Raw genomic sequence first — 56,319 nt, forward strand, 5'->3', positions numbered from 1 at the left:
ACAGATTGCTCCGCCTTGCCAGTTTCCTTCGGGCGAAGAAACCAATTATTCCGTATTAGCTACCGGTTCCGGTGCTTGTCCCAACCTTGAGGGCAGGTTGCGTATGTGTTACTCACCCGTCCGCCGCTAACTATCCGAGAAGCAAGCTTCTCGGATAGTCCGCTCGACTTGCATGTATTAGGCATGCCGCCAGCGTTCGTCCTGAGCCAGGATCAAACTCTCCAATAAAGTATTGAAAAGAGCGATAAGCTCATTTTGAATCTGACGAGATTAAAAATCTCAATTGTGCTCCAGCCGATTCAAGCCAAGGCTTGTTTCAAACTTTCGCGTTCATTCTGCAAACAGAATGTTCACTCACTCGTTGTTCAGTTTTCAAAGATCAAAAACGATTTGTTTTACTTCTTTTTTCGTCTCAGCCAAGTTTCGGCGGCGACTTAAATAATGTAACACATTTCATTCGTTTTCGTCAAGAACTTTTTTTGATTTCTTTTTTTGAAGCTTTAGTTCTTTATTTTTCCTCTGAGGAATTTATCGTTTGTTGGCGATAATCTCGTTTGAGGAACGAAATATAATGTATCATATATCGTGAATGAGAGTCAACATCTTTTTATAAATTATTAAACAAACAAAAAAGGAAGGTTTCCCCTCCCTTATGTGATCAATATAGCGTCAGGCTTCGAGAGAAGGTTATGCCTCAATCCAATACCGAATTTCCCTACCCTCTCCTCCGATCGATGGCCATCCTGCCGACTCTTTTACTATAGAACGGAAGACCAGCTTACGTATAACCAAAGGCAGATCTTCTCGAACAAATCTTAACTGGGGATGATGAACAAGTTCATTCATGCTCCACGGCTCCTTGCGACTTCTTAACACACGCAGCAGCAGTTCTGAGCATTCACTCATTTTGGACATTACCGAAAACTCACAGGCAAGCAGGACAAGCTCTACTCGCTGCTCCAGCGTCTCCGAGCTTACGGTAAGCTCTTGATATAGTTTCCATAAAGCGCGATCCAGATTCTGCACATGTGTCCAGACGGCATGATCCGGGTATATCCCCTGTTCAATCAATACAATTCTTGCCCAGTTCCCCAGTGCCTCTAATACATTGTAGTAGGCGTCTACAACATGACCTTCCTGGATATGACGTTTGGCCTCCACATACATTCTCAAGAAACTGGTGAATTCATGAAGCAGCTTCTGCTCACGCAATTCTGCCCCAAAGCTAGACAGTTCTTCTCGCAAATCACTTAAGGCGCTGTCCGCTTCCCAGATAATCTCACCTTCAATCAGACACTGGGTGAGATTATTATGATTCCCGGTAACTACACTACTCTTTAGTTCATGACGGCTCGCATAGATCATCTGATAACGAAGATCACCATATCTGTAATGTCCCACCGCCGGCTTCAATTGATCATCATTATGAACAACAAGTACTAATAATTCGAAATCTTGAATTAGGGAGCCGTGGAATCGTTCTCCCGGGTGGGAATAAGCGATAGCCCCAACTACCCCTGTCTCTTCCGACTGTTCGGACAAAAAAGCAAGGTTCTTTAATTCCACGATTCCCTCCATACATTTCATGGCAGATAAGCGCCAAGTCAGTTATAATGTAATTCTACATCCAGACTGAAGTTTCCTTCTTTTCCAGGTCCAATACTACTCATACGATAGGAGCATTTTTATGATTTTTAAATCAGCAAAAATTAATGCTTTTCGCACTTGGGGATTACTACTGACCATGCTAGGTATGGGCCTAATGATACTGGGAACAGCCGGGATTGTTTTCTGGGGACATGCAGGGAAGGTATTCGCAGCTGTAGGGCTCGTCATCGGACTGATTGCCATGATGGCCAGTCTAGGAATTTATTTCTGGGCGGGTATGCTCTCCACCAGTGCAGTACAAGTCGACTGTCCGGAATGCGGGAAGTTAACCAAAATGCTGGGCAAAACGGATCGTTGTATGTTCTGTCATACCATCCTCACCCTGGACCCTAATAAGGCCAATATGACCAGTCAACAACTGAAAGCGTCTTCTACACAAGTCCCCCCCACCGATGGTTAGCACAAAATGATCTCCAACGCTAAATGTTTTGCCTTAATTTCATTGAAGAAAAAAAAAAGGCCCGGTATGTTTACCGGACCTTTTTGGACTTGGATTGTAAGTAAGCCCTTGATGCTGTTATCAATAGCTAAGATATGAAATTATGTTATAAGTTCTACGACCAATAAAACGGTAGACGGCACGTATGATGGTACCCAAGGAGAAACTTTGAAGTTAGTGAAAATAAGTTGAGCCATCCGTCGAACACGGAGCATGAGCAAATTATTTCTGGTAACCTGCCTGTTTCAGCACCTCCCATGCAGAGGCATTAGCAAAACTCCGATTCCACGCAGCTACTCCGCCCAGCTTCAGCGAAGCAATCAAATCCACACGCGCCTGAAGGGACACGGCATCTTCGATCCATATTTTCTTGGTAGCTCCGTCTTCCTCATATTCCACATAGTTCTGTCCACTTGCCTGATCCAGTTCAGGTTTGAGTTTCTTCTCTTGGATCAGGTCCACAATGGTATTCATGCCCACCGCTTTGGAAGACACTTTAACCTCACCCTGATCATTCTTCTCTTCCGTCCATATCCGGGTATAGAGCGGAACCGCCATGATCAACTTGTTAGAAGGGACTTCATCCTCTTCAAGTATGCGTCTCATGGAAGCCTCGGTCCAAGGCAGAGACGCTACCGAACCGGCCTTGGGACTGGCCGCCCAATGTTCATCATAAGCCATCACAATAACATAGTCTGCAAAAGAACCTAATGCACGGCGATCCAGAAAGGCAGACCACATCTCACTGTTCGATTTTGGTGTTACATCGATCGATAACATCAACCCATGTATACGTGCCATCGCCTTGATTTCGCGCACAAACTGCGTAATATTCGGCCCGTCATCTGTATACACGTTCTCAAAGTCGATGTTGATACCATCCAGTTGATACGTCTGTGCATACTTCAACATCTGCTCGATAATATGTGTGCGTGTCTCGTAAGAAGCTACAGCTTCTTTTGTAATGTCCGGGTCAAAGCTGTTATCCATGAGTCCCCATACTTCCATACCGGAACGGTGAGCCCAGTTCACATAAGCCTGGTTTCCCTTGCTTTTCACAGTGCCTTGTCCATCCGTAATATGAAACCATGTAGGGCTGACCACATTCACACCAGGCATTTTACCGATAGAGCCCACATCAGGCTGACGATTGTACACGGCTTCCCAAACCAGATTTACCGGTTTATTCTGCCACTTCTTCTCTGCTGCAGTCAGCGTATACCGGGGCAAGTCCACCTTCTTTTTCTCGGTGAGGACAATATAATCATTATCCACATATCCGGCATACCCATTATCGAGTTGAACAAAACTCTGTTTATCACCCGTCTGCCATACACGTACCCGTGCATCCTTTTCCATATCGGCAATGATTGGTGAGGATTCTCCCCCACGTTTATATAACGGCACCGTCTTGTCTGCTTTGGATGACAACGTATCAATCTCTGCATATTGTATCGTGTCTCCTCCACGCATCAGCAGTACAGCACCTGTTACCGAATCTTCCTGTATGGCGATGCCGTACACTTCCTTCAAAGGTTTGAGTGGAATGTATGCTTCTCCATCCTTAACCTCAGGCTTAACTGTCACAGGATAATCTTTGTGATTAAGTTCTGCTTGTGTGCTGTCCTCTTTCATATGAAGAACTCGCTGAGGGGAGGCAATAATGATATCGCCTGACTCTGGTTCATAACGTATACCCGCATCAACTGCCTCTTGCAGCACATTTACAGGCAACTTGAGTTGATCTCCTGTACCCAGAGCGTCTCCATCCATCAGTTGCCCATCTACAAAAATAGGCTGGCTTCTTCCTACCCAATCGGGGTCTTCATGGGTCTGGTTCAACCATACATTTGTTATAAGCCAGTAAGCCCCCCCGGCGATCAGACAAGCCCCGAGAAAACCGGGCCAAAATGAACGTCGCTTCTGACGTGTATATCTGCTTTTTCTACCCAAACGTCTACCTCCGTTAATTATGCTGATCATAAGGATGTGCGCATAAGTTGTTATCAAAATGAGCATTTTGCATAAATGCTAAAAAAAAACGTGAAGAATCCATACTGAATTCTGCACGTTAATATTGTAATTCAACTCTCTTAATCCCTGCAACTTTTGCAAACGCCATATACTTCCAATCGGTGACCGTGTACTTCGAATCCTGTACTAGACTCCGCCTGAAGCTCTACACTTTTAAGTGAAGGATAGCTGAAGTCTTCAATCTTGCCGCATTGATCACAGATAACATGATAATGATCCGTCACATTGGCATCGAAGCGACTTGAATTATCTCCGTATGTCAATTCCCGGACCATGCCAGCTTCCAGAAACATCTTCAAATTATTATATACCGTTGCCACGCTCATACTGGGAAATTGGGGTTCAAGCGCTCGGTAAATTTCATCGGCTGTCGGATGCCCCATGGATTCCATCAGATAGTTCAATATGGCATGACGCTGGGGTGTAATACGGACACCGGTCGTTTTCAGATGCTCCAACGCATGTTGGACACGTGTTGCCATAAAACCCACCGCCTTACCTTTCATTCTCTGGTGAAGAGTAAGTTACTGTCTCCTCGCACAGAGTTGATTCCCGGCCATTAAAAACGACAATCCATCTTTCATGCCGTGTAATCTTGCCAGTGTACATTTATTGTACGGCGATTACAAGTTTATTGTCAACGCGGCAGTCAGGGAACCTCTGTAGAATCCTCCTGGGAATTTGGTCCGTCCTCGGTAGTCTGTTCCAGGTTCTCAGCCGTATCTTCAGAATCAGGTGCAACTGTTTCAGGCGTAGACACAGCCGGGTTCCGCTGAATGGTAAGATCGCTGTTGCCTTCTATTTTAACCCTGTACTCACCCTCACCGAGCTGGCCCTCTATGGTTTTATTCTGTACTTTGAAAGGCAGATCCGTATTTAGATCTCCATAACTGCTGGAACCCGCAAGACTGTAGTCTCCACGATCAGGAAGTAATACGTTAATGGCCCCCACACCACTGTACACATCCCAGTCCCCTCCGACTTTGGTAGATACGATGTTAATACTGCCATTAAGCGATTGAGCCTTGATTCCCAGATTGGCTCCATCCAGCGTAATATTGCCGTTGCGTGTCTCTGCGGTGAATTCACCAACAGAGTCTGCGATACTGATACTTCCCACTTGTGTAGTAAGATCTACATCGCCGGAAATGCCGCGAGCCTTTATGTCGCCACGGTTACTGTCCAGATCCACATTACCAATGGCATTGGCTACAATGACATCCCCGTTCAATGTTTTCCCTGAGATATCTCCAACAGCATTGGTAATCCGGATACGTCCGTTACCCGTTTCGGCCAATATGGTACTAATGGCTTCCGGACGGTTTAATAATATGGCTCCATTAGAAGTTCGAATATCCAGATTAAAACGACGATCATCCGGGATCGTAATGGTAAGATTCATACGTGGCTGCGTTTTTTCATTGTCTCCATACGTCTTGCCTGTAGCCTTGATATAAATTACTTTTGTACCATCGGTCTCTACAAAAGAGGCTGCTGCAACGGCCTTTGCCTGTACTTCCGTCGTCTGATCTACCCAGATCACCGTCCGTACTTCAATCTCATCCGTATCTCCGCGTTGTACCGAGATATCGCCGTTGACACCTTCGACCACAAGATCCGATGTATCCATGCGAACAGGTACACGAATCGTGCCCTTATCCTCCATATACCCTGCCGCTTGACTGTAGTCCATGGATGCCGCTCCGAGATTTAAACTCACTCTATTCCATAAGTGCATGTAGTGATCCTGCTCGGTGACGATAAATACGGAAGCCGCCAAAATCAGTGAGGTTAGAATGCCCTTGGCATCGGGTCTGAAACGCACTTTAATTTGCTCATCAGGATTGCTCGGATTATCCGATTGCACCTTGTTTCTTCTGCGTGTCCACAGAAACAGCACAATATATTCAACACCTAAAACAACGAGCAAAAATGGCCACCAGTCCACCATCTCATATACATAGTCAGTTCCCCACCGTTTATCCAAAATCAACAGCACACCGACCGCTATGATTAAGGCGGCAGCCGTATAGCGGCCAACCCGGACTTTACGGTTCATCACATTCCCTCCTTGTGTCGTTTCCACTACATTTTTTTCTTGTTCAACATAACCCAGAACTCACGACCAAACAGAAGCAAACCGCCTACGATCATGAGAACCGCAAATGAATATCCGCCGTACATGGCGAGAATCTCTTGAAACCAACGTGGTTTGCGGAAAAACAGCACCATCAAAGACCCTCCCACAATCAGAAGTAATCCAAACGATATGCCTCTCTCCCAGACCATCATTGCATCTCGTGTAGAACGTTCATTGGATATCGGCTTGTCCGAGGTTGCCTGGGTTAGTGCTCTACGTCTGCGCATCATGACCCAATCCGCAGATTGCAACACATCATATACATTGTAAAAGTAAATAACCGGGATACACAAAGCCAGCAGGATGAGCAATGGCACATTGATCTGTATACCAATAGATGAGAAGTACAACACTGATGACAGATCAAGCAAAACAAGCAGCATAAAGGTCAAACCTCTCATGTACAATCTTAGATAAATATGACCAAGCCCAGGAATAATGGCACTCAGTAATCCCGCAATAAACTTGTGAGACCGATTTCTGACCGGTTTGGTCTGAACTGTACGGGTCTTTTTTTTCAATTGACGTCTAAGTTTCATAACATACTCCTCTCTTCTGATCTGACCTTCCGCTCTTCATGCATTTGGTTAGATAGTACCCTAAAGAGCAAGGAGAGTAACTGGAAGAAATATGGATATGACCAAAAACCCTCCGGCACTGCTCGCCTGGGGAGGGTTGTAATTCCTTATTCGATCGATACTTTGGTCACGTGTTCCCACTGTCTTAACTTAGATACCAGGCCTACTGTTTGGAAATCATGCGGTACCTGGACATGCAGCACAATCTCAATTTTGCGTTCAACCGATATCATCTCTGCATATGCAAAATCTTGTTCATTCACGGTAATTTTACGAATGTTGATCTTCTCCTGCTCCATACATGAAGACAGTTGTTCCAGAAAACCAGGTTCTGACAAAGTATGAAGTGTAACGACATGCATTTTGTTCCCTCGTAAATACCTCAGCTCTAGTTTGTTAAATACCCAGAGATTAAGCAATACCAGGACGGTGGATACGATAGATGCAAAAAAGAATCCCGCACCTGCTGCGAGCCCAATGGCTGCAACAACCCAGATTGAAGCTGCCGTAGTCAGTCCGGTGATGGATTTTCCCGTGAAGAGAATTGTCCCTGCTCCCAGGAATCCCACACCAGTAATGACAGCTGTAGCCAAACGAGCTGGATCGATCCTTACATTTAATTCATTAGCAAAATCTTTAAATCCATAAACAGACAACATCATAATCAGTGCAGAGCCCAGACACACCAAAATATGGGTACGCAAACCAGCAGCATGATTGGACCGTTCCCGCTCCAGGCCTACGAGCCCTCCAAGCAGCATAGCCAGTAATAATCGTAATAAAATGTGCCACTCATCAATGAACCAGGGATTGCCCAAAGTCGGTATTCCTCCTCCAAGTTGTTAACGTTATTAAAGTTTATTCTTATGAAAAGTCATTAATTCCACTCCAGGTGCAATCTGTGTGACCTCCACGGGGTTAAAACCAAATTTGGTGTACAGATTCACAGCGGGTTGATTCACCGTTCCTGTGGAGACGATATAACGTGGAACATCCGCATGCTGTTCCAACACATACGCCATCAAAGATGCGGCAATTCCCTTGCGAAAGTGATCTGGATGCACCATCATTCGTGTAATGGTCAGTGTGTTCTCCTCTTCCTCCGCTACAGCAACAGCCCCGATAAGCTCTCCGTCATCATGGACACCATAAAAACGCTCTCCGCATTCCCGGAGTGTCTCCATCGTATCCATCAAAGGAGGTATCTCCTGAAATCCGATGATTTCAGCTTCCAACCGATAGGCCACATGTTGAAGTCTCCATAACTGTCCCAACGTTTCCAAATCACTCAGCGACAATGGTTGAATGTTCATATCCGTTCCCCCGTCCGAAATACATTTGTCTCCATAATAACAAAAAGAGGCTGTCACAGGGACGAGCCTCTTTCTGTCCGGCCTCACCGGAAGGATTAGCGGTTCAGTACATCTGCAAGCAGTTGGTTGGCGAGAGCGGGATTCGCTTTGCCCTTACTTTCTTTCATAACCTGACCAACAAGGAAGCCAATGGCTTTCTGTTTACCCGCTTTGTAATCTTCCACGGATTGCGGGTTGTTCGCCACAACCTGCTCAACGATAGCAAGAATGGCACCTTCATCACTAATCTGCACAAGACCTTTTTCTTCAACGATCTGCTGTGGAAGCTTGCCACTCTCGAGCATTTCCTTGAATACCGTTTTGGCGATTTTGCTGTTAATAGTGCCCTTCTCAAGCAAGCCAATCATCTCACCCAAGCCTTGACCTGTTAGTGGTACCTGAGTCACCTCGAGATTGCTCGTATTCAGGTAACCAAGCAAGTCGCCCATAATCCAGTTAGACACTGCTTTGGCATCCTGGGTGTATTTCAAACTATCTTCAAAAAGATCAGCTATAGCTTTGGAGGTGGTAATAACCTCTGCATCATAGCTAGGCAATCCATAGTCAGCTGTGTAACGCGCTTTACGCTCGTCCGGGAGCTCAGGAATGGAAGCTCTGATCCGCTCCTTCCAGCCTGCATCAATATGCAGCTTCACCAGATCCGGGTCCGGGAAATAACGGTAGTCATGCGCCTGTTCCTTACCACGCATTGACAGTGTTTTCCCTTGAGCTTCGTCCCAACGACGCGTCTCCTGAACCACTTCACCGCCATCATCCAGAATTTCAGCCTGACGATATTGTTCATATTCGAGACCACGCTGAACACCACGGAAAGAGTTCATGTTTTTCAGTTCGGCTCTTGTTCCCAGCTTCTCCTGTCCATGTGGACGCAAACTGATGTTGGCGTCACAACGTAATGAACCTTCTTCCATCTTCACGTCCGACACATCACAGTACTGCATGATCGCACGCAATTTTTCAAGATACGCACGCGCCTCTTCCGGAGAAGAAATCTCAGGTTCAGATACAATCTCCACGAGTGGAGTACCGACACGGTTGAAGTCCACCAAAGACGCGTACCCACCATCAATATGTGTAAGCTTCCCTGCATCTTCCTCCAAGTGAAGACGTGTGATGCCGATTCGTTTCGTTTCACCATTCACTTCGATATCAATCCAGCCGTTCTCACCGATGGGTTGATCGAATTGCGAGATCTGATATGCTTTTGGTGAATCGGGGTAAAAGTAGTTTTTACGGTCAAACTTGCTGACATCAGCAATCGTACAATTCAGTGCCATCGCTGCTTTCATCGCGTAGTCTACAGCTTGACGATTCAGTACAGGCAATACGCCCGGATGCCCGAGGCAGACCGGACAGGTATGCGTATTCGGCGGAGCTCCAAAAGCGGTGGAGCAGCCACAGAAAATTTTGGAGTGCGTGTGCAACTCCACGTGAACCTCAAGTCCAACGACCGTTTCATATTTAGATGCGGACATTTCTATATTCCTCCGTTCCGGGCAGTCTACAGCTGCGGACGCTGCATGTGGAATTCTGTATTTTGTTCAAACGCATGCGCTACACGCAATACGGTCGTTTCATCAAAGGCTTTACCGATAATCTGTAGGCCGACTGGCAACCCTTCCGAGAATCCACATGGGATACTAACGGCAGGTACTCCAGCCAGGTTGACAGGAATCGTCAGAATATCGTTCAGATACATTGTAAGTGGATCATCCACCTGTGAACCCAGCTTGAACGCCGTAGTTGGTGCAGTTGGTCCGATAATGACATCATATTTGGCAAATACATTGTCGAAATCCTGTTTAATCAATGTACGTACTTTCTGTGCTTTCAGATAATAGGCATCATAGTAACCCGAGCTAAGGGCATACGTTCCGAGCATGATGCGTCGTTTCACTTCGGGACCGAAGCCTTGACTGCGGGATTGATGATACAGATCCAACAAGTTATCCGGATTGTCTGCACGCACACCATAACGTACACCATCAAATCGAGCCAGGTTTGAAGAAGCTTCTGAAGATGCAAGCAGGTAGTACGTAGCCACCGCATATTCGGTATGCGGAAGCGATACTTCTTCCCATGTTGCCCCGAGTCCTTCGAGAACTTTCAATGCAGCCAGAACGGTTTCTTTCACTTGTGGATCAACGCCTTCACCGATGTATTCCTTCGGAACGGCAATACGAAGTCCTTTAACATCACCTGTCAGTCCGCTCAAATAATCGGGAATCTCCACTTTTGCAGATGTCGAATCTTTGGCATCATAACCAGCAATGGCTTGCAATACATAAGCAGAATCTTCAACATTTTTCGTCAAAGGTCCAATCTGATCCAGGGATGAGGCAAACGCAACCAATCCAAAGCGGGAAACAAGTCCGTACGTTGGCTTCAATCCGACAACACCGCAATACGAAGCAGGCTGTCTGATCGAGCCTCCTGTATCTGATCCAAGCGTGAAGTATGCTTCGCCCGCAGCAACAGCCGCAGCCGATCCACCACTTGAGCCACCCGGAACACGATCAAGTGCCCATGGGTTACGGACAGGGTAGAAACTTGAATTCTCATTGGAGCCGCCCATGGCGAATTCGTCCATGTTGAGTTTACCAATAGTTACGGTGTCCGCAGCTTTCAATTTCTCGACAACCGTAGCATCATACACTGGGTCGAAATTACGAAGAAACTGGCTGCCACATGTCGTGCGCAGTCCGTTCGTAACGATGTTATCCTTAATACCTACAGGCAGACCAAAAAGCAAACCCTTCTCCTCGCCGCTAACCAGACGGTCATCCAGTTGACGTGCACGAGTGCGTGCTTGTTCTTCATCCAGTGCCAAATATGCCTTAACTTTATCATCATGCGCGCCAATGTTCTGATACGCCTGATCCACCAGATCGCTGACCGACAGCTCTTTGGCATGTAGCTTGTTATGTAACTCAGGCAACGATTGTTCAAATAAACTCACAGTTTTTGTCCTCCTTCCGGTTATCCGTTATTCCATGACAGCAGGCACTTTAAACTGCCCGTCTTCTTCTTCCGGTGCATTGCGCATCACCTGTTCAATCGACAGGCTTTCTTTGGTCTCATCTTCACGCATAACATTGCTTACGTGCAGAACGTGAGTGGTGGGCTCGATGTCTTCCGTATCCAGCTCATTCAGCTTTTCTGCATATTTTAAAATCGCGTTCAGCTGACCTGTCAGGGTCTGTTCTTCTTCAGCAGTCAAGTTGAGCCGGGCCAGCTTGGCCACATGCTGAACGTCATGATTTGAAATACTCATTACCGGATGCCTCCTTCATTTGTTCTGATTCCCGAAACGACCTGAAACGAATCGCTCGTTTAACGGGCTAAAGTCTCAAGATAACTTTTTTCATTATAGGTGAGATGGTTCGACAATTCAATGCAAATGACCTGACTGGCTCCTGTGAAGCCAAAAACGAACTACTAAAATAAAAAAGAGCCAGCATCAGCCGACTCTTCACATTTTAAATCCATGCACGCAGATTAACCTGCTTTATAAAATCCGCCTGTGACATAACATCGTTCGCGGTTTCCTCTTCCTCTTCCACAGCTTGAAATTCTCCGTTCATCAGATGATGAAACAGCTTCTCATTGTGTGTCGCAAGGGCGTAATCTATCAACGCTTCTCGCTCGACCCGCTCAGCTTCCTGCTTAAGCAGAATCTCTTCCAGATCGACGTCGCCGGATGGAACAAAAAAGTTCCGGTTTACCTGCGGCACTCGAAGCACGTAATCGAACGCATTGTCCGGATTCCGGTCATAAGCGATGATGAAACCATATTCCCCCACAGGAAGATTCTGCTCAAACGCATCCGCGACGATGACAACCTTCTCTCCTAATCGCAGCATCGTCTAACCTCCTGGTAGTCTATCTTCATACTTATCTGTATAGTCTACTAGAAAAGAATAACGATGTCTAGGAATACTAGAATTAAACAACATATTTGTGCAAAATCTTTTTTCTCTGTATTAGTATGCGTTCAAAAAGATCGGTTCTCAGAAACGAGAAGATGGGATGAAGCTAGAAATGGAGTAGCGGACTTTTTAAACAACCTTTATTAAAACAATCATATTTTCTTATTTTGTGTAACTGACTTGCGTTGTGATCGAATCACGACGAACCAGTATATGATGAGCGGCGTAGGAAATCCGGTGATCCCCCATAATCCCCATAACCAGGGGAAACGTCCACGTCTGCGTGCGTCCTGAAAAATCCATGTGCCCTGAACCAGAAGAAAAACGCCAAGCAATGTAAGCCACAGTGGAGAAATCTCATCCAATGAATAATGCATTTTATTCATGACGAACCTCCTTCCGGCGCCGCCCGGCCCAGATCATAGCCAAAATCACCGCAACAGCTGTACCAAGAGCCTGGATTCCCAGATATAAACCTGGAGCAGATACGAAGAATAATGCCCCAAAGGTAATGGCAAGCAATCCAACCAACCAGAAACATATCATCTCGATCCAATTGGCTCGACGTCTAATCTGTCTCCGTTCCCTGACTTGGGCTTCAAGTGCCCCCAAAGAAGGAATACTTGTCGGCTCAAAAGCATCATCCAGCACTTTCATGTGTTGCTGCAATCGTTCTACAACTTCTTGTTCTTGTGCATCATCTGATCCGCTCATCCTTACTCCAGCTCCTTTCTTAACTGTCGGAGACCATAAGCTGTGCGTGACTTCACCGTTCCCGCAGGAATACCCAGCATTTCCCCGATCTCGTCATACCCGTATCCATAATAATGCTTCAGCAGCACTGCAACACGATGTTCGGGTGTCAGTCTTGTCATCGCATCCATGACATCTGTCCATTCTTCATTCCGAGTCTCAAGCTGCCAGCGGAATCGACGTACAGCCTGATCCCGGATGAGAGCAAGCCAGTTCTGTTCTCTCTTCTTACGTCTTGTCTTATCGATATAGATGCGGGTTGCAATGGTGATCATCCATGATGAAAAGGCAGACGTGCCGTCATATCGATGGATATTTTCCATACAACGAATCATCGTATCCTGCACCGTCTCTTCTGCGAGGTTAGCGTCCATCGTAACTTTGACAAGATACTTATACACAAAAGTGTAGTGACGTTGCAACAACGCTGCGAGTGCGCTATCGTCTCCCGATACCGCTCTGCGTACCTCTTCCTGCTCAGCTGCCTTTATCATGAAAATCACCTGCTTCTCGTTCAATCTGGAGTTAATACGACAGGCTCTGCAAAAACGTTCAATGAAATTAAAAAAAATTAAAACCCGACAATTTCCCGGGCAATCAGACTTGATTCCGGTAATCTTGCAGCTTGTCGAACCACGGTTGGTTGCGGGCTCCGTTTCTTAACACACGGCTTGTCCATATATTTTGCTGAGACTTCATCACTTCACCTGTCACGCTAGGGTTATGTATTAAAGTTCGCTTGGTACTAGTTTCTCTTTTCACACTTTCTAATATGCGACGGTTTTCATTCATAATCGGATACTCGACACGCTGATTCAACGGAATAACTCTCGGTTTCTCCACTTTGATATTCCCCACTCTCTCATGATTTACTAATTCTTAAATTCATCGCTCTAAACAATCTGTACTTGCTGCTAACTTGCTATTGGTCTCAAACTGGCTTGTGATGAAGCGCATCTTGCATCTCTATGTAGCGTAAAAAAGGCTAATTCTGTGATGAAAAGGGGCTGAAAACAAAAAAAAGAACGCAAACCGGGTATAGACCACAGTCTGCGTGCTTCGCGAGGTTGGGTGTTTCTTGGTAATGCTTCAGTTAGATGATGCCTTAACGCTTGTAACAACTAATTGCTATTCTAATGAAAAAGTTGTCACTTGTCCAGACTTTCTTCACATATCATGTCGGATTATCTTGCGGACACGTAAGGATTGTTCTGTTTCTCATAACCAATGGTCGTTTTGGGGCCATGCCCTGGATACACTTTAACTTCATCAGGGAAGGTATACAGCTTGTTCTGAATTGAGTCGATCAGATCTCGCTCACGTCCTCCTGTCAGGTCGGTTCTGCCCACCCCCATGCGGAATAACACATCACCGGCAAACAGGTCGTTATCACAAAGCAAACTTACACTGCCTGGTGAATGTCCAGGTGTATGGAACACTTTGAACGTATGACCAATCAGATTCAGCTTTTGCCCTTCGTCCATGGCATATTCAGCAGGATCTGTCGAAAGCGGTGGTGTCGCCTGCGGCCAATTCAATGATCCATTTAACTTCGGGGTGGTGAGCCAGTCACTCTCCAAATCATGAAGATAGACGGGACATCCCTTCCATTTGCGGATCTCATCTACCCCGCCCATATGATCAAAGTGAGCATGAGTCAAGAGAATGGCTTCGATCTCTAGGTCTTGAATTGCTTTGAGTAGCGGCCCCGGATTCATGCCCGGGTCTATAATGACAGCTTTACCTGGATCATCTCCCTGTAGCAGATATGCATTGGTTTGAAGCGGGCCTAGTGTAAACGTACGAATATTAAGCATATCGGCTTAGTAACCCGAAATCAGTTCACGCAACTCACGGATAATGGCTGCATGTGACTCCGTTCCTTCCCCATAACGTTTACCTATCTCTTGACGCGCTGCAGCCAAATTTTCTTGATAATCTGCTGCTTCACGATCCGGGTTAAGGCGTTTGAATTCAATCATGACTTCCTGTACATGCTGCGGACGAGGTCCCCATTGACCGAGCACATGACCACCTGTATCTGTGAAAATAACGACTGGCACGGAACGGCCACCCATCGTCAGGAACTCATCCATCACTTCCGGATGGTTCTCCATAATCAGAACTTCAGTTGGGATTCCAGAAATTTCAAGCGCCTGGAACACCACCGGAATATTACGGACAACATCCCCACACCAGTCAGCAGCCAGAATTAACACACGCAGATCGTCACGATGGTTCAGACTCTCAAAGAACTCACGATCCTCTTCATTCGACCATGTAAAGCTATCGTAGTTGGCCTGAAATTCATTTTGGTTCTTGGTCATACTCTCGATAAAATCTTTCGGTGGCAGACCTTTACCGAATTTGTGAGACAAGTTGGGTTTACCCATGACTAAACACTTCCTTTCTTTTTGCGAGCATTCATCCATTTAATAAGTACATAAACGATCATAAGGGCGAGAGCGACCAGCAAAATAGGCATAACATATGGCGCCGCTTTCTCATCAATATGCTCCCATTGATCTCCAAGAATCATCCCTAAATATATAAACAATGCAGTCCAAGGTATAACAGCGAGTGTAGTAAGCAAGATGAATTTGCCTGTGTGCATTTTCGTGATGCCAGCCGGGATGGAGATTGCATGTCGTACCACAGGAACAAAACGAGCCGTGAAAATGACACCTGTACCATACTTGCGGAACCACTCTTCAGAATGGTCGATGTGTTTTTTCTGGATGAGTATGTATTTACCGTAGCGTTCAAGTACAGGTCTGCCGCCATAACGGCCAATCCAGTAAATAAATAACTGGGCAATCACACCGCCCACTGTACCGAAAAGCATGGCACCGAAAAAGTTGATATTACCTTGTGAAACAAGAAAACCTCCATACGCCAGCACAATTTCGCTCGGGATAACCTCCAACATTAATCCAAGCATGATTCCAAAGTACCCAAGACTTTGAATCCAATCGAACAATTGGCCAACAAGGTTATGAATAAAGTCCATCTCAACCCTCTTTCTCCATCCTGATTGGCGGTGCCCCTCCGCACCATGGATGTTCGTCCCTATTTTATCACAGGGCTGTGGACGTTGCTACTTCACGAGGTTGGGATAGTGTCCCGTTCGCAGCAGTCCGCATATGGTATGGGGAGAGGAGCGTGAAAAGATGTCACACAAGTCAATACCCGGTTCTCCGCCGGTCAAACATACGCAATCCGGTCAAAATCTTCCTTCCGCTAGAGGAATTCGCCGAGCATGCAGCAAGGAATTGTACCGGACAGCCAAAAGGCTAAAAGTATATGTCTCTCCCGAACGGATGAAGCAGGCGGAAGAATATTATTACGGTAAGGTAATCACAAATCTGCTCTGGATCGGGGAGAATCGCGACAACCGCAAGAAATTATGTGAGTGGTGGAACACGGATGTCAGTGCAGAGATCGCCGCGCTGTGGGAAGTAGATGTTGAACCATTAAAAGATGCATTTCAGCACGCATTTGGCGGGTATCGTCTGTAAAATATGGCAGCCATGAAATAGGTAGACGGAGAAAGCTTGTGATGCTACCTGCTTCGTTGAACTGGATACCTCCTGGTCAACTCTGGAGTAAACGGAGGAGAAAAAGCCGAAGCAAGCCTGCGCAGGTGCTCTCCATAGCCTGGAGCAGGTTCTTCCAGTACAAAACGGCGATCATTGCGAACGTTCCCTGCTTCCACTTCCTCAGCCAGCAGTTGATACCGTTCATACATCTGTACACCAGCGGCGGCAGTCTGTTGGGCTCGATCCGTGAATCCTGCCCACCATTCCCGCCGCGCTGCCTGCTCCATCCAATACAAAGCCGTGGATTGGCCAATGCCATCATACCGATTCAATGCGATCGCTTGTTCAAAATATTCTCCTGCCTGCTGTCCTTCGCCGAATTGGACTGCCAATCGTCCCAGTTCGATGTAAATCTGAGGGTGCATCGGGGAATGGGACAGGCTGCTCAAAAGGAGTGTTTCTGCTTCTCGTCCCGGGAGAGATCGTGCAAGGGATATCACGATATCCGGTCGATTCGGGTTAGACTGAAGGGCAGCCATAAGATGCACCTTCTGTGCTGGAGTGCCATCCGGTTCAGACATTGCCTGACGGTACTGCACTTCTGCTACGGCATATTGGGAGGTCAGCCAGACTGCTCCACCAAGCCAGAAAAGGATGATCATCACTGTGGATACCCTTATTAGCCGAGCAGTTACTCGCTGAAGCATATGAAAGAAGGAACGCATCGGGACAGTTGATGGTCGGGATTGGGTTGGTAAATATCGTAAGAAAATAGATCTGGATTTAGATCTTAATTTGGATCTGTAGGAGGTGTATTCCACAGTTCCGCCGGATCGTTGGAATCCATCTGCTTCCATCTTCAATGCAGTTGCCCAAGCACCGAGCCAGATGAACAGCATCCAAAATAGTGTGAAGCTCCAGTCAAAATCCATCGCCCCATGCAGGCCAAAAATAAGCACGGATGGCATGAGCTGCGGTGCAAAATGAAAGATGCTTCGCAGGGTGAGGAGAAACCACCCTGCGACAAGCAGGATGCCGATCATGCCCGTGTCCAGGGCGAGATCAAGCAGGCCGTTGTGAACCTCGCCTCCGACATAAGGCGAGGATTGAATGGCGCGGAACATGTTGCGCCATGTATCCCCCCCGTGGCCGAGCCATACGGCCTCGGTCCACAGCTGGAGGGCATCCCGCCACATCTGTAGGCGGGATACCCCAGTGCCGACACCTGCCGCGAGGCGATCGGCGGTGGAGGCCACGGCCATCAGTGCGGCGGCGGTTCCCGCCAGCACGATGGCCGTCAGGGCAGCAGCGCGCGGAGCCTTGGCGGCGCCGCTGTGCCATAGGCGGCACAGCAGCAGCGTGCCGAGCAGCGCAGCTGCCCATGCCCCGGCCAGTGCCAGCAGGCCGGGCACGGGCGCAGGCGCCAGCTGGGCAGCAGCCAGCTGGCGGTACAGCCAGGCCGCGCACGTTAGTGGCGCGGCCATGGCCAGCAGCAGCGGCAGGCGGGCACCGCGCCGCTGCAAAGCAAAGGCGGCGACCGCGGCGCAGCCGGTCGCCAGCCAAGCGCCGCGCGACTCGCTCAGCAGGAGCGCGGCTTGCGCGGGCATGAGCGGCAGCACTGCCGCGATGAGTCGCCCGGCCGGCACAGGCCGGGCTATGACTCGCGCGGCAGCTGTCAGCCGCTCCAATGCGTACATGCCAACAATGGCACCGTACGCATTAGGGTACTGCAATAGTCCGCCGAGCCTTGCTCCGGCGGAGCTGATCTCGGGGTCAGCAGTCCGCATCACCCCGAAGGGCAGCGGCAATATCCCGCACACGGCAAGGATGCCGCTCAGCACAAGCAAGCCGCCCGCCATCTGCCAACCGCAGGCTAACCAATGCGCACCATCCGTGCGCTCAGCCAGTATTGCGGTGAGCAGAGTAAACATCACAAGCAGGCTCCATCGCAGCATTTCATCCATGCTGCCCTGTTTACTCACCGAGCCTGCCCATGCATGTACCCCAAAACATGTCATCATCCCCAGCGGCCACAACACCCGCCACATTCCCGGAAATCGAAATATTTTCTCGACGATTCGTTCATTCGCCTTCTGTGGACGAATACTTACAAGGAAAAGAAAAAACATGATCAAAATGCTTCCTGCTGTGATCCAAAGGACAGGATACAGATCGGCCGAATAATACAATCCCCGACTCAGACACCCTGCGAGCAGCAAGACAATGGAGAGTATGCCCACTGCCCCAGTCCATCCCAACCCTGAATAATGTTCACATCTCAATATCCGTGGAAAACGACCTGACACCTCCGTCTGGATAACTCCATTCGAATGATATGTATCCTCTTTTTTATACGTACCATCTTTGTTGTATGTATCTCCTCTATTATATGTACTGTCCCTATTGTCCCCATTACATAAATCCCTGTTATCTACATATTCTGTACCATTTGTGTGGTGAGACCATTCAAACGCCTGTTCCATCATTTCCTCATTCGCCGCATACCCTCGTCTATACCTTACAACTCCCTTATGCATTGTCCTATTCTTCATCCTTATACGCCCTCCTTCCTTCCACCGCTCCATATGCATAACAAAAAGACAGAAGATCCCGATAACGGGTCCTTCTGCCTGATATACATCTGACAGTTATGATGCTGCTTGCTACGAAGTATGTGCATTGAATATCATTTTACATTCAGAGACCCTAATTGCAGTATGTCCCTGGTTTGGCATTGGCACACTCAGCAAAGATCGCAATTTGCGGAATCTTGAACGGTTTCTTTGCTTGATTTTGATTTCCCACCGGCCTGCTTGCCATCGCCAGGAAGCAAATCGGCACAAGCTCGCTCCAAATATGGATCAGCATGAATGAAATCACGGAAAGCCGTATATTCATTCCACATCTCCATTACTTCGCCCGCCTGACCGCGAACAGCACGAATCAATATGTTTTTAGGCGTATTCTCCATATCGATGAATTCAAGTAATTGTGTCTTGTATCCCATCAGATCAAGCAACTTGGCACGAATCCCATCCGTAGCCAGTGCGGAAAAACGTTCCTTGAGGATGCCATGGGACAACAACGGATTCATCACGGAAGCCTCTACTTGATCAAACAGTTCATGCTGACAGCAAGGAACAGACAGAATAACAGAAGCTCCCCAACGAACCGCCTTCTCCAAAGCAGCATCGGTAGCTGTATCACAGGCATGAAGCGTGACAACCATATCCACTTCGTTCAATTCATCGTAGTCCGCGATGTCTCCAACCAGAAACTTTAGATCACCATAATGCAATCGATTAGCCAGATCATTACAGTGTTCAATGACATCTGCCTTCAAGTCCAACCCAATAATCTTGAGTGAACGACGTTGTTGCACAGACAGATAATGATATAACGCAAATGTCAGATAAGACTTGCCACAACCAAAATCAACGATGGTCAGTGGCCGTCCCTCCGGCAGATGCGGAATAACATCCTGCACCATTTCGAGGAAACGATTGATCTGTCTGAACTTGTCATACTTGCGGGCCAGCACACGACCTTCTTCGTTCATAATACCAAGTTCAACGAGGAACGATACGGGTACTCCCTCTTCCAATACATATTGCTTCTTGCGATTATGCGACAGATCCACCGCAGTTTTGGAAGCAGATTTGGTCAGGATGGATACTTTATATTTTTTGCTGATCAAAATTTGATAGTCTGCCTCGGTCGTACAGAGCAGGCCTTGACGAAACGTCTCTTCGCATAACAAAGTCATGCGCTCTACCGCTTCAGCCGGAGTCAAATTCTCGTGCAGCACTTTGTTGTTGTAATGGAATGCGAATTGATAGTGCAGCTGATTCTTCAGTGTCACCGGCTTGACTTGCACTTTGGTATACGAGACATTGTCCCGTCTGCGCAGCTGGCTCCAGGTCGCTGTAATCAGCGAATTCTGTTCAAAGATGTCTTGTATAAGCTTTCGCAATGAATCCACGGGGTACATCTCACTTTCGGTTTGGTTTGGTCAACCGTTACCATACCACAATTACGTCCCCTCTCCAAGTAAAGGCATGTAACAGGCCTTGATCCTATCCATAATTAGGAGTTCATCTCTTGACGACTTAGTTCAGCTAACCCCTCTTCAACTTCGTTACGTGGCAAACCACCCTGCTCCAGTTGTTCATTCGTGAGTTGGCTCAACCTTTCATAGAACGCCTGTACATCATCTTGGTAGCTCACCGGGAATTCATCACCAAGCTGGAGCAATCTGTACCAACTGTTCTCTGCCTGGTCGTAACGTCCTTGTTGTTCACGATAGAGGGCAAGCTGTCTTTCAGTCCGGGCAGGAAGTTCATATTCTTTTGTGAGCCCCAATACACCCTCCACCCGTTCCGGTGCGTCCAACAACTTGGGATTAGCGCCATGATTCAATGTATACAGGTAAAAATGAAGTGATCTCATCAATCGAATAACAGCCTCATCCTCTGCGTCCATTCTCTCCTGATCATCGATGCCTTCCACTCTGGCCTTCTCTTGATAAATGTAAGCTTCTTCTTCAATTAGCCTTGCGGCTTGCTGCAGATTGTCCACTTCGATCACTCCGCGAAAACGAAACATTTCAATGACATCCTCCGCTGGCAATGAGTTCAGTAAAGATAAGTTCAACCCAAACTGTCTGCGCATCAACTCATCCAGCTCGGACAATGCCTCCGCATGCTTACGTTGCTGCTTGAGCGTGAACACTTTGCCAATGGCCTCTGTCATTTCCTCCATCATGCGGAGCAGATAATCTTTTCTGAACATCCGGTATGCCCCCTCATCATTCGACCATGTCAATCCAATCGTTCTCATATCGTTCCTTTATATTTATTTTAATTCATGCCATGACAAAAAGCCAAAAACAAGACATGCGTCTATGCTCTGCCCATGAACACACCAAGCCCCCGCCTATCCCAAAGGGACGTGGCAGGGGCTCGGTTGGAATGGAACTGGTTACTCCTCTACAAGAGGTTGAATCATCCAGAAACCAAACTATATTCCAATGAAATCAACATAAATCACTTCATAAATTATTTCGATAATCCAGCCATAAATTGCTTAATGACCTGAATTAACTCTTCAGGAGCTTCATACATGCTCATATGACCCGCACCAGCGATAACGGCTTGCACGATATGTGGCTTGTCACTTGTGAACGTGCGTTCTGGCGGGATAACAGCATCCTTCTCTCCTGCTACCAGCAATACAGGTAGAGGTGTAGCCGATAACACATCGCGGCGATCCGGGCGTTCTCGCATAGCAAGTGCAGCACCAACCGCACCTTGAGGAGCAGTCTGGTAACCAATTTCCTTCACACGTGTTACATGCTTAGATAGCGATCCCACATGTTCCGGTGCAAACAGTCCGGGAACCAGTCCATCTACAAAATTTACGATACCTTCGGTTTGAATGGTGGATACAGCACGAAGGCGTTTCTCCTTGGCTTCTTCACTGTCCGGATAGGCTGTCGAATGAATCAGGCCAAATGCATTCAAACGTTCCGGGTGACGTTGTGCAATCGAGAGCGCAATATATCCCCCCATCGAGTGTCCCAGAAGGACCGCTTTTTCGACATTCAGCTCATCCATCAACTGTAATACATCGTTGCCCATCTGTTCGATGGTATAACTCCCAACAGGTGCATCTGTTTTTCCGTGTCCACGCAGATCAGGTACGATACAGCGATAGCTGCGTGCCAGTTCAGGTACAACCTCATCCCAATACGAGGAACTGCCACAGTATCCGTGGAGCAAAATGAGTGCTTCTCCCTTACCTTGTTCGGCATAACAAATCGTTGTTCCATCACACATCACTTTTTCCATATGAATCCCTCTCTCTGCGCGAATTAAATAATTCAGGTTGTATATTATTAAGCCTACATATCATGAATGAAACGTTTGTCTCCATTTCCATGCTTCAATTGCGGCGTCTGCAATCGTTCGGGACATCCTCATGACCATGTGAAGCGAGGTCATCTGCAAAATGGAATAGGGTCTTGGTCCATTAGCATTAACCACAGCTGCTACACTATACTGTCCCACAGGGGGTAGCTTGCCTCCAACCGATTGGGCCGGAATGAGTGGGTTATTGGAGAGATAGTATGTACCTACGGCATTCTTTGGACCCAGACATGCATCAATCGCTATGATGGCATGGTGTGCAGGAATAAGTGCCAATTTCTTCTCTAGCGTATCTGCATCACAAGGGGAAGACAGCATGCCAATCACGTTCTCCATTCCGCTCTCTTGCAGTAAACTTCCTGTCAGCGGACCCAGAGCATCCCCGGTGGAACGATCGGTACCAATGCAGACAAACGTGATTTCAGCTGGAGAATGAAGTTGAACGATGTTTTTGAAAAATAAGACCAGATTCTCTGCAGGCACGCCTCTGCGGACTTCCCTTCCTTGATGGCGAACCATTTCTCGCTTATACGCTGCCAAGCTGTATTCCCTCCAGTACACTCAGGTTTCCAATAAATCCTGTTGTTGTATCCATCATTGTAACCGATGCTTGGTTTCCCCGCAAAAGCATTAGCCTGAGCGCTTCCAATCATGATACAATAACAATAGTTTCCGATACGGAAGGGATGAACTTAACGATGGATTTAACACAAGCAACAGCAGCCAATATGGAATATATGATTGAAGCGATCAAAACCAAACTTCGTATGGCAAGCGGCGCCGCCATGCAAGCTTCTTCATTCCCACTTGAGAAATATGAAGATCTGTTTGATCTGTATGAAATGATTTTGAGCAAGGAACATCTCAGCATCTCTGAAGTGGAAGCTGTCGCTTCGGAACTGGGTAATCTTCGTAAATCCTAAGACAAGAAAAGGACCTGCTTTCCACATCAATGTGGGAACAGGTCCTTTTTCGCATGTTCGTATTTCAAGACTATCTTCTACGAAATACATCTCATCCTTAAGGCAAATCAACCAGAATGAATTCGGCAGGTTCACTGTCTGTGCTCGTGATTTGCAGATCACAGCTTTTGCGAATTCGTACGGCATCCCCCGGCTTGAGGTTGAAGTTACCATCCGAACAATGAATCTCTATATGTCCACTGATCAGAAAAAGATGTGTCCGTCGATCTTCGTGTTGCGGGTACATCAACTTCTTCCCGGACTCCAAATGGGACAGGTAACAGGTTATATCCTGGGAAATAGGCAATGCGCCTTCGCTTCCCTCGCCCACTTGCCCGGATACAATCGGACATAGACGATTCAAATGCTCCTGCGGCTCTATCTTCCGATTCGTATAGGATGGTTTCAGCATACGCTCCGATGGCAAAAACCACATCTGAAGGAAACGTACCGGCTCATCCGCTGACGGATTGGTCTCGGAGTGTTCCACACCCGTACCCGCACTCATCACCTGAACCGTACCCGGTTCAAGCAATTGTTCTGTTCCCATACTATCCGTATGTTTCAGTGTACCTGATATGACATAACTGACAAGTTCAAGATCATGATGTGGATGTTTCTTAAAGCCTTCTTGCGGCATCAGCGTGTTTTCATTATGAGCCAGCAGACAGCCAAAATGGGCATTGCTCGGATCATCATAATCCGCAAAGGAAAAGCTGAATTCACTGTGTATCCAACCTCGATCCGACGTGTGCCTTTCTTCCGATGTCACCACTTTAATCATGTTCATCCACCTCCAAGGGGTTTAGAGCTGCCACATTTACCGCGGCAGTCTATGCGTGTATATGAATTGTATGATGAATACCAGTTGGTATGTCATCTTTACCCGGGGTCCGGCAACTCTAATCACGCCCCTTCTCAAGGTTATACGCTATCTTCAAGTGAGTGGAGAATGAACTCACTATCTGCATGACCTACAAGGGTACCCGCATCATTTCGGATGTCCGAAGGGAACATTTCAGCCAATCGCGCAATGGTTCTCTCATTGGAATAACCAATCTGTCTCAGGATGGATTGGGTAATGAAGGCCCACTCTTCCTCGGAACCATCAAGCACCTTGAAGGTGATTCCCAGTCTTTCTTTTTTCAGACCAAAACCGAATACCCCCTTGAATCCACCCTTCGCTACAATGTTATCGTCTTCCAGCAGCACTGAATCTACACGCTCCGTCCCACCTACCATCAACGGATGTTCATTCATTGCTGATGTTATAGTCTCTACAGCTGTTCTTGTGGAAGGATCAGCGATAAGATCCGGACAAGCGAGCTTCAGATAAGCGTTCGACAATGCCGACAACGGCAAAGAAAATACCGGAAAGCCGCAGCCATCCGTCCCAAGCTCAATCTCTTTTTCCTCAATACCTGCCAGGTCGGCAAAGGTTTCAAGAATTTCTCGTTGTACCGGATGATCCGGTTCAGCGTAACTGCCCAGATCAACCTGCTTCATCTGACTGTACCCCAGAATCCCCAGATGTTTTCCGGAGCAGTTGTGCAAGATGCGCCGTTTCTCTCCTTGTCCACGTAACCATTGATTACGGCTTTCTTCATTAAGCGGATAGCTTGGTGCACAAATCAGGCATTCTTCTCCCAATCCGATCTTACCGGATAACTGCTCCAGCACCCGAATGTGTTCCGGTTCCGAACGATGCGAAGAGGACATAATGGCAATCTCCTGTGCTGATAGGCCATAGTGACTGGCAATTCCTGCCCGAATACCTGGAATGGCTTGAAAAGGTTTGGCAGATGAGCGAGTGAACGCTCTAAAATGAGGGTCACCAACCGAGTATACGATTCGGCCATACTCATCCGTAATACTTATGTGTCCGTAATGGGCGCATTCCATAACGCCTGCACGGTATTCTTTAATTAACAAGGCACTCTCCATGCGAGTTCTCTCCTTTGTGCTCCCGATTTCATCTCTGCTTTGCGTCACGACGCCGCATGGGATATCTTAAATAGTATAGTACAAAAGCGACGTTTTTACAGTTTTTTCGACAGGTATTTCCGGTATAGCTTTATCACCTGTGTTCATCTACTACAATAACTGAAGGAGAGACTCATTATGCCGCGCAAAACGTATTCACCAGCTTCATTCAGTTCAACTCCCGGCACGTTGTTACGTCCACTCCTCAACTGGGGTTTGGCTGGTCTGGCCCTCAGCGCATCGGTCGTATTCATCCTGGCAGGTCTGGGTGCCTGGTTGGGTGCTGATGTTATTATTCGTCTGGATGATCAAATTCAGCAATTATTTTATCTGAATTCAGATTCACGTCTTCATCTATTCCCTTACACTGCATTCATAACCGCACTGGGCTCATTCAAAATCTCTGCTGTGGCTGCAGGAGGTTTTGCTCTTCTTTTCTTCATTCAACGCAGTCCAAGGTTTGTTGTATATGGATATGCGCTCACGGGAAGTTTTGCCATGATGTGGATTCTGAACACATTATTGAAAGGATTTTTCAGACGAAGCAGACCTGAATTGGATCATCTGCTGGTCGTTCACGGGTACAGCTTTCCGAGTGGACATGCGATGATCTCCATGGGCTTCTACGGTATGATCTTTGTAATCTGGGCCATTGAACGACAGCGACATAACTCTTCAGGTGTGTGGCTTCCTGTTCTATGTGGTATCAGTTTTATTTCCTTGATTGGCCTCAGCCGGATCATGCTCGGCGTCCATTATCCTACAGATGTATTTACAGGATTTTCCGCAGGGCTTGTATGGATCATTTGTATGATAAAAGGCATTACACGAACCCGTTGAGAGTTGTATCCCTTCAATTTCCAGTTCTCAGATCCTCATCTTTATTGTTTCATTGTCATGCATGGTGTTTATATACGAAGTAAGCAAACGCGAACAGACAACATCCTACATCAAGTTAAAGGAGGCGGTTGTTATGTGGGGCATCATTATCAGCATTGTGATGGCAATTATCATCGGTTTGATCGGAGATGCACTTGCCGGCCATAACATGCCTGGAGGCGTGATTGGTGCAATGATTGCCGGATTTGCCGGAGCCTGGCTAGGAGCACTTTTGCTTGGTAACTGGGGACCTGTTATCGGTAACTTTGCTGTCGTCCCTGCCATCATTGGTACAGCGCTCTTTGTTTTCTTGCTGGGGCTTGTGTCCAGACTGCTAAGACAGGCTGCCTGATTCGGGCAACACGGTGTTCGTTGTTTCGTATTTGTTTCTTAAATTGAAGAAGGAGTGATTAGACATGAACAAAGCAGAAGAGCAATATCCTATACAGACGGGTTCGACTTTCGCAAAAGGTATTTTCATCGGGGGTTTGCTGGGAGCTGCAGCAGCACTACTCTTTGCGCCTAAACCGGGACGTGAATTGCGTGGAGATCTTTCCGAGAAAGTGGGCATGGTTACTGACCGTACCAAAGAAGTGGCAACTGTTGTAGGTGACAAAGCCTCTGAACTGGCTAAAACGGTCTCTTCCAAAACTTCCGACATTGCAAAAACAGTAAATCAAGGGCGCAATGATGTGATGGACTCTGTAAGAAAAGCGTCTTCGGATGTGGCTAACGAAGCATCCCGTGCATCCGAAGAAGTGGCTGCCGCTTCCGTAGAAGCGAAGGAAGATACACGTAAAGAACTGAACTCGACTAGCCTGTAAGGCGATATAGATCGAGTTAACCAATAGCCAGCTGCATCCCAGCTGGCTATTTTTGATCCAATGCGAATGGAGGAAGAAAAGATGAGTAAAGTTACAATCAACGGAAATACTCCGATTGCAGGGGAGACACCGACGCAGCAGTATGATACAAGCGAGCATCCTTTTGAATTACGTCATGAGGTAAAACGGCTGAATACTCGTCTGGATCAGATTGCAGACAGTCTGGAGAGAGCACAGATTAAGGATATTATTGAGAATTATAGCAATCCCAAAAAACGGATTATTACCAACTTCACCGCGGGTATGGCAAGAGGTCTGGGCCTGACCGTAGGGACATTTGTTGTCCTGGGTCTCTTGGCATTCATTCTGAGTCAATTCGTCAACATGCCAATTATAGGCCAATATATCGCTGATTTACTTGGCTATATTCAAGATTATAAAAATTAAAATGGATCAGCAGAGCGGATCAAGTCTCTTGTTTTTCTGTCGCTCCTCTGCTCTGTTTACCTTTAACAGACACAGAAGACTGTGAGGATTTCACTTTCAGCAGATCCCCTGTCCACCCTTTCATCATCAGCCATACATACATGCTGATCATGCTTATAATAATCAGACCAAGGACCAGTACAACTCCCCAAGATTTATCGATAAAGGGCAGATTCTCGAAGTTCATCCCCCATATCGCGCCAGCTGCCGTGGCAGGTATGAACACAGCGGTAACAATGGTTAGCGTCTTCATGATCTCATTGCCACGTACACCGGAGATCGCATTATCAATGGAGATTAATGTATCAATCTCTTTCTCGTAGTGACTAAACAAACGTTCCATTCGCTCTACTCGATGTTGGAGCTGCTGAAAGTATCGATTTTTATTTATTTCATCAAGATAAGCCTCATGTGAAGCGGCCATCAGTTCCGAGTAAGGGATGAACAGATTACTCCAATACAATAATTCAAATCGAGCGGCAAGAATCTGGTCCATCAAGGTGCGAGCATTGCGAGATTCCATCTTGCGTTCCAGATCACGCAGGTTCATCTCAAAATGATCCATTCCCACATGGTAGTAATGCAGTATAGCTCGAAAAAGTACAAACATCCCGTCCCGGGCCTCGCTACATTGCTGTAACATATGGGCACGTTCATCCGTCTTCATAATACATCGTGTATTGTCATCCATATTCAAGGTAACCAGGTTATTGCGATCGACATAAAAAAACATCTGATTATCTTGACGTTGGTCATCTCTCTCATTCTTGATCGCATACAACAATGAACCAAATATGACTGGTTCTTTTCCATTCACGAAACGGACCGACAAATAATTCGATTCAGATTCTGGAATTTTATGAAGCCAATACTGCATATCCGGAAATGGCTCTATCAGCTCCTCCAAAGCATCGTTCATGCTATCGGTGTCAGGTGCAACCCAATCCCACCATTGCCAATGGTCCGAGCAAGCTAACTTGTCACGCCGAGCTTCCAACTTGATTTGGTTCACAATCACTTTATCCACTCCTGCACTTTGTTCGTTCATTGCATATCCGTCTTTTTTGATCCCAAAAAGGACACGTATGCATTTCAGCGCAATGACGTGTCCTTTTTTATGCCGTACTCAACAACATTAGGGTTCCATTTTTCATAACATTGAAGCATTCGACATGATCTGTTTCAATTTCTCTGTAGCTCGCTTCTGAATCCGAGATACACTCATCTGTGAAACACCAAGCTTCTGGGCAATTGCCCGCTGAGATTGGCCATCCTGGAATGCTAGAATAAGTACCTGCTGCTCTTGTTCCTTCAATTGTCCCAATGCCTGTTGCAAGTCCATCCGTTTTTCGACCGAATCATAGTCATTCACATCTGCACTGATCAGTTCTCCCAATGTTGCTGCACTATCATCCTGAGATAAAGGAGAATCCAGTGATACATAGTGGTAACATTCCCGACCAGCCAGAACTTCAATTGTCTCTTCTGCAGTCAAATCAAGGTATTCAGCAATTTCGTTTACGCCAGGTGAGCGCTCCAGCTTCACGGTTAGCTCATCAATAGCATGCTGGACAAGTGCTCCCTTTTCCTTGATCCTCCGGGGCACCTGGATATACCAGGACTTGTCCCGCAAATAGTTCTTCATATGACCGATCATACTCTTCATGGCATAAGGCTCAAATGGAACACCCAGGTTAATATCATATTGTTTGAGCAAACGAATTAACGCCATCTGTCCAGTCTGATATAAATCCTCATATAGATCGGGACGATTCCGGGCAATTTTGCCTGCTGCCATCTTGACCATCGGTTCATATTTACGGATAAGAACTGTTGCAATTTCGTTATCTTGGGTCTGCTGGTATTCCCAGATCAAACCTATAGCTTCAGACATGGACTCTGGGGGAGTCACTTTTTCATTCATACTTTCTCCTCACTTCTTGCAAGACGTTTTACGAGTACTACTTTCGTACCTTTGCCCGCCTCACTTTCCACACTGACATCGTCCATCAAAGCTTGCATCAGGTAAAACCCAAGTCCGCCAATTTGTGCTTCTGTCAATTCTTTGTCGTGAAGACCGACCCGTGAAACAGAATTCATGTTTTCAAAGCTGGCACCTTCGTCCTTGACAGTAATGGACAATGTTTCGCCGTCCACATCAAATACAACTTCAACCATCCCGCCTTCGTGTGAGTAGGCATACAGTACAGAATTGTTACATGCCTCGGATACAGCCACTTTCATATCCTCAATATCTTCATAAGAGAATCCCATTTTTGATGCAACTCCATAAAGATTAAGTCTTACAATATCAACGTAATCAGCTGTCGCCGGTAAATTAAGGGTAACTCTTTGAACTTCTGCATTCATTCCTTTTTCGATCCTTTCCTATTGGGAATTCTTCTGTGTGACAAAAAATTTAGCTATGCCTGTCATATCAAAAAGTTTCTGGATTTGCGCAGGAACTTCCTGTACTTCAAAGCGTGCCTCCATTCCATGTCTTGCCTTCAGTACAGATAACAGGATACCGATCCCTGTGCTATCGATATACTTCAGTTCTTTCATGTTGATGACAAGATCCTGTTCCTTGTTATCCACGAGCGGCTCCATCACCAAACGAAAGTCAGGAGCGACCGACAGATCCAGTTCGCCCGTCAGATACACCGTGCATACACCATTATCTGTTTCAGTTCTTGCATTGAATTTTTCATTTCTATTTGTATTCATTAGACATCTCTCTCCTGATCATTGGTTTCCTTACCTAATAACCCAACTTTAGCACCTATGAAACAAAAAGAAGCTTGGCAAATGCTTCAATTTGCATGGTTCATGACAGATGGACTTGAATCCAACATGGGGTGCTGCTGTTGTTGGAAATGGGCTAATGTCTGCTTCACACTGCCCATCTTCACGGGTTTACTAATATAATCGTCCATGCCTGCGGCATTACAACGTTGCTGAATGTCTTCCATGACGTTAGCAGTCATCGCGATAATGATCGGCTGATTTGGCTCGGGCAGACTCTCTCGTATCCTCCGTGCACACTCCAGACCATCCATCACAGGCATCTGCAGGTCCATGAACACAAAGTCATAAGGATAACGGTTATTCAGTACCCTATCTAATGCAATTTGCCCATCTTCTGCGATATCCGAGAGCATGCCAAGCTTACTGAGCATTATCGCCAGCAGCTTCTGGTTAATAGGATGATCATCCACAATTAATACCGTCGGATATTTGTTCTCATTCTTCACATCCGTTGACTTCTCTTCCCCGTTCCTCTGGACCAGTTCAGTTTCTACATAACGTTTCGCCTGAATTGTAAATACAAACGTTGCGCCCCGTTGCTCTGATGTGTCCAGGTAGATCCGCCCGCCCATCATTTCAACCAGCGTCTTGCATATAGCCAGTCCTAAGCCAGTTCCACCGTACTTACGCGTCATAGAGGTATCCAGTTGGGAGAACGGCTGGAACAGCCGATCTACTTTATCTGAGGCAATACCTATTCCGGTGTCCTTAACTGCAAATTCCAGTGACATATATCCGCTTTTTTCCTCATTGATGGACACGATCAGATATACCCCGCCTTGATCGGTGAACTTGATGGCATTCGCAATGAGATTCAAGAGAACCTGGCGAAGCCTAGTCATATCTCCATATATCAATTCAGGGACAGAATCCTCCAGGAAATAATCCAGTTCCAGATTTTTTTTTCCTGCTTCGGCGGCAAACAACTCCAGCACTTCCCGAATACAGGAGACCAGTTCAAAAGGATACTCTTCAAGTTCCATTTTGCCCGATTCCATCTTGGTGAAATCAAGAATGTCGTTAATTACTGTAACAAGTGCATCCGCACTGCGACGAACAATACCCACATATTCCTTCTGATCTTCTTTTAGTTCCGTCTCCATGAGCAGATCCACCATACCGATAACTCCATTCATCGGTGTACGTATTTCATGACTCATCATCGCCAAAAATTCGGTCTTTGCATTGGCTGCAATCTCTGCCTCTTCTTTGGCCTGAATAAGCTGTTGATTCATCTTCTCCAGTTCCTGCGTCTTCTGATGAAGCAGCATGGTCTGAGTTTTCAATCGTTTATTGATGATATACATCTCCACAAAGCCCTCAATTTTGGATTTTAGAATCTGAGGAATAAAGGGTTTGACCATATAATCAATAGCCCCGGCCGAATACCCCGCAAACAAATGCTCCGCCTCTCTGCTGTTGGCAGAAATAAATATAATCGGAACATCTTTGGACTTGTCCCGTGCCTTAATTAACTTTGCTGTCTCAATTCCGTCCAGTCCAGGCATCTGCACATCAAGTACGATAACCGCAAATTCGTCTTTCAACAGACAACGGAGCGCCTCTTCTCCGGATGTTGCCTTGACGAGTTTATATTGTTCTGATTCCAGAACTGCTTCGAGAGCAAGCAAGTTCTCAGGGCGGTCATCTACCAATAATATGTGAATTGGTTCATTGAGCCCCATGGCGATGCTTAACCCCCTATTTGATCTTCCGGTATATTTTTTCGGTCCGGTCTAACGGCTCATAGGAATCGCTGAACTCTGTGAAATGTATCGATTCTTTAGAACCCAGAACAAGTATGCCGAAATGACTCAGACTCTCATGAAATAGCCCATGTACATGGTTACGCAAGTCATCATTGAAATAAATCATGACGTTGCGGCAAAAGATAACATTGAACTCGTTAAACGACCGATCTGTTGCCAAATTATGCTCGGCGAAGATGATGTTCTTCCTGAGAAAAGGATGAAATATCACCGAATTATATTTTGCTGTATAGTACTCGGAGAAGGCTTTAGTACCCCCTGCCTCCAAATAGTTTGTAGTAAACAGTTGCATTTTCTCAATACCGTAGACGCCTTCTTTGGCCTGCTGCAAGGAGCGATCATTCATATCTGTTGCGTAGATTCTCGCCTTGTCATACAGCCCCTCCTCATGCAACATGATGGCCATGGAATAAACTTCCTCCCCCGTAGAGCATCCCGCATGCCATATTCGGATATACGGGTAAGTTCTCAGGATAGGAATAATCTGTTCCCGAAACATTCGGAAAAGCGAAGGATCTCGAAACATTTCCGTTACAGGGATGGATAAGTTCTGTACAAAACGGTCAAACGCGGAACGATCATGAAGGACTCGCTCCTGCAAGCCGGATATGCTCTTAACACCTTCGGCATGTGCATAATGCCAGATTCTCCGTTTCAAGGATGGCAGTGCATAGTTTCTAAAATCATATCCATATAAACGGTGCATGCCTTCCAACAGCAACTCAATCTCGATCAACTCGCGTTCTTCATCTTGCGGCATACGGACCAAATCTGCCCCCGTATCGGCAGGTTCCCACGGTATCATAACTTCTCTCCACTTCTTCAATTGTTACTTGCGTATTCGTTGTATTATCATTCATTACCCAAAGAATGAGCTTGTGAATACTGAACTTATGAATACAACCATACGCGCATTAACGATAACAATTGATCTGTCTGGATCGGTTTTTTCACATAATCCGATGCTCCGGCTTCGATACATTTCCCGCGATCTTCTTTCATTGCCTTGGCTGTAAGGGCAATAATCGGCAATTTTTCGAATTTCGGTATTTGTCTAATTCGGGTCATCGCTTCATAACCATCCATCTCAGGCATCATCATATCCATTAATACCAGATCGAATTCCGGATTCTTATCCAGAATCTCCAGTGCCTCACGGCCATTCTCGGCAAATGTAACATCCATACGGTAGCCCTCCAGAACACTTGAAAGGGCAAATACATTACGAATATCGTCATCCACCAATAAAATCTTCTTGCCTTCAAACAATGTTTCCTTGTTATGCAGCTTTTGCAAAATTCGGCGTTTGTCTTCCGGCAGATTGGCTTCTACCCGATGCAGGAACAATGTAGTTTCATCCAGTAATCGCTCTGGAGACTTCACATCCTTGATAATGATCGATTCGGCATACTTGCGCAGCTTCATTTCTTCCTTGGAATCCAGTTCTTTTCCAGTATAGATTATAATTGGCAGATCATTCAGATATTCATCATCCCGAATCTGGTCGAGCAACTCAAAACCGGTCATATCCGTTAACATCAGATCCAGTACCATGCAGTCATAGCGCTTGCTGTGTAATTCATTCACTGCTTCACTGCCTGTGGATACGGCCGTAATCGCTACATCATCATGACCAATCAATTCAATAATCGCTTTACGCTGAATCTCATTATCCTCAACAATCAACAGTTGTTTCAGCTGATTCTCAGTATACGACTCAATATGCGAGAACGCTTGGTCCAGTGAATCCTTGCTGGAAGGTTTCTTCAAGTACGCAATGGCTCCCATCATCAATCCTTGCTTCATGTCATCAATAACCGAAATTACATGTACCGGGATATGGCGTGTTACTGCACTACTCTTCAACTCTCCCAGAATAGTCCAGCCGTCCAAAACAGGCAATTGGATATCAAGGATAATCGCATCCGGCAGATATTGACGTGCCATTTCAAGCCCTTTGTCACCTTGAAGAGCAACAAGTGCCTTGAAACCTCTGCCTCTCGCCATATCCATCAGAATATGTGCAAAATTCACATCATCCTCAATGATAAGAAGAATTTTGTCACCTTCCATCAGATTCTCCAGATCATCTTCGAATTGAGTTACTTCTGGAGAATGTGTGCGAGACATGTCCCTCACATGGCTCTGATTCGGATCAGGAGAAAGAATTGATTGATGACTTGAACGCATCTTTCTTGTTTCTATAGGCTGTTCATAGCGTTCCTCTGAGGATACGGCTGCTTCTCTTGAAGCTTCTTCCTTCGCCAGAGCTTCCTCATCATGATTATCCGGCAGGTACAACGTGAAGCTGCTACCCACACCTTCAGATGATTCCACCTGTATGGCTCCCCCAAGCAGACGTGCCAGTTCCCGGCTGATGGACAGACCAAGTCCTGTCCCGCCGTATTTCCGACTCGTTGTTCCATCCACTTGCTGGAACGCCTCGAAGATCAGATCCGTTTTATCAGATGGAATGCCAATACCGGTGTCTTTCACTGTGAATCCGAGATATTCCTGATTGGTATTCATATATCCTGGCATTTCTTCTGGTCTCATCCGCCGTCCAATCAGACTCACAGAGCCACGATTCGTAAACTTGAACGCGTTCGACAACAGATTTCGCAAAATCTGTTTGACGCGATGGCTGTCGGTATATACCCATTCTGGTAAGTCACTGTCGAACTCGATGTTCAGGTTTAGCTCTTTTTTATTCGCCATGGGACCAAAGTTTTGCTTAACAAAACCAGTCAGTTCTTCCATTCGAACGGTCTCATAATTGATATCCATCTTACCGGCATCCACCTTGGACAGATCCAGAATCTCATCAATCATTTTCAACAGATCTGCACCCGACATATAGATCGTTTGTGCGTATTCTTGCTGTTTTTCACTTAGATTTCCATCTTTGTTCTCCGACAATAGCTGTGACAAAATCAGCAGACTGTTCAGTGGTGTACGAAGTTCATGTGACATATTCGCTAAAAACTCAGACTTATACTTGCTTGTCATCGACAGCTGTAAAGCTTGTTGTTCCAACCGAGTCTTCGTTTTCTCAATCTCATCATTCTTCTCTTCCACTTCACGTACCTGCTCTTCAAGCGCCCTCGTCTTGGCAATCAATTCAGTATTGAAATGCTCCAGTTCTTCCTGCTGACGCTGCAGCAACTCTTCGGAACGTTTAAGTGCATCTCTCTGCTCTTCCAAATTTTCATTGGAACGATGGAGTTCCTCTTGCTGTGTCTGCAGCTCCTCCGATTGAACCTGCAGTTCCTCTGTCATTGCCTGGGATTCACGAAGCAGTTCCTCCACACGTAAACGACGGCGAACATTGTTTAGGATAACACCCAGGTTCATGATCAGTATAGAGAACAACTGCTTGTGCAGTTCATTGAACCCTTCAAAGGAAGCCAGTTCAACTACACCAATCAGTTCATCTTCAAACACAACAGGATAGATCATAATACCCGTTGCGCGTGTTGAGCCTGAAGCTGAACCAATTTGTACGTAATCATCTGGCGTATTTTTCAGAATAATCGGGGTCATATCCAGCGCAGCCTGACCAATCAGCCCTTCGCCGATCCGGTACATTTCTTTACCAACGTCTTCGTTCTCTTCAAAAGCATACGCTCCATAACGTCTCAGTTCGTCTGGATGTTTCTCCTCATCAATCAAATATACAACGCCCAACTGCGCTCCAAGCACAGGTGTGAACTCACTGATAAACATCTGCGAAATCTGGCGAATAGACCCAATTCCCCGAAGCAGCTCCGGAACTCTTGCGATATTGGAACTCATCCAGTTCTGATCCTGCTGGGCCTGTGCATAGGCTCTCTCGATCTCCTGCTTTTCTTCCAGATCGCTGGATACATCTTTTAACACACTGGCAATCTGACCAATTTCGTCCGTGGACTTGATCTGAATACGACGGATGGTCCGGTAACGGCCCTTGCCAAAACTGGTGATCATCATCGATACGGTATTCAGACCTCGGGTAATACTTGGCAACACCCACAGAATAACACCCAGCGCCAGCAACAATCCGGCAATCATAATACTTACCATAATCTGCACTGCTCTCGTATACGCTGCGTTAGCGTCCTTAATCTCCGTATCAATCTCTTGATCCTGATAACGGGAAAGAGCATTCAAACTATCTAGGGCTTCTTTATGCACTTCGAGTCCTGTTGAATTGCGGAAGTTATTCGCATCTTCTAACCGGTTCTGGGACATCAGGCTAATCTGTCTCGTAGCAGAGGCTGTATAAGCATTCCATGCCGAATTTACACGATCCACCAGCTGATGTTCAGGCGCACTGCCCGCTCGATTTCTCACTTCAGCGAGATAACCTTCGCCTCGACTCTTTATCTCCTTCAGTTCACCGTCTGCTGTACCAATGGAATTATTCGGATTTAACAACAAATTAGCCAACACTTTGGCAATGTCATTGACTTCCCCGCGCGCAGCAGAGGTGAACCTCACTTTGATATAACGTTCCTGGTACATCTGGTCAATCTGTTGATTGCTGCTGTTCAGCCGTTCATAACTCACAAATGTGAGTACGATCAAAATGGCCATTAAAGCGGTAAAGCCAATCAGCAGTTTATTCCTGATCTTCATTCAGCTCCCACTCCTTTATCCAAAGTAATCCAGACCAGGCATTTATCATCATCCCGTTCCTGCGGAATGTTATCATTGAAAAATAAGTTCTGCATAGCAGCCTCATTCCACTGATGTGAGCCAGACAATCTTTCAGTTAGAAATTCAAGCTGTTCTTCCTGCTCGCCTTGGACCGCTTCCAGCAATCCATCTGTATAGAGCACAATGTGTCCATCATCCTCGTAATGGATCGTTTGCGGTTCAATGTCCATTTTATCGAACAAACCGACAGGAGCGCATACACTGTCAAATTTGGTCATACTTCCATTATTTCGGAAAAATAGAGCAGGTGGATGTCCTGCATTCACATAATCAATGCGCTTCATGCGTGTATCAACAACCATATAAATGGCCGTGAAATAGTAATGCACCAATTGCTTGCCCAAATGAAGCTGGTTAAAGCGACGGTTCAGTTCCTGAATAACTTTCTCTGGATCGACATAAGTAGTCACCGTGTCTTTGAGCACCGATGCAATAAACATCGTAAATAAAGAAGAAGATATGCCGTGTCCCATCATATCAAGCAACAATACCCCATAGCGCCCTTCTCCCAGCCGATACCATGAGTACAGATCACCTGCAAGTTCAAATGATGGTTTATATATGGCATGCACTTGAAACAATGGGTCCCGAATCGTCGGCGTTAATACTGCATTCTGAACCATCGCTGCCAACTTGAGCTCATCCTGAATACGTTGATCACGCTCTCTATGCCAATCCTTCTCCTGTTTCAGACGAAGTGCGAGTCGAATTCTGGCCATCAGTTCGACTTTATTAATCGGTTTGGTCACATAGTCTGATGCACCTGCATCCAAGGCTTCGGCAAGTTTCTTGGAGTCGCCGATCGCTGTCACCATAATAATCGGGATATCCTTCAGAATTTCGAATTTCTGCACAATACTGCAGGCTTCGATGCCATCCATCTCGGGCATCATCATATCTAACAAAATCAGGTCAATATCCGACGGTCTTGGACGAAGTTCGTTGCTTTCCTCTCCAATTCCTAACACTTCAAACATTTCCATGGCGGAGCTCGCCGTTACAATGTCACGATAGTTTTCTTTTTTCAGAATTTCTCGAATGATAATGACATTCGTCGGATTGTCGTCAACAATAAGTATTCTCATTGATATCTCCTTATCTGTGGCGTCCGGTTTTGTCGATTCTTATTAAGTTAAAACGAACGTTGATTATACAAATTTCGCATACAAAACGGCAGTAGACATAATAATTCCTAGTATAACTATAATCGTAAAAACCACAAAACTCTATCAGTAAATGGCACCATTGCAGGGGATTCTCCCCGCAATCCAACCTGTTTTTGCAGCGTCCTGATCCCGCTCCCAAACTCGCAAAAACATAGATAAGGAATGGGGAAAGCCCCATTCCTTATCTATGTTTTTGATTAAGTGTTTTAAAGAAGTTATATGAAAGCTTGTCCATGTTCAGCAAACTTCAACTTGAACGTATATCGGGTTAATCTTTCTTTTTAGCAATAACGAGTACTTTACCCTTGTCGAGTTCACTCTCGTAGAAGTCAGCTTCGGCTTCGGTAAAGCCCATCGAAACAATTTTGGCCCGGAGTTCATCACCACGTGAGCGGAACAGATTCGCCAAGGAATCAAATACGCCTTCTTCCTTTATGCCAATTTCTTTGGCATCTGCTGTATCGGCAATCCGATCTGTACGATCCTTCTCATGGGCAAGAACAAAGATTTGATCAGCAAGGTATCCGGTAATCTGCAATTCTTTCACCGCTTCTACCGCCTGGACTCCGTTTTCTACCACTTTTGCATAAGCTTGCTCATTGGTTGAATTCATCGTTTCCACTCTCCTCTGATTTAATCTTCTGTATCGAGCTACTTAATATATAACCATACTATATAGGGTTGAAACGATTCGGTAATAACCAATCCTAGGAAACTGTGTCATCAAAAAGGTCAATGCCTTTAATCTGCTGAGAGCCTGACTTCATATATACCTTCAGCGCCTGGTCTCCACGGAGAAACACTTCTCCGTCCTCTGCCACATAATAAGGTTTCCCGAGAGCATGATGGATCGCTTCAATATTCATCTCAACTCTCTTTCCGTTTAACATGATGTGATTCTCAGATGCATCGATATGCACATATTGAATAACATCCGTATCTTCACACAAGCCAACCTTCACATCATGAAAGTGATATTCAGGACACCCCAGATAAGGATCTTCCTGTTTATATACTGACTGGCCCTTCTTGGCCAACAAATCGTCCATGGTGTCATCCAGAGAAATGCCATTCAGAGTCCGAAAATGCTGGAAAGTCTCGGATCGATCAACAGCCAGAGTTACCTCTGACGCCTTCTCTTCCATTGCCGTCCATTGCATATCGTGAGCAGCGGGTACCGCTGCCGGTTGAACGGAAAAGGGAGAAATTACGCTAAACATCACAAGCAGTAGTTTCATCATGATTCTCACCCTTTCATCAGGTTCATCACCGCTCTGAAGGCTTCTTCATGGGTTACAAAGCGGTCATGTTACTTGCGCATCCGTTGCCATACATTCGCTGCAACATCAACATACTTCATCCAGTTTTTCCCGCCCTTAGCTTCACCATTATATGTAGCTTCATAGGATTGCAGGGTACGATCCGTTGATGTAGCAGGCGGTGCAGTTACATGAAGCGATTCAGCATGCTTGGTCTGTTCAGGTTTGTTACGTTTGGTCTGGAATTTCGCCATCAGCGTTGTGGAGACTTGTTTGGCTGCTGCCGTCACTTCATTCAACACTTCTCCCAGATTCTCAACAGATTCCATAACAGGATCAATTTTTTTCATTTTGTGCTGTACATCCACCGTGATATCATTGGCATGTCTTACCGTCTGCTTCACTTCGTAGCTAAGTTCATCAATCGTCTTCTGAACCTCTTGTAATGTCTGAGAGACATTGTCCAGTGAACTCTGGGCAGATTTCAAGGTGCGAACCAAAAAGAAAACCAGTACTGCAAATGCCACTGCAATCAGGGCCACGCTAATTTGATAGATCATAGTAGAACCTCTCTTTCCACATGTGCATCAGTTTGTTATTGCTATAGTTACCCGAGCTTTCCCCGGACGAAACAATAAAACATGCCACTTCATATTATGCCTGTGATTTGAAAAAAACACCATGTTTCAATGTGAGGACCCCAGGTTAAAGTTAGACTACACAAGGCGGTGAGGTGAACATAACTCACTCCACAATCAAGTATACGAAAGGATGAATACTTATGTTGAAATGGTCTGTATTATTTCTAATTATTGCACTGGTAGCAGGTATTTTTGGATTCTTCGGTATTGTTGAAGCAGCTGCTTCAATCGCCAAGGTACTCTTCTTCATCTTTGTTGTACTGTTCGTAATTTCCCTGATTACGGGACGCAGCCGAATGCGATAACCTCAGGCTCTGAACTGACTGAGTGTTTACTAACGAATACATCACAAAAGCCGATCGTGCTACCAAGCCGATTGGCTTTTGTGCGTTCAGGCATAGGTCAACTTTTCTATAATACGTATATATCTATTACACTCCCTTCTGCTTTATTCCAAACATTCTCACATGAATCCATAGAAAACAGAACCATTATGAGATAGCCAACCCGGTTTTATCCCACTGAAGTATGATATTTACAGGCTGCTATATACCCACATATGCGTCAGTTGACACAGGAGGATCCAAGAAAATATTGTTATAATTTGTGATTCATAAGGTAGCTTGCTTGGTTACTTTAAACACAGGACAACAAATTACATACCTAAATCGAGGAGGAAAACAAAATGAAAAAAATCGTAAGTTTTGCTGCTGCTTTAACGTTGATGGGTTCGATGGCTGCCGCTGCAGGTGCTGAGGAAGCGGTTACCGGAACGGTGACTCCGGAAACAGGTACTGAAGCTACGACAACAACACCAGCTGTTGAAGTGAACAAACCTGCTGTAGAAACTGTGGAAGGTACTGCTGAGACAGTAACAGGTACAACAGTAGACACTACAGGCGCAGAAGGCACTTCAACTACAACTACAGATGATAAAATGTTTGAAGAGCCACTGGTAAAACCAGGCGATGAAGTAATGGTACCAACGATGTTGCTGAACCTGCTCGAGCGCACTTGGTTCTATGATGCACCTAACGGTAAACCAATCGGTGCACTAGGTTCCCAAGTCATCGATACCACTGGTGAAGTAGTAGATGGATTCGACGGCGGTGAATGGGTTCAAGTATACACTTGGAAAGGCAAAGCGTGGATCCACGTTGCCATTCAATAATATCGTATAATCGTTCTAACGATAAGTAAAGAGGACAGCACGCACAATCGCGGCTGTCCTCTTTTGATGTTCCCATATGTTCACTCTCTGTTCAAGTGTTCCCCGTAACCTCATCCATCTTCGGTTCCACATGTACATGCACATGCATGATGTTATGTGATCGCTTCAATCGCTCTTCCACTCTGTCACAGATCTGATGGCCTTCAACCAGGCTTAGGCCTCCGTCCACTTCAATCACCACATCCACAAGTACATGACTACCATGCACACGTGCTTTTACATCCTTGATCATTTCTACTCCGGGAACCCGAGCTACGGAAGATCTGAGATCCGTTAGTTCCTTCTGGTCAAATCCATCGGTAAGACGATGTGTAGAATCCCGAAAAATCCCCCAAGCCGTTTTGCAGATCAACAGACCTACAGCAATCGCAGCTACTTTATCCAGCCATGGAAGTCCGAACTGCGCACCTATAATTCCAACTGCAGCGCCTATGCTGACCCAGGCATCCGAACGATTATCTTTGGCCGCAGCCATCAAGGCCTGGCTGTTTATTTGTTTGGCGAGACGGGAGTTATAGCGGTATACACCCAGCATAACTACAGCACAGATCACAGCAACCGCTGCTGCCCACAGATTAGGAGCAGTGAAGGCTCCTTCATACCAGGAACGAACCGCTTCAACCATCACTTGCAATCCTACCATCGCCATAATAAATGAAGCCACCAGAGCTGCTACGGTTTCCGCTCTGAAATGCCCGTATGCATGATCGGAGTCAGGAGGCTTCTGTGAAATTCGAAGTCCAATCAATACAGCAACGGAGGCCACAATATCCGTCAGGTTATTAAAACCATCTGCCAGCAAGGCACTGGAAGCAAATAAATATCCACAGATCAGCTTAAAGACGGACAAGACGAGATAGGCTGCGATACTAACCCAAGCCCCTCGCTCCCCTTTTCGAATTTCTTCATAAGCGTTCAAACCGGGCGACACCCCTTTAACGTTTCGTATTACCGTTTTTCCATGTTAACAAATGCGGAGCGTGTGGGTCTACAGAAACAGTGTTGCCAAGCTACATTGCTGTAGGAAGGCTGAAACAAAGTTTCCAGACGGCATTGCTGTAGGTGATGAGAAAAAATGTTGGCCCGGGTAAAACCCGTAAATTTGAGTATTTTATCAGGTTGCCCTTGTGGGGCTTTTGTAAAACGTATAAAATAGGTACATCCCGTCCAATCTGGACGGCTTATTGTAAGACCGGGAGGGAAATAACGATGAGCGAAAATAACGAACCAAAAAAGGTCAGTTTGCAGGACGCTATACGCCAGAAGCTGGCGCAAAAGAAAGAACAAGCAAATTCCGGTAACCAATCCAGCGCCTACTTTGAAGGCGGACCAAAAGCGATGAAGAGTCAGAACAACAAAAAGCCTAACAACCAACGTCGCCGTACTGGTGGATCTTAGGACTTAGAGCTGCCAGGTTATCGCCCATGCCGGGCACACTAACAAAAAGAACCGCAAGCCCTCTTACAGAGGCTTGCGGTTCTTTTGTGCCTATATGCATAATGTGCCGTAAATGATGCTTATTTTAAGCTTCTACCGGATACATTTTATTGCGCAGTTCTTTAATTTCATCACTTTCCAGATATTCGTCATAGCTCATTTGGCGATCAATGATGCCATTCGGCGTAATTTCGATAATCCGGTTAGCAATGGTTTGAATGAACTGGTGGTCATGGGATGTGAACAGCATTGTGCCGTCAAAATCAATCATACCATTGTTTAACGCTGTGATGGATTCGAGATCCAAGTGGTTCGTAGGCTCATCCAGAATCAATGCGTTAGCACCCGTCTGCATCATTTTCGCCAGCATACAGCGAACTTTCTCGCCCCCGGAGAGTACACTTGCCTTTTTCAAGGATTCCTCACCTGAGAACAGCATACGTCCCAAGAATCCACGCAGGTACGTTTCATCCTGATCTTTGGAATATTGACGAAGCCAATCCACAAGAGTCATGTCTACACCGTCAAAATATTTGGAATTGTCTTTCGGGAAATAAGCTTGAGTTGTTGTTACGCCCCAAGTGTATTCGCCGCTGTCCAATTCCGTTTCACCCATAAGAATATCAAACAATAGTGACTTGGCATTCCCGTTTGGACCAACAAATGCGATTTTATCCCCTTTGTTCACGACAAAGCTGATATCATTCAGCATTTTTACACCATCAATGGATTTGCTGATGCGATCTACGGTCAACAATTGTTTACCGGCTTCACGCTCAGGTTTGAAGTTGATAAACGGATATTTACGGTTCGATGGACGAAGGTCATCCAGCGTGATTTTGTCGAGTTGTTTCTTCCGGGAAGTTGCCTGTTTCGATTTCGAGGCGTTCGCAGAGAAACGTTGAATAAAGGCTTGAAGCTCTTTAATCTTCTCTTCTTTTTTCTTGTTGGCATCACGCTGCAACGCAAGTGCCAATTGGCTGGATTCGTACCAGAAGTCATAGTTACCTACGTACAACTGGATTTTACCAAAGTCGATATCCGCAATGTGCGTACATACTTTGTTCAGGAAGTGACGGTCATGGGATACTACAATAACAGTACCTTCATAGTCCATCAAGAAGTTCTCAAGCCATTGAATGGATTCGAGATCCAAGTGGTTGGTAGGCTCATCGAGCAACAGGTTGTTTGGACGACCAAACAATGCTTGTGCAAGCAGGACACGAACTTTTTCGTTACCACTTAGTTCATTCATTTTCTTATCGTGCATGTCACGGTCGATACCCAGACCGATCAGGAGTGCCGCTGCATCTGGCTCAGCATCCCAGCCATTGAGCTCCGCAAATTCACCTTCAAGCTCACCTGCACGCAGGCCGTCTTCTTCAGTGAAGTCCGCTTTGGCATACAGCGTATCTTTTTCTTTCATAATGGCATAGAGACGACTATGACCCATAATGACCGTTTCGAGAACCGGATACTCATCATATTCAAAGTGGTTTTGCTTCAAAACGGCCATACGTTCGCCCGGGGTGATGTGCACCTCTCCCGAGTTTGATTCAATTTCACCGGACAAAATTTTCAAGAATGTTGATTTACCGGCTCCATTGGCGCCGATGAGGCCGTAACAGTTTCCTGGTGTGAATTTGATATTTACATCTTCAAAAAGTGCACGTTTTCCGTAGCGGAGCGTGATGCCGCTTGTACTGATCATTAAGCATACCATCCTTTATTGGTTAATCTGCATACTGCATGAATAGCAAGTTGCGTAAATCATGGATTCAATATCCCGATGCCTATTCTGGCACCATATTATAACACAAAAAAGCGGCAAATTCGAAAATTGGCCGCTTTTTACTTATTAAAGATTTGGTAAATGTACTGTTCATGCAGGCATATCCCTACATTAACATATTTGGCTTGCGTTTGTTAGTCCTGTTTACCTTTTCATGCCGGATGCGGAGCGTCTCGCCATGACCAAGTACCTGAATCCGCTCTTTACCAATGCCTAGCCGTTCACGTTCAACTTCCAGCCGATCCAGTGCTTCCTTGGGCGTATCATCCGCCAGCTTAAATGTGCCGTAATGCATTGGCACCATGAGCTGTGAACCGGATTCAACAAACCCCTGCAACGCTTCTTCGGGTGTCACATGCTGAGAAGTCATGAACCATTCCGGATCGTAGGCACCGATGGGCATCAGGGTAACACCAATGTCAAAGCGTTCTCCAATCGTTTTGAAACCCTGGAAGTAACCTGTATCACCCACAAAATACAACACAGGCGGACCGCCTGATGTTTTGGATGTTTCGTTCTTCCCTGATTCCGTGGATGATTCATCCTGACTGCTCGCTGTTGCAGCACTTTCCGCTGCTGAAGTCGTTGCCGGATGGATTGGTTCCAATACATAACCGCCCCAATGGGACGTATTGGTATCAAACAACGTTCGGCGCGTCCAGTGCTGTGCAGGGACAAAGGTTATTTTGACTCCGCCAAGTGTCATATGATCCCACCATTTCATCTCCTGGCATCGATGGAATCCTTTGCGAATCATCTTGCGCTTCAGACCATCGGGTACGATGAGCAACGTCTTGGCTGTAATCAGCTTACGCAAGGAAGCCAGATGCAGATGATCATAGTGGGAATGGGATATCAGAATCACATCCAAAGGTGGAATATCCTGAATCGGAATGCCGGGGGCACCGAGCCTTCGTTGAAATCCCATTTTTTCGGCCCACACCGGGTCAGTCACGATGTTCAATCCATAATATTGAATGAAAAACGTGGAGTGACCAATCCAGGTAATACTTGTGTCATCCCGGTTGGCATGCAGATAATCCAGTTCAGGCGGGTGTTTGGGCACGGTGTAGGAGTAGTCCTTCACTTTGCTCCGCCGTTGCTCCCTCCATTGCTTGAATTCCTTCAGCGTTTTGTCCGTACTTACATTATCGATATTGTTATAACGGATTTTCGGCATGAAAGGGCCCTCCTCCCTTCCTCATTTCTTAACAAGAGATTACCCCAAACGGGAATGGACGTACCAGCCAATCAATCCTGTGGGTTCTTACATACGGCCAGATATACAAACAGAAAGACAATAGCAGCCGCAATGATCAGTGGAGGGGCGTACATAATGGTGAATGTCTCAAAAAAGCTCAATCCGGTTATACCGGGTATGCCCGTGACTCCCTCAGTAGATAGTGGATCCAGCAAGGGCGTCATGAGTAAGAACATGTATGGGTGCATGGACAGACTCATCCTTTCTTTTTACCAGAATTACCGCGTACATAATTGGCATCAAACAGGAACAGCTTCATAATCAGCACAAGCGAAGGAATGAGCACAAGCAGCCCCAGACTGAAAGCTGTAATGAGCGCAATCCCCATCGTACGATTCGTAAAGCTGTCGTAAATGTTAATGTAAGGATACAGGATATACGGAAGGTGGGATCGCCCGTAACCATACCAGGCAAAGGCAAACTGAAGCATGACAGCGATAAAGCACCAGCCTAGATATTTACTTTTCCATACCAGCGACACGGCAATGACAAAACAAATAAACGAAGCAATGAACATCCAGGAAATATTAACCATCTGCTCAAAGTGTGCGGGATTCTGTTTGTTAATCTGCAGAAATGCCAGAAAACTCGCAAAAATAGTGGGCAAGCTCCAGAGCAGCGCGTACTCTCGAAGCACCTCATATGCCGGCTCATCCCCTGCCCGCTTGGCGTAATAGGACAGAAACATCGCCGAGATATAGAGCACACTGACCAGTGCAAGCAATACAACCGACCAGGTATAGGGGTTCGTCAGAAATTCACGCCAGCGAAAAAACACCTGATCGCCTACCTGCTCAATGATCCCGCCTTCGGATATCGCCAAAATGGTGGAGAACACCGCTGGAATCAGCAACCCCGTCGCTCCATACAGTGCCATATAGATCCGGCTGTTCTTCCCATGATTGCCATACGTATTATAGGCGTAATACACACCCCGGATCGCAAGCAGTACAATAGCCAGGGAACCCGGAACCAGCAAAGCTGTCCCGTAATAAAAGGCGCTGTCCGGATAAAATCCGACCAGTCCAACCACAAAAAAGATCAGGAACACATTCGTCACTTCCCACACGGGAGACAGGTAGCGCTGAATGATGTTATGAATTTTGTTCTCATGCCCGGTCAAAATACTGTAAAAGCTGAAGAACCCGGCACCAAAATCAATCGAAGCAACGATCAGGTAACCGAACAAAAACGTCCACAATATCGCGATGCCTGCAATTTCGAAACTCAATGCACGATCCCTCCTTCAAGCCCCAGCGTCTCCAGTTCCTTCTCTGCTTCCTTGTTGCGGAACAACTTGCTGAGTACCCGAATGCACGAGAAACAAAGGATCAGATACAGCAAGATGAACAACACCAGCATCCATCCTACCGAAGTTGACGTCGTAGCTGCTTCCGACACCTTCATATACCCGCGTAAGATCCAAGGCTGCCTGCCAACTTCAGCGAACATCCACCCCAGCTCGATGGCTATCATGGCCAGAGGCCCCAGCAAGACAATGCCAAGCAGCAGCCATTTGGGATATGGCTTACGCCCTGGCAACCATCGACGCAGCACATATAACACAGGAATCATCAGGATGATCACTCCGGTTGTGACTTTCAGGTCGAACATATAGTGAATAGACAATGGTGGCCTCAGATCCGCCGGAAATTCTTCTAGACCCTTCACTTCCGTATCTGGACGATTACCCGCCAAAATGCTAAGGGCATACGGAATCTCAATCGCGTATTTCACCTCATTGTTCTCATCCAAAATACCCCCATAGACGAGCGGTGCCTCTTTCATCGTCTTGAAATGCCATTCTGCGGCAGCCAGCTTCTCCGGCTGATATTTCGCCAGAAATTTACCGGAGGAGTCTCCGATCATGACGGTACTGATCGCAAAGACGAGGGCAGACACCGTGGTGAGTTTAAGTGCTTTTTTGTAATACACATGGTCCCGCCCCCGAAGCAGACTGAACGCGGCTATGCCCGCCAGGACACCAGCACTCAAGGTGTACGATGAGGCGAGTACATGGGACACTTTGGTTGGGGTTGCCGGATTCAACATGGCAGCAATCGGATGAATGTCCTTCATGATGCCATTAATCAGGGTGAATCCCTGAGGCTGGTTCATGAAGGAGTTCACCGTTGTAATGAAGATCGCAGATGCAGATGAGCCGAGAGCTACCGGAATCAACAGCAGCATATGCGTATATTTCTTTTTGAAACGATCCCACGTATAGAGGTAAATTCCAAGAAAGATCGCCTCTATAAAAAAGGCAAACGTCTCCATAAATAGTGGCAAGGCAATCGCCTGACCCGCCACCCGCATAAACATGGGCCATAGCAGACTAAGCTGCAATCCGATCGAGGTGCCCGTAACGACACCCACGGCAACAGTGATGACAAAACCTCGCGCCCACCTGCGTGCCAGCAAGGTGTAGTGCATATCATTGGTGCGCAATCCGCGCCACTCGGCCAAGGCAATCATGAGGGGAACGCCTACACCAATGGAGGCAAAGATGATGTGCACAAACAGGGTAAGACCGGTCAGTATCCGGCTGAGCAAAACAGGGTCCAGGGATGACATGATTACACTCCTCTTTCACATAATCGTTATGTACGACCGCAGATCACTCTGCTTAAACGTGTATCTCAATAACTCATGATTCGAATGATGCTCTTCACAACGGCATACAGTACAACCACAGCTGCAACCAGACAGACGATAATGAGTGTTTTCTCTTGTTTACGGAACATATACCTGCCGTCCTCCTTTTGCGTGGAATGCAAATTATGGCTCTATAGACAGTTTGCAAAAGAAGTTGATTTTTTATCCGGGGAAATTGAAAAACAAAAAAAGCCTTTCCCCTTATCACGCTCACGCGCTGAAGGGCAAAGGCTCTATTCGCAGGTTCTTCATCCATCAATACATTTACACCAATACGTCTTGCTTGGGCAGTCGAACCTTGAATGTACTTCCTTTGCCCGGTGCAGATATAAAGGTCAGTGTACCCTTATGGTCCTCTACAATTTTACGGGAAATGTACAATCCAATTCCTGTTCCACCAATCTGCCGATGATCCGAATTATCGACCCGATAGAATTTATTGAACAGCATGTCCTTCTCTTGCTCCGCAATCCCTATTCCGTAATCGCGCACATCAAGACATAACCATTCCTCTTCTTCCCATAACGTAACATCGATACGATCGGCTCCCGGAGAATACTTAACTGCATTGCCCACCAGATTATGCAGAACCTGGACCATCCTGTTCTGGTCAGCATAAGCAAAAAAGTCTCCATTAAACGTATGAACGTAGATACGTTGGGCAGATTTCATATTCCACTGTTCGGCAACCCCTTCTACCAACTCAACCAGCGGCACATAAGTCATATGGTAAGCCATACCTTCGTTGTCGAGGCGCTGAATATCGAGTACATCATCGAGCAAACTGCTCAGCCGCTTGCCCTCCGAAGAGATGGTCTGCATGAATTCCTGCTGCTGAGCTGCCGGAAGGTCATACATCATCATTAATTCCACATATCCCATAATGGTAGCTACAGGCGTTCGAAGCTCATGAGATACCACACTGATCAGCTCATTTTTCATCCGATCCAGCCGTTCTTCCCCTGTCCGGTCGCGGAACACCAGCAAGAACCCATGGTTTTTACCCGGGACATCCATCTGCTTCATGTACAAGGAAAATACACTTTTATCCACATTATTAAATATAAATTCGGTCTCGATAAACGCCGTTTCTCCATTCAGGAATGCTCTCGTCTGTTCCATCAGATTGAAGTTGTCCGTTAATACCATTGTATCAATCGACTGCGCCAAATCTTCAATGGATCTGCCCATAAAATCACCCAAACCAAACATCTCTTCTATCCTTCGGTTGACGATGGTTATGGTCCCTGATCGATCAGACATCACGAGCCCTTCTCGTACGGATTCAATAAATTGCTCACTGATATCTCGCTGTTCCTGAATCGCAATCTTCTCATTGAACAACTCCGAGTTCAGCTTCTCCAGCGCAAGGGCATGACGTACACGATCTTCTTCTGCTCTGGTCCGCTCTGTAATATCCTTAATAAACAGGTTATATAATGTCTCATTTTTGCCCAACTGGATCTCAACAATTTTGTACTCTATCGGAAATACAGAACCATCCCGTCGGATACCTGAAATTTCTTCAACGATGGTGTATCTTTTACCTTCAACATATTCAAATCGCTCCAGCAAATTCTTGATCTCCTTGCAGCTGGCCCCTTGAAAAAGTGACGGCGCTTCCTTGTGCAGAATCACTTCTTCCCGACGCAATCCAAACATTCTTTCAGCCTCCGGATTAAACTCAACGATCAGCCCACTGGAGTCCACAGCGATAATTGCATCAATAGAGGATTCAATAATGGCACGTTTGACCTCTTCACTATTCTTGAGTTCCTTGGTCCGCTCTATGACCCTGTCCTCCAGCGTTAACTTGTCGTGACGAATCTGTTCGAATTGTTCCAGCAACACATCGGCCATTTTGCGCAAATTACCAATCAGGATCTGTACTTCAGTTACATGGCTGGTTGGCCACTCCATCTTCCCATTTCGAAACAGCAGTCTCGGAAGAGAGCCTGTCATCCTGGTCAGTCTTAACAGCGGGCTAACAACCTTACTGCTGAGCGGAGCCGCTACGATCATGGAAGCCACGATGATGATGAACAGGGATTGCAGCGTGGTCAGGTAAATCGATTCAATTCGGGGGTAATACTTGGACGAGTCGGTCACAATAAATACCCGATAAGGTGTTAATCTTGTCATTTCTGCTTCATAGATAAAAGAGGCTTGTTTCCAGTGATTCAATAAATCGCTGTAATGGATATTTGCGGAACTTAACACAAAGAGGTTATCCCTTGATTTCAGAAGACGGAAACTGTTCATGTCCATGTAATCGCCCTCCTGAAGTGTATTCAATCCAGAAGCAACGACTGTATCATTCCGATCCAACAGAATCACATTCACACCCAATAGATGATGATAACGCGCCATATTCTGATCCATATTCTCGGAGGTAACATACTCTTCATCAATATCCTGAACAACCGCAGTCGCTGCATATTTCATATCACGTAATATGGCATCATTCATTTGACTCAATTGTCTGCGGCTATCTGCGGATAACAGTACAAGAGAAACAAATACCACAAAGGCGACTACGTATTTGAACGCAATTCTTGTTAGTGGAATGGTTCCCGTCCGCTTGGATTTGTGTTCACCCGTGGTGATCCAGAAATCAACTACAATTCCCGCAATGAGCGCATTCACCATACCAATCACAGCAATATACATATACTCATACTTCAAATCGTCTATATTTAAACCCAACATAAAATGCCCGACATAGATAACAGGAAGTAACATCACTACCCAAAAGACAGCATTAGCCTTGATTAGGCTGCCATTCTTCCAACGGGTCTGCCAAACGAGCATCCAGATTAATTCCATGAAGTGGGCAAGCACTACAGTTAAATTGTGCGGCACTAAGCCGACAAAGACGGTATTCAGCAGATGGATGACTGTAAGGGTGACAAATCCATAGATGGCCCCATGCAAACGAAGAGCAACGAGTGCCGCCGCGCTACCAATCATAAACTGTACACCATAGAATAAAGTAAACGGAAAAATAGTGCTTAGTGAGCCCAGAATGATCAGAATGCTGGTCCCAATCCAGGGTATTCTCAGCTTCAACACGACCCAATCCAGCATTTGTCTTGCCTTTATACGATCCATAAGCATTTGCCCTCATGGATCATTGTTTCTTCTGTTTTCAACAACAACGTTGGTTCCCCCTATAAACTTAAGCGGATACAATCTTACTTTTTTCCCCTTAACTCGTTCTGATCCATTATACTGTAATTAGTACTCGGTGTAGCTTTGGGAAATTCTGATTGATCGGCAACCAAACTACATTCATGCTAAAATATCGAAGTCCATTCAAAAAGCTTATTTCTTCTCTACATATACATCCTATATATTGGAATAGAAACATTAAAAAATTTGCGGCATTTATTCGCAATTCACCTTGTTTTTTTAGCATTTTCTTAACATATTATTTTCACCAGGAGTGTGACCCTATGACTATCAAAGTACTTCTTATCGAAGATGAGAAAAATCTGGCCGACATGATTGCTTTCTTCCTTGAGGAGGAAGGATACATCACGGAACGGGTTCATCATGCCCGCGAGGCACTTCAACTGTTTCCACAATTCCAGCCGGATATTGTTGTAACGGATCTCATGCTTCCTGAAATGGATGGAAATGATCTCGTAGAAGCTTTTCGTCAGCACTCCACTGTGCCCATTCTGATGATCTCGGCAAGCACCATGCTGAATGACCGACTTCGCGCATTGCATAATGGTGCGGATGACTTTCTGTGCAAACCATTTAGTTTGAAAGAGTTGGATGCCCGGATCAAAGCACTGCTGCGAAGATCCATCATTTCCTATAAGGATAAACCTGTAAAAGAAGACAAGCAGGCAGAGGTTACGGGACATGTGAATGTGAATGAGTACAGAAGAACTCTGTTTGTGGATGGCGTTGAAATCGAGGTCACTCATATTGAGTTTGAGATTATGAAGGAATTGTACCGCAATCCGGGTAAAGTGTTCACCCGCAATGAACTGATGGATCGGATCAAAGGCTCCGAACGTGCCTATCTGGATCGTACCATTGATGTTCATATCTCAAGTCTGCGTAAAAAAATCGAGCCTGACCCCAAGAACCCACGTTATATTAAGACGGTTTGGGGAACAGGCTACAAATATGTGATATAAAACGTTCGTAACGCTTGTAATTTAACACCTTTGGCCATATCCCTCTTTTATCTCATGGATAAGATGGGCGGTATGGCTATTTCTGATTTATGGACAGACGAAGAATGCAACCAATTTTCCATATCCTTGATGAGTTGATTCGGGTCTTGCTCGTTCCAGAGAATCATCTTCATCTCACCTGTACCTGTAATCTGTTGCAGGTGACGCTTCCGAATAAGGGATTTGAAATCCGTAATGACCAGTAACGGAAGTTGTGGCATAAAAGCCCGAATGGCATTTGCTGCTGACACCGCTTCTTCGGCAACCTGATAATCAACAATACAATAACGGGCATTTTCCCAACTTCCCCGATGTGTTTCTATCGCAGAACCAGATGTTGAGTCCTCAATCCAGTTCCTGAACAATTGAATAATATTCTCATATGCAATACGACGTTTTCCATCCGAGAGCACGGTAATGGGTTCCATAGGTATAACCTCCAGTTGATTCTTATCTTTATTGTCCCAATTTTCGTTTAAAAATGTTTGTGCGTGAACATGAAAGAAGTGTTAACAAATTTCGTACTTCTTCACATTAAGTGTTAGGCACGTCCATTTCACTTCTGGATGATTTCGCAGATTCCACACATTGATGTAAAATAGAGAAATAACCCTGTGATTTAATTTACGGGAAGTTAAAGATGAATCTGGTACTATAGGAGGTTACATTGATGAATATTGTTTCCATTGAACCAACACCGAGTCCAAATACGATGATGCTACATCTCGATGAACGTCTGGAGGACGGAATTCGCAAAACATATACATTGGACAACGAACGATCTGCTCCGGCGTTCATTCGCCAGATGCTTCATATTCCCGGTGTAAAGAGTGTGTTCCACACCACAGACTTTGTGGCACTTGATCGTAAAGGGAATGCCGACTGGTCCGTTATCTTGGGCGAAGTCCAAAATCGCCTTGGACAGCAAGGCATTGATCTGGACTGGATTGAATCCGAAGATGGTTCAGGCGAGCACTTCGGAGAAGCACAGGTATTTGTACAATTCTTCCGTGGCGTACCGATGCAAATCAGGGTCAAGGCCGGGGTCAAGGAAGAACGAATCTCGTTGTCAGATCGTTTTGTCAAAGCGGTGACAGAAGTCGCCAGTGCAACAATGATCAAAGAACGTAAACTGAGTGATTACGGTGTTCGATATGGTGAATTGCCTGATATTGCACGTGAAGTCGAGCAGGAATTGGAAGCCGCTTACCCCCCGGAACGGCTGGAACAGGTTATCCAACAGGCCATTGAACATGGTACCAAATCCGAAGAGTTCGTCGAGCGCCGCCGTGAATTGGATGGAGCCGAACTTGAAGAGGCTTTGCGGAGCGAGGACTGGAATGTTCGCTATGCGGCATTTGACGGCATGGAGCCTACAGCAGAAAGATTGCCTCTCGTAGCCCATGCCTTGCATGACAACAAAATGCAGATTCGCCGCTTGGCCGTTGTATACCTGGGTGACATTCGTACACCGGAAGCGATGGAACTGCTGTATGAAGCGCTTCAGGACAGTTCTCCTGCGGTACGACGTACTGCCGGTGACACCTTGTCTGATATCGGTGACCCTGCTGCAACTCCAGCCATGACAGCCACGTTATCCGATAAAAGTAAACTTGTACGCTGGCGTGCAGCACGTTTTCTCTATGAGGTCGGAACTGAAGAAGCGGAGCAAGCGTTGCGAGTTGCAGCCGATGATCCCGAATTTGAAGTCAGCCTGCAGGCCAAAATGGCTCTGGAGCGAATCGAGTCCGGCGAACAAGCTGCTGGAACGGTATGGCAGCAGATGGCTGGCCGTAACAAAAAAGAGGAATAGTCGTCTCTCAGACCTCACATCCAACAATTGTTATTGCACTGGAAAACCATGCGCGTTATACTGATTGTCTGTTTACTAAACAGGACACACGTTGTTAAGTTGTGTTGTTCATAATTTCATAGACAATAGATACACCTCATCCTTTGATGGTGAGGTAGAGGTCGCGGGTGCGATCAGTACGCTGATGGAGGCGCTAAGGAGCCGCTTATGAAATCAGCCGAAAGGTGTACCCGCCGAAGCTCGCTGGACGTTCCTTATAAGGTCCGGTGAGCTGGGGCTGCTGTCGAAAGACGCAGAACTGTCACGGAAGTACATTTCCTTTATATAAAGGTATGAATTCTTCTGTGTTGAGCTATCTTAATCATCTGGGACATGGTGCGGACATTGAAATATTAAAGACCGCAGGCTGATGCCTGTGGTCTTTTTGTTTATGAATTCAGGTATCGCAAACATCAGTATATCGAATGAAGGAGTGTTTCCATGCAAGACCGCAGTAACCCAACAACAACTGAACCTTCTCTGAAAAAAGGATTACGCGCACGCCATATGACGATGATCGCCCTCGGTGGCTCAATTGGTACCGGGCTGTTTCTCGCTAGTGGTACCGCCATCTCAACCGCAGGCCCTGGTGGAGCATTAATTGCCTATGTGGCCGTTGGCATCATGGTTTATTTCCTAATGACCAGCCTTGGTGAGCTTGCTACCTTTATGCCGGACTCCGGTTCATTTAATACGTATGCCGCACGTTTTGTTGACCCTGCTCTCGGGTTCGCCATGGGCTGGAACTTCTGGTACAACTGGGCGGTAACCATTGCAGCAGAGCTTGCTGCCGCTACAGTACTCATTAAATACTGGTTCCCCGACAGTTCATCCATGTTATGGAGCTTATTGTTCCTCGTGCTGATCTTTTCTTTGAACGTGTTGTCTGTTAAAGGCTATGGAGAGTCCGAGTACTGGTTCGCCATTATCAAAGTTGCTACTGTTATCATCTTCCTGGCCGTTGGTGTGCTCATGATCTTTGGTATTATGGGCGGAGAAGCGGTTGGTTTCAGTAACTTCACCATCGGTGATGCGCCCATCCATGGCGGATTTTTCGCCGTGTTAGGCGTATTCATGGCTGCGGGATTTTCATTCCAAGGTACCGAGCTTATCGGGGTAGCCGCCGGTGAAAGTGAAAACCCGCGCGAAAATGTACCTCGTGCGATTCGTCAGGTATTCTGGCGCATTCTGATTTTTTACATTTTGGCGATCACCGTGATCAGTCTGATCATCCCGTATACCCATCCGAACCTGCTCAAAGGTGATCTGGAAAATATCGGTGTCAGCCCGTTCACACTGGTGTTTGAGAAAGCTGGCCTCGCCATTGCAGCTTCCGTGATGAATGCCGTTATTCTAACCTCTGTACTCTCTGCCGGTAACTCAGGCATGTACGCTTCAAGTCGGGTTCTCTATGCCCTTGCCCGTGACGGTAAAGCCCCTCGTTTCCTGGGCAAGCTGAATAAAAAAGGCATTCCAATGAATGCACTTTTGCTTACAACAGCTGTTGGGATGTTGGCATTCCTTGCCTCCCTGTTCGGCGATGGGATTGTGTACACCTGGTTGCTGAATGCATCCGGTATGTGTGGTTTTATCACTTGGCTTGGAATCGCCATAAGTCATTATCGCTTCCGTCGTGCATACGTTGCACAAGGCAGGGATCTGAGCGATCTGCCTTACCGTGCACGCTGGTTCCCGTTTGGGCCGATCTTTGCCTTTGTCCTGTGTATTATCGTGATCATTGGACAGAACTATCAGGCATTCACGGGTGACCAGATCGACTGGAGTGGAGCCATCGTTGCCTACCTGAGCGTACCACTGTTTCTGGTGTTGTGGCTCGGTTACAAATGGATCAAAAAGACCAAAGTGGTGCCGCTGCAGGAATGTGATTTCACACCTACGGATTCACCAACTGATAAATAGTAGCTCCCACGCATACCACCATTAACTGATTCAATCCGACTCTATATAAAAAAAACCTCCCCCGTAGCGTTGCAGTTTTCCTACTGTAGCGAAACGGGGAGGTTGATATGCTCCCCTCATAGT

The 56,319-nt window shown here is 46.2% G+C and carries 57 protein-coding genes, 1 rRNA gene and 1 riboswitch; of the genes, 13 read left to right on the forward strand and 45 right to left on the reverse strand.

Translation table 11 applies throughout. The features are described 5' to 3' along the window. Both J7E78_RS27155 and J7E78_RS27160 read right to left on the reverse strand, forming a co-directional pair. Window positions 1-228, reverse strand: a 16S ribosomal RNA gene (locus J7E78_RS27155); the annotation flags it as partial. A gap of 459 nt (window positions 229-687) precedes the next feature. After that, window positions 688-1,566 carry a nucleotidyltransferase-like protein gene (locus J7E78_RS27160; RefSeq protein ID WP_311518125.1) on the reverse strand — a complete coding sequence of 293 codons (879 nt, stop codon included), beginning with the start codon at window positions 1,564-1,566 and terminating at the stop codon, window positions 688-690. A 121-nt stretch (window positions 1,567-1,687) separates the two neighbouring features. Between J7E78_RS27160 and J7E78_RS27165 the strand changes: the two genes are divergently transcribed. Next, entirely contained in the window at window positions 1,688-2,068 is a 381-nt protein-coding gene (locus J7E78_RS27165; protein ID WP_215079731.1) for a DUF2614 family zinc ribbon-containing protein, read from the forward strand. A gap of 261 nt (window positions 2,069-2,329) precedes the next feature. Here the strand turns inward: J7E78_RS27165 and J7E78_RS27170 are convergent, their stop codons facing one another. The 17 genes from J7E78_RS27170 to uptA form a co-directional block, all read right to left on the reverse strand. Then, the gene (locus J7E78_RS27170) at window positions 2,330-4,060 is read right to left on the reverse strand and encodes a glycosyl hydrolase family 18 protein (protein WP_215079733.1); all 1,731 of its coding nucleotides are present in this window, start codon (window positions 4,058-4,060) and stop codon (window positions 2,330-2,332) included. Window positions 4,061-4,200: 140 nt separating this feature from the next. Continuing rightward, on the reverse strand, window positions 4,201-4,623 hold the full coding sequence (perR, locus tag J7E78_RS27175; RefSeq protein WP_026081471.1) for a peroxide-responsive transcriptional repressor PerR: 423 nt from the start codon (window positions 4,621-4,623) through the stop codon (window positions 4,201-4,203). Between the two features lie 167 nt (window positions 4,624-4,790). After that, window positions 4,791-6,200, reverse strand: a complete 1,410-nt coding sequence (locus tag J7E78_RS27180; protein ID WP_215079735.1) for a DUF4097 family beta strand repeat-containing protein — start codon at window positions 6,198-6,200, stop codon at window positions 4,791-4,793. A gap of 26 nt (window positions 6,201-6,226) precedes the next feature. Then, window positions 6,227-6,820: a hypothetical protein gene (locus J7E78_RS27185; protein ID WP_215079737.1), complete on the reverse strand. Its 594-nt coding sequence runs from the start codon at window positions 6,818-6,820 to the stop codon at window positions 6,227-6,229. A gap of 146 nt (window positions 6,821-6,966) precedes the next feature. Next, window positions 6,967-7,677 carry an MgtC/SapB family protein gene (locus J7E78_RS27190; RefSeq protein ID WP_215079740.1) on the reverse strand — a complete coding sequence of 237 codons (711 nt, stop codon included), beginning with the start codon at window positions 7,675-7,677 and terminating at the stop codon, window positions 6,967-6,969. A gap of 33 nt (window positions 7,678-7,710) precedes the next feature. Further along, on the reverse strand, window positions 7,711-8,172 hold the full coding sequence (locus tag J7E78_RS27195) for a GNAT family N-acetyltransferase (protein ID WP_215079742.1): 462 nt from the start codon (window positions 8,170-8,172) through the stop codon (window positions 7,711-7,713). A 95-nt stretch (window positions 8,173-8,267) separates the two neighbouring features. After that, the gene (gene gatB / locus J7E78_RS27200) at window positions 8,268-9,707 is read right to left on the reverse strand and encodes an Asp-tRNA(Asn)/Glu-tRNA(Gln) amidotransferase subunit GatB (RefSeq protein ID WP_215079744.1); all 1,440 of its coding nucleotides are present in this window, start codon (window positions 9,705-9,707) and stop codon (window positions 8,268-8,270) included. Between the two features lie 26 nt (window positions 9,708-9,733). Next, entirely contained in the window at window positions 9,734-11,191 is a 1,458-nt protein-coding gene (gene gatA / locus J7E78_RS27205) for an Asp-tRNA(Asn)/Glu-tRNA(Gln) amidotransferase subunit GatA (RefSeq protein WP_215079746.1), read from the reverse strand. A gap of 27 nt (window positions 11,192-11,218) precedes the next feature. Beyond that, window positions 11,219-11,506, reverse strand: coding sequence for an Asp-tRNA(Asn)/Glu-tRNA(Gln) amidotransferase subunit GatC (gatC, locus tag J7E78_RS27210; protein ID WP_215079748.1), 288 nt, complete (start codon window positions 11,504-11,506; stop codon window positions 11,219-11,221). 205 nt (window positions 11,507-11,711) lie between these two features. Further along, on the reverse strand, window positions 11,712-12,095 hold the full coding sequence (locus J7E78_RS27215) for an ATPase (RefSeq protein ID WP_215079750.1): 384 nt from the start codon (window positions 12,093-12,095) through the stop codon (window positions 11,712-11,714). A 218-nt stretch (window positions 12,096-12,313) separates the two neighbouring features. After that, window positions 12,314-12,547, reverse strand: a complete 234-nt coding sequence (locus J7E78_RS27220; RefSeq protein WP_215079753.1) for a sigmaY antisigma factor component — start codon at window positions 12,545-12,547, stop codon at window positions 12,314-12,316. Then, window positions 12,540-12,875 (reverse strand): YxlC family protein, encoded by a 336-nt coding sequence (locus J7E78_RS27225; protein WP_215079755.1) that lies wholly within the window; start codon window positions 12,873-12,875, stop codon window positions 12,540-12,542. Before J7E78_RS27225 ends, J7E78_RS27220 begins: the two co-directional genes overlap by 8 nt. Before the next feature lie 2 nt (window positions 12,876-12,877). Then, complete coding sequence (gene sigY / locus J7E78_RS27230) at window positions 12,878-13,408, reverse strand: RNA polymerase sigma factor SigY (RefSeq protein WP_215079758.1); 531 nt, start codon at window positions 13,406-13,408, stop codon at window positions 12,878-12,880. 103 nt (window positions 13,409-13,511) lie between these two features. Next, entirely contained in the window at window positions 13,512-13,757 is a 246-nt protein-coding gene (locus tag J7E78_RS27235; protein ID WP_215079760.1) for a hypothetical protein, read from the reverse strand. Between the two features lie 341 nt (window positions 13,758-14,098). After that, window positions 14,099-14,731, reverse strand: coding sequence for an MBL fold metallo-hydrolase (locus J7E78_RS27240; RefSeq protein WP_215079762.1), 633 nt, complete (start codon window positions 14,729-14,731; stop codon window positions 14,099-14,101). 6 nt (window positions 14,732-14,737) lie between these two features. Next, entirely contained in the window at window positions 14,738-15,307 is a 570-nt protein-coding gene (locus J7E78_RS27245) for a thioredoxin family protein (RefSeq protein WP_215079763.1), read from the reverse strand. Between the two features lie 2 nt (window positions 15,308-15,309). Next, window positions 15,310-15,924 carry an undecaprenyl phosphate transporter UptA gene (gene uptA, locus J7E78_RS27250; protein ID WP_215079765.1) on the reverse strand — a complete coding sequence of 205 codons (615 nt, stop codon included), beginning with the start codon at window positions 15,922-15,924 and terminating at the stop codon, window positions 15,310-15,312. Window positions 15,925-16,084: 160 nt separating this feature from the next. Here uptA and J7E78_RS27255 point away from each other — a divergent pair, with 160 nt between their 5' ends. Further along, on the forward strand, window positions 16,085-16,432 hold the full coding sequence (locus J7E78_RS27255; RefSeq protein ID WP_133387141.1) for a dehydrogenase: 348 nt from the start codon (window positions 16,085-16,087) through the stop codon (window positions 16,430-16,432). 44 nt (window positions 16,433-16,476) lie between these two features. Here J7E78_RS27255 and J7E78_RS27260 read toward each other — a convergent pair whose 3' ends face one another. The 5 genes from J7E78_RS27260 to yyaC all read right to left on the reverse strand — a co-directional run bounded on the left by J7E78_RS27260 (window position 16,477) and on the right by yyaC (window position 22,920). Next, window positions 16,477-19,005: an O-antigen ligase family protein gene (locus tag J7E78_RS27260; protein ID WP_215079767.1), complete on the reverse strand. Its 2,529-nt coding sequence runs from the start codon at window positions 19,003-19,005 to the stop codon at window positions 16,477-16,479. 191 nt (window positions 19,006-19,196) lie between these two features. Continuing rightward, complete coding sequence (locus J7E78_RS27265) at window positions 19,197-20,444, reverse strand: class I SAM-dependent methyltransferase (protein ID WP_215079769.1); 1,248 nt, start codon at window positions 20,442-20,444, stop codon at window positions 19,197-19,199. Between the two features lie 95 nt (window positions 20,445-20,539). Further along, the gene (locus tag J7E78_RS27270) at window positions 20,540-21,244 is read right to left on the reverse strand and encodes a DUF6483 family protein (RefSeq protein WP_215079771.1); all 705 of its coding nucleotides are present in this window, start codon (window positions 21,242-21,244) and stop codon (window positions 20,540-20,542) included. 266 nt (window positions 21,245-21,510) lie between these two features. Beyond that, window positions 21,511-22,302: an alpha/beta fold hydrolase gene (locus tag J7E78_RS27275; RefSeq protein WP_215079773.1), complete on the reverse strand. Its 792-nt coding sequence runs from the start codon at window positions 22,300-22,302 to the stop codon at window positions 21,511-21,513. Between the two features lie 60 nt (window positions 22,303-22,362). Further along, entirely contained in the window at window positions 22,363-22,920 is a 558-nt protein-coding gene (gene yyaC, locus J7E78_RS27280) for a spore protease YyaC (protein WP_215079775.1), read from the reverse strand. 158 nt (window positions 22,921-23,078) lie between these two features. Between yyaC and J7E78_RS27285 the strand changes: the two genes are divergently transcribed. Further along, a complete protein-coding gene (locus J7E78_RS27285; protein WP_017692283.1) occupies window positions 23,079-23,303 on the forward strand; it encodes a DUF1128 domain-containing protein in 225 nt (74 codons plus the stop codon). A gap of 97 nt (window positions 23,304-23,400) precedes the next feature. Here J7E78_RS27285 and J7E78_RS27290 read toward each other — a convergent pair whose 3' ends face one another. Then, window positions 23,401-24,126, reverse strand: a complete 726-nt coding sequence (locus J7E78_RS27290; RefSeq protein WP_215079777.1) for a pirin family protein — start codon at window positions 24,124-24,126, stop codon at window positions 23,401-23,403. A 140-nt stretch (window positions 24,127-24,266) separates the two neighbouring features. Next, window positions 24,267-25,286 carry an asparaginase gene (locus tag J7E78_RS27295; RefSeq protein ID WP_215079779.1) on the reverse strand — a complete coding sequence of 340 codons (1,020 nt, stop codon included), beginning with the start codon at window positions 25,284-25,286 and terminating at the stop codon, window positions 24,267-24,269. 177 nt (window positions 25,287-25,463) lie between these two features. Between J7E78_RS27295 and J7E78_RS27300 the strand changes: the two genes are divergently transcribed. From J7E78_RS27300 to J7E78_RS27315, 4 genes are all read left to right on the forward strand, one after another. After that, window positions 25,464-26,165, forward strand: coding sequence for a phosphatase PAP2 family protein (locus J7E78_RS27300; protein ID WP_215079782.1), 702 nt, complete (start codon window positions 25,464-25,466; stop codon window positions 26,163-26,165). A 133-nt stretch (window positions 26,166-26,298) separates the two neighbouring features. After that, on the forward strand, window positions 26,299-26,556 hold the full coding sequence (locus J7E78_RS27305) for a GlsB/YeaQ/YmgE family stress response membrane protein (RefSeq protein WP_215079785.1): 258 nt from the start codon (window positions 26,299-26,301) through the stop codon (window positions 26,554-26,556). A gap of 64 nt (window positions 26,557-26,620) precedes the next feature. Continuing rightward, entirely contained in the window at window positions 26,621-27,028 is a 408-nt protein-coding gene (locus J7E78_RS27310; protein ID WP_215079787.1) for a YtxH domain-containing protein, read from the forward strand. An 81-nt stretch (window positions 27,029-27,109) separates the two neighbouring features. After that, window positions 27,110-27,475, forward strand: coding sequence for a DUF5665 domain-containing protein (locus tag J7E78_RS27315; RefSeq protein ID WP_215079789.1), 366 nt, complete (start codon window positions 27,110-27,112; stop codon window positions 27,473-27,475). Window positions 27,476-27,494: 19 nt separating this feature from the next. On the opposite strand, the gene J7E78_RS27320 is transcribed toward J7E78_RS27315, so the two are convergent. The 11 genes from J7E78_RS27320 to J7E78_RS27370 form a co-directional block, all read right to left on the reverse strand. Further along, a complete protein-coding gene (locus J7E78_RS27320) occupies window positions 27,495-28,562 on the reverse strand; it encodes a magnesium transporter CorA family protein (protein ID WP_251035297.1) in 1,068 nt (355 codons plus the stop codon). Window positions 28,563-28,664: 102 nt separating this feature from the next. Further along, on the reverse strand, window positions 28,665-29,438 hold the full coding sequence (locus J7E78_RS27325) for a sigma-70 family RNA polymerase sigma factor (RefSeq protein WP_215079791.1): 774 nt from the start codon (window positions 29,436-29,438) through the stop codon (window positions 28,665-28,667). Then, window positions 29,435-29,884: an anti-sigma B factor RsbW gene (rsbW, locus tag J7E78_RS27330; RefSeq protein ID WP_215079793.1), complete on the reverse strand. Its 450-nt coding sequence runs from the start codon at window positions 29,882-29,884 to the stop codon at window positions 29,435-29,437. Before rsbW ends, J7E78_RS27325 begins: the two co-directional genes overlap by 4 nt. An 18-nt stretch (window positions 29,885-29,902) precedes the next feature. After that, window positions 29,903-30,241, reverse strand: a complete 339-nt coding sequence (locus J7E78_RS27335; RefSeq protein ID WP_215079796.1) for an STAS domain-containing protein — start codon at window positions 30,239-30,241, stop codon at window positions 29,903-29,905. An 86-nt stretch (window positions 30,242-30,327) separates the two neighbouring features. Beyond that, window positions 30,328-32,007, reverse strand: coding sequence for a response regulator (locus J7E78_RS27340; RefSeq protein ID WP_215079798.1), 1,680 nt, complete (start codon window positions 32,005-32,007; stop codon window positions 30,328-30,330). A 16-nt stretch (window positions 32,008-32,023) separates the two neighbouring features. Continuing rightward, entirely contained in the window at window positions 32,024-32,896 is an 873-nt protein-coding gene (locus tag J7E78_RS27345) for a CheR family methyltransferase (RefSeq protein WP_215079800.1), read from the reverse strand. An 86-nt stretch (window positions 32,897-32,982) separates the two neighbouring features. After that, window positions 32,983-36,708: a response regulator gene (locus J7E78_RS27350; RefSeq protein WP_215079802.1), complete on the reverse strand. Its 3,726-nt coding sequence runs from the start codon at window positions 36,706-36,708 to the stop codon at window positions 32,983-32,985. Then, entirely contained in the window at window positions 36,705-37,874 is a 1,170-nt protein-coding gene (locus tag J7E78_RS27355; protein ID WP_215079804.1) for a PP2C family protein-serine/threonine phosphatase, read from the reverse strand. Before J7E78_RS27355 ends, J7E78_RS27350 begins: the two co-directional genes overlap by 4 nt. 349 nt (window positions 37,875-38,223) lie before the next feature. Then, complete coding sequence (locus J7E78_RS27360; RefSeq protein ID WP_017692267.1) at window positions 38,224-38,568, reverse strand: YflT domain-containing protein; 345 nt, start codon at window positions 38,566-38,568, stop codon at window positions 38,224-38,226. 94 nt (window positions 38,569-38,662) lie between these two features. Next, window positions 38,663-39,196 carry a hypothetical protein gene (locus tag J7E78_RS27365; protein ID WP_215079806.1) on the reverse strand — a complete coding sequence of 178 codons (534 nt, stop codon included), beginning with the start codon at window positions 39,194-39,196 and terminating at the stop codon, window positions 38,663-38,665. Window positions 39,197-39,264: 68 nt separating this feature from the next. Beyond that, the gene (locus J7E78_RS27370; protein ID WP_215079808.1) at window positions 39,265-39,774 is read right to left on the reverse strand and encodes a DUF948 domain-containing protein; all 510 of its coding nucleotides are present in this window, start codon (window positions 39,772-39,774) and stop codon (window positions 39,265-39,267) included. Window positions 39,775-39,995: 221 nt separating this feature from the next. On the opposite strand from J7E78_RS27370, the gene J7E78_RS27375 reads away from it, so the two are divergent. Together J7E78_RS27375 and J7E78_RS27380 are read left to right on the forward strand one after the other, a co-directional pair. Then, a complete protein-coding gene (locus tag J7E78_RS27375) occupies window positions 39,996-40,160 on the forward strand; it encodes a DUF1328 domain-containing protein (RefSeq protein WP_017692264.1) in 165 nt (54 codons plus the stop codon). A gap of 380 nt (window positions 40,161-40,540) precedes the next feature. After that, window positions 40,541-41,026: a hypothetical protein gene (locus tag J7E78_RS27380; RefSeq protein ID WP_215079810.1), complete on the forward strand. Its 486-nt coding sequence runs from the start codon at window positions 40,541-40,543 to the stop codon at window positions 41,024-41,026. Between the two features lie 91 nt (window positions 41,027-41,117). Here J7E78_RS27380 and J7E78_RS27385 read toward each other — a convergent pair whose 3' ends face one another. Further along, window positions 41,118-42,005, reverse strand: coding sequence for a cation diffusion facilitator family transporter (locus J7E78_RS27385; protein ID WP_215079813.1), 888 nt, complete (start codon window positions 42,003-42,005; stop codon window positions 41,118-41,120). 290 nt (window positions 42,006-42,295) lie between these two features. Between J7E78_RS27385 and J7E78_RS27390 the strand changes: the two genes are divergently transcribed. Further along, complete coding sequence (locus J7E78_RS27390; RefSeq protein WP_017692261.1) at window positions 42,296-42,484, forward strand: hypothetical protein; 189 nt, start codon at window positions 42,296-42,298, stop codon at window positions 42,482-42,484. 124 nt (window positions 42,485-42,608) lie between these two features. Here J7E78_RS27390 and J7E78_RS27395 read toward each other — a convergent pair whose 3' ends face one another. From J7E78_RS27395 to J7E78_RS27420, 6 genes are all read right to left on the reverse strand, one after another. Further along, a complete protein-coding gene (locus J7E78_RS27395) occupies window positions 42,609-44,234 on the reverse strand; it encodes an ABC-F family ATP-binding cassette domain-containing protein (protein WP_091038559.1) in 1,626 nt (541 codons plus the stop codon). Between the two features lie 187 nt (window positions 44,235-44,421). Next, window positions 44,422-45,495 carry an MBL fold metallo-hydrolase gene (locus J7E78_RS27400; RefSeq protein ID WP_215079815.1) on the reverse strand — a complete coding sequence of 358 codons (1,074 nt, stop codon included), beginning with the start codon at window positions 45,493-45,495 and terminating at the stop codon, window positions 44,422-44,424. A gap of 71 nt (window positions 45,496-45,566) precedes the next feature. After that, entirely contained in the window at window positions 45,567-45,764 is a 198-nt protein-coding gene (gene cydS / locus J7E78_RS27405) for a cytochrome bd oxidase small subunit CydS family protein (protein ID WP_215079834.1), read from the reverse strand. Between the two features lie 8 nt (window positions 45,765-45,772). Beyond that, window positions 45,773-46,807 (reverse strand): cytochrome d ubiquinol oxidase subunit II, encoded by a 1,035-nt coding sequence (locus tag J7E78_RS27410; RefSeq protein WP_215079818.1) that lies wholly within the window; start codon window positions 46,805-46,807, stop codon window positions 45,773-45,775. Then, the gene (locus J7E78_RS27415; protein ID WP_215079820.1) at window positions 46,804-48,150 is read right to left on the reverse strand and encodes a cytochrome ubiquinol oxidase subunit I; all 1,347 of its coding nucleotides are present in this window, start codon (window positions 48,148-48,150) and stop codon (window positions 46,804-46,806) included. The genes J7E78_RS27410 and J7E78_RS27415 overlap by 4 nt, the downstream gene beginning before the upstream one ends. Before the next feature lie 345 nt (window positions 48,151-48,495). Further along, a complete protein-coding gene (locus J7E78_RS27420; RefSeq protein ID WP_215079822.1) occupies window positions 48,496-51,342 on the reverse strand; it encodes a PAS domain-containing sensor histidine kinase in 2,847 nt (948 codons plus the stop codon). Between the two features lie 344 nt (window positions 51,343-51,686). Between J7E78_RS27420 and J7E78_RS27425 the strand changes: the two genes are divergently transcribed. Then, the gene (locus tag J7E78_RS27425) at window positions 51,687-52,385 is read left to right on the forward strand and encodes a response regulator transcription factor (protein ID WP_036668013.1); all 699 of its coding nucleotides are present in this window, start codon (window positions 51,687-51,689) and stop codon (window positions 52,383-52,385) included. A gap of 47 nt (window positions 52,386-52,432) precedes the next feature. Here J7E78_RS27425 and J7E78_RS27430 read toward each other — a convergent pair whose 3' ends face one another. Then, window positions 52,433-52,852, reverse strand: a complete 420-nt coding sequence (locus J7E78_RS27430) for a hypothetical protein (protein WP_215079824.1) — start codon at window positions 52,850-52,852, stop codon at window positions 52,433-52,435. A 242-nt stretch (window positions 52,853-53,094) separates the two neighbouring features. On the opposite strand from J7E78_RS27430, the gene J7E78_RS27435 reads away from it, so the two are divergent. Next, on the forward strand, window positions 53,095-54,237 hold the full coding sequence (locus tag J7E78_RS27435) for a virulence factor (protein ID WP_215079826.1): 1,143 nt from the start codon (window positions 53,095-53,097) through the stop codon (window positions 54,235-54,237). Between the two features lie 147 nt (window positions 54,238-54,384). Then, a riboswitch (Lysine riboswitch) is annotated at window positions 54,385-54,600 on the forward strand. A 117-nt stretch (window positions 54,601-54,717) separates the two neighbouring features. Then, on the forward strand, window positions 54,718-56,196 hold the full coding sequence (locus J7E78_RS27440; protein ID WP_215079828.1) for an amino acid permease: 1,479 nt from the start codon (window positions 54,718-54,720) through the stop codon (window positions 56,194-56,196). Window positions 56,197-56,319 lie beyond the last annotated feature (123 nt).

The sequence above is a fragment of the Paenibacillus polymyxa genome, assembly GCF_018614975.1.
In the GTDB taxonomy this organism is placed as follows: domain Bacteria; phylum Bacillota; class Bacilli; order Paenibacillales; family Paenibacillaceae; genus Paenibacillus; species Paenibacillus polymyxa_E.

Coding starts and splice junctions, on each gene's coding strand:
- perR (WP_026081471.1), bottom strand. CDS start 4,623: ATGGCAACACGTGTCCAACATGCGTTGGAGCATCTGAAAACGACCGGT.
- J7E78_RS27290 (WP_215079777.1), bottom strand. CDS start 24,126: ATGATTAAAGTGGTGACATCGGAAGAAAGGCACACGTCGGATCGAGGT.
- J7E78_RS27390 (WP_017692261.1), top strand. CDS start 42,296: ATGAGCGAAAATAACGAACCAAAAAAGGTCAGTTTGCAGGACGCTATA.
- J7E78_RS27415 (WP_215079820.1), bottom strand. CDS start 48,150: ATGTCATCCCTGGACCCTGTTTTGCTCAGCCGGATACTGACCGGTCTT.
- J7E78_RS27350 (WP_215079802.1), bottom strand. CDS start 36,708: ATGAAGATCAGGAATAAACTGCTGATTGGCTTTACCGCTTTAATGGCC.
- J7E78_RS27165 (WP_215079731.1), top strand. CDS start 1,688: ATGATTTTTAAATCAGCAAAAATTAATGCTTTTCGCACTTGGGGATTA.
- J7E78_RS27260 (WP_215079767.1), bottom strand. CDS start 19,005: ATGAAGAATAGGACAATGCATAAGGGAGTTGTAAGGTATAGACGAGGG.
- J7E78_RS27345 (WP_215079800.1), bottom strand. CDS start 32,896: ATGATACCGTGGGAACCTGCCGATACGGGGGCAGATTTGGTCCGTATG.
- J7E78_RS27270 (WP_215079771.1), bottom strand. CDS start 21,244: ATGTTCAGAAAAGATTATCTGCTCCGCATGATGGAGGAAATGACAGAG.
- J7E78_RS27225 (WP_215079755.1), bottom strand. CDS start 12,875: ATGAGCGGATCAGATGATGCACAAGAACAAGAAGTTGTAGAACGATTG.
- sigY (WP_215079758.1), bottom strand. CDS start 13,408: ATGATAAAGGCAGCTGAGCAGGAAGAGGTACGCAGAGCGGTATCGGGA.
- J7E78_RS27395 (WP_091038559.1), bottom strand. CDS start 44,234: ATGATCAGTACAAGCGGCATCACGCTCCGCTACGGAAAACGTGCACTT.
- J7E78_RS27380 (WP_215079810.1), top strand. CDS start 40,541: ATGAAAAAAATCGTAAGTTTTGCTGCTGCTTTAACGTTGATGGGTTCG.
- J7E78_RS27365 (WP_215079806.1), bottom strand. CDS start 39,196: ATGATGAAACTACTGCTTGTGATGTTTAGCGTAATTTCTCCCTTTTCC.
- J7E78_RS27295 (WP_215079779.1), bottom strand. CDS start 25,286: ATGGAGAGTGCCTTGTTAATTAAAGAATACCGTGCAGGCGTTATGGAA.
- J7E78_RS27420 (WP_215079822.1), bottom strand. CDS start 51,342: ATGGATCGTATAAAGGCAAGACAAATGCTGGATTGGGTCGTGTTGAAG.
- J7E78_RS27325 (WP_215079791.1), bottom strand. CDS start 29,438: ATGAATGAAAAAGTGACTCCCCCAGAGTCCATGTCTGAAGCTATAGGT.
- J7E78_RS27310 (WP_215079787.1), top strand. CDS start 26,621: ATGAACAAAGCAGAAGAGCAATATCCTATACAGACGGGTTCGACTTTC.
- J7E78_RS27375 (WP_017692264.1), top strand. CDS start 39,996: ATGTTGAAATGGTCTGTATTATTTCTAATTATTGCACTGGTAGCAGGT.
- J7E78_RS27340 (WP_215079798.1), bottom strand. CDS start 32,007: ATGGGGCTCAATGAACCAATTCACATATTATTGGTAGATGACCGCCCT.
- J7E78_RS27180 (WP_215079735.1), bottom strand. CDS start 6,200: ATGAACCGTAAAGTCCGGGTTGGCCGCTATACGGCTGCCGCCTTAATC.
- J7E78_RS27425 (WP_036668013.1), top strand. CDS start 51,687: ATGACTATCAAAGTACTTCTTATCGAAGATGAGAAAAATCTGGCCGAC.
- rsbW (WP_215079793.1), bottom strand. CDS start 29,884: ATGAATGCAGAAGTTCAAAGAGTTACCCTTAATTTACCGGCGACAGCT.
- gatC (WP_215079748.1), bottom strand. CDS start 11,506: ATGAGTATTTCAAATCATGACGTTCAGCATGTGGCCAAGCTGGCCCGG.
- J7E78_RS27400 (WP_215079815.1), bottom strand. CDS start 45,495: ATGCCGAAAATCCGTTATAACAATATCGATAATGTAAGTACGGACAAA.
- J7E78_RS27265 (WP_215079769.1), bottom strand. CDS start 20,444: ATGTACCCCGTGGATTCATTGCGAAAGCTTATACAAGACATCTTTGAA.
- J7E78_RS27215 (WP_215079750.1), bottom strand. CDS start 12,095: ATGCTGCGATTAGGAGAGAAGGTTGTCATCGTCGCGGATGCGTTTGAG.
- J7E78_RS27320 (WP_251035297.1), bottom strand. CDS start 28,562: ATGAACGAACAAAGTGCAGGAGTGGATAAAGTGATTGTGAACCAAATC.
- J7E78_RS27440 (WP_215079828.1), top strand. CDS start 54,718: ATGCAAGACCGCAGTAACCCAACAACAACTGAACCTTCTCTGAAAAAA.
- J7E78_RS27275 (WP_215079773.1), bottom strand. CDS start 22,302: ATGGAAAAAGTGATGTGTGATGGAACAACGATTTGTTATGCCGAACAA.
- J7E78_RS27360 (WP_017692267.1), bottom strand. CDS start 38,568: ATGAATTCAACCAATGAGCAAGCTTATGCAAAAGTGGTAGAAAACGGA.
- J7E78_RS27355 (WP_215079804.1), bottom strand. CDS start 37,874: ATGAGAATACTTATTGTTGACGACAATCCGACGAATGTCATTATCATT.
- gatB (WP_215079744.1), bottom strand. CDS start 9,707: ATGTCCGCATCTAAATATGAAACGGTCGTTGGACTTGAGGTTCACGTG.
- J7E78_RS27195 (WP_215079742.1), bottom strand. CDS start 8,172: ATGAACATTCAACCATTGTCGCTGAGTGATTTGGAAACGTTGGGACAG.
- J7E78_RS27255 (WP_133387141.1), top strand. CDS start 16,085: ATGTCACACAAGTCAATACCCGGTTCTCCGCCGGTCAAACATACGCAA.
- J7E78_RS27305 (WP_215079785.1), top strand. CDS start 26,299: ATGTGGGGCATCATTATCAGCATTGTGATGGCAATTATCATCGGTTTG.
- J7E78_RS27185 (WP_215079737.1), bottom strand. CDS start 6,820: ATGAAACTTAGACGTCAATTGAAAAAAAAGACCCGTACAGTTCAGACC.
- J7E78_RS27285 (WP_017692283.1), top strand. CDS start 23,079: ATGGATTTAACACAAGCAACAGCAGCCAATATGGAATATATGATTGAA.
- J7E78_RS27370 (WP_215079808.1), bottom strand. CDS start 39,774: ATGATCTATCAAATTAGCGTGGCCCTGATTGCAGTGGCATTTGCAGTA.
- J7E78_RS27430 (WP_215079824.1), bottom strand. CDS start 52,852: ATGGAACCCATTACCGTGCTCTCGGATGGAAAACGTCGTATTGCATAT.
- J7E78_RS27240 (WP_215079762.1), bottom strand. CDS start 14,731: ATGCTTAATATTCGTACGTTTACACTAGGCCCGCTTCAAACCAATGCA.
- J7E78_RS27300 (WP_215079782.1), top strand. CDS start 25,464: ATGCCGCGCAAAACGTATTCACCAGCTTCATTCAGTTCAACTCCCGGC.
- J7E78_RS27335 (WP_215079796.1), bottom strand. CDS start 30,241: ATGAATACAAATAGAAATGAAAAATTCAATGCAAGAACTGAAACAGAT.
- J7E78_RS27220 (WP_215079753.1), bottom strand. CDS start 12,547: ATGAATAAAATGCATTATTCATTGGATGAGATTTCTCCACTGTGGCTT.
- uptA (WP_215079765.1), bottom strand. CDS start 15,924: ATGGACTTTATTCATAACCTTGTTGGCCAATTGTTCGATTGGATTCAA.
- cydS (WP_215079834.1), bottom strand. CDS start 45,764: ATGCACCCATACATGTTCTTACTCATGACGCCCTTGCTGGATCCACTA.
- J7E78_RS27315 (WP_215079789.1), top strand. CDS start 27,110: ATGAGTAAAGTTACAATCAACGGAAATACTCCGATTGCAGGGGAGACA.
- J7E78_RS27245 (WP_215079763.1), bottom strand. CDS start 15,307: ATGGGTAAACCCAACTTGTCTCACAAATTCGGTAAAGGTCTGCCACCG.
- J7E78_RS27435 (WP_215079826.1), top strand. CDS start 53,095: ATGAATATTGTTTCCATTGAACCAACACCGAGTCCAAATACGATGATG.